The following is a 57,671-nucleotide window of genomic DNA, read 5'->3' as shown; positions in this document are numbered from 1 at the left end:
ATTTGGGCTGACCGACCTGAGTATTCTAGCATCATTGACCGCCTTAATGGCATTTGGAACCGAGTTGATACCCGATAGTTGGTATACAAACGCCGTCACTTCCGCCGAAGATGTTTTCCGACGCGGGTGGGTATTTATGGTAGGAATCGTTTTTATCGTCTTACTTTTAATCATGCTCATTTCATTAGCCAAGAACTTTTTTCAGTTCTACAACTTCAAAGTTTCCCGCAGCAATCAAACCTTAACGATTGAAAGTGGACTCCTGGAACGTAAAGTACAAAAAGTCCCCGTCGATAAAATTCAAGGGATTCGTATCAGGCAACAACTTTTACGTAAACTATTGAAACTTTCAACCGTAGAAATTATGCTCGCAGGGGGACAGGAGCAGCAAGGCGAAAACAACGTTCCCAAGAAACTGTATGTCTTCCCGATTATTTCGGACCAATCATTGTATTCGACATTAGATGCTCTTTTACCGGAGTGGCAAATGCAACAACCAGATTTCGTTTTAGCATCCACAAAAAATAGTTGGTATTTCTGGCGCTGGTATCTCTTAACGCTCCCTCTTATAGGAGGAAGTTTCTACTTCAACTTATATGTAGGCATTCTGTCTGTCAGCGCGACCGCTTTTTTCCTTCTTTGCACGTGGTTGGACTTCCGTTATCAAGGTTATGCCATCCAAACCGAAAGTCGCTTATGTCTACAAACATTTGAAGCCTTGACTAAAGTTCAGACCTTTGTAGAAAGGCCGAAAATTCAAGCAGTAAGCAACCAAACGAGTAAATGGCTGTATCCCAAACAAATTGGTCACACTAGTATGGCAATTAAAACCGGTCTTGGAACGGAAAACTTACGCCTTAAATTCATTAACCAAAAGCATCAAGAAATACTCAAACAATTTTATAAACCTCTGGAAAGCCCTTGTAAATGAAAAAAGAGGGCTTTTTTCATTTTATACCACGAATTACGTGATAGCCTATATTTTCATTATTATCAATAAATTTATTATTAGTAATTTTATTGCTAACGCAACAAGTGAAAACTTACACATAAAATTTAAAAATTGACTCAAATAGCGATATAATCCGCATGAATAATATATATAAAGCATTCCGGGTCAAATTTAATCAAAATGTAAGAACTTGTAGTCATAGCAAATGTAACTGCTTTCCAATAGAATGAAAGGGTATTCAAGATGAGAGTCGCAAAACAAATAAATAAAAAATTGTATGATGATCGAAAAATCACATACGACACCGAGTCAATTGCTGCTCCCGGGAAAAGTATCAATTGGACGCTCATTTTAAGGTACAGGATTTTGAAATTATTCATATTTTATTTACCAAGGAGATGGAATGAATGGCAAAGGAAATCGCAAAAGCTTCTCAAAATGAATTAACTTGGAAACACAAAATTGGTTACGCTGCTGGTGACGCTGGTGGGGTAATGACGCTTGTATTAGTAAGCAGCTACATGACCCGTTATATTACAAACGTTCTAACAATCCCGTATGCAACGTTATCTGTCCTATTACTGATTTGGAACATCTGGGACATGGTGAATGACCCGTTGATGGGAACATTGATGGACAAGACATTTGCGAAAGCGAAAAGTGACCGCGACAAATTCCGTCCGTGGATTCTGTACTCCATCGCACCAATCGTATTAGGAATTATCGCATTCTTCAGCGTACCAAGTCTGTTAAACGGTTTTGCGGCTGTTGCAGCACTGTTTATCTTCAAAATTATTTATGAGCTTGGTTACACTATGATGAACATCGGAATGGGTTCTTTACTTGGAACAATGGCAACGAACGACCCTGAACGTGCGACACTTTCTTCAGCACGTGGAATGGGTTCTACAGTGGGTAGCTTGGTAGGGATGGTTGTCGTTCCGCAAATCCTTTCACGTTTAGGCGAAAATCCACAAGGTTACTTCTGGGCTGCAGTTGTCTGTGGTATTTTAGGTGGATTCTCAGTATTGGTTCACTACCTATGGACAGAAGAACGTAACATTACTGAAAAAAACAGTGATCCTAATGACGAAAAGAACAATGTTAAATTTACAGATATTATCAACGTATTTAAAGAAAACCGTGCTTTCTTGGCACTAAGTTTACACTCAATCATTATTGTGTTTGGTACAACTATCTATAACCAATTTAATGCTTACATGTATGCAGACGTATTAGGAGATATCAGTCTTCTAAGTTACACATCTATCATCTCAATGGTCTTGACAATCGTTATCTTGACATTCGCACCCGGATTGGTAAAACGCTTCGGTGGAACTGTAAGAGTGATTCGTGCAGCCCTATTAATCGGAATTGCATTGATGGGTTCATTATTCGCACTTATGTTGGGAGCGGATGTTCCAGCTGTCTTATTCTTGGTAGCATCTGGTGTTGGTTTCGCAATGATTAACTTGTCTGTTCAAATGCAATGGGGACTTGTTGGTGAGTCCATCGACTACAACGAATACCTAACTGGTAAACGTACAGAAGGTGCAATCTATGGTACGTTCTCACTAACGCGTCGTGTGGGTCAAACAATTTCTCAATCACTTGCTGTATTAATGATCGGTTGGATTGGTTACAACCCAGAACTGACAAATGCTGGCATTGCACAAGCAGACGGAACAATCTTCAGTATTAAATTCATGACGCTCGTTGTTCCTGCAATTGCAGCGCTTGGATCATGGGCATGCTTCAAGTTCATCTGGCATCTAGAAGGCGACTTGCGTGACAAGTTGACACTATGGAAAGACAGTAAAACAGCCGACGTAGAAGGATTCGACGAAGAATAATAACAATAAAAAGTCCATAATGAGTGATAAGCTCCCTTCAAAGTAGACACTGAAAAAAACAAACTACTTTGAAGGGGGTTTTTTTCTATGACTAGAAAACATACCGATCCAGAACTGTTACATTTAATTGATTTACACCTAAGGGGTGTTTCTTATCGAACGCTTGTTGATCAGCACCATCTCAAACTATCTGATACCACTTTTATGAATTATGTCCATCGGTACCAGGACCATGGCATGGAAGGGATCCGCTCCCAGAAGAATTACCGCAGTTACTCGAAAGAATTCAAGCAGAAAATTGTAGCTGAATACCTACAGACGGGTTACGGCTTTTCATACTTAGCCGCTAAATATAACATTCCATCTAAAACAACGGTAAACAAATGGGTAATTCGATATACTGAAGGAAAAGAGAATGAGACATATTCTCCGAAATCTGAGGTGTACAACATGACGGGTGTTAAAAAATCATATGAAGAAAAATTAAAAATCGTAGAAGATTACATAGCCAATCGCCTGACTTATCTGGAAGCAGCGGAGAAAAACCATGTAAGTTACAGTAACATTTATTCCTGGGTGAATAAATACAAAAAGCATGGACCGATAGGTCTGGAAGACAACCGGGGCCGCGGGAAGCCCACGGAAATTCAAACAACGGAAGAACGTTTAAACGCAGAAGTAGAGACACTCAAAGCCCGGAACAAATGGCTAGAAATGGAGAACGATGCGTTAAAAAAGCGCCGAAAAATCGCTGGGAATCACAAATCACAGGGGTTAGACAAGAAGTGGAATATTTAACTATTGAAGAATTAAAGCATAAATATCCCGTTATCCATCTTTGTGACATACTGGGTATCGCCAAATCCAGCTACTATAAGTGGTTAAAACGGGAACCCTCAGAAACAGAATTAAAACGCCTGAAACTGATGTGGGCGATCAAAGGAATCCACGAGGCATTCGGTGGGATTTACGGCTACCGAAGAATGACCATCTTTCTCAACTTTTTTAGAAGAGCGAAAGTGAATCATAAGTGTGTACACCGCCTCATGAGAATCATGGGGATCACAGCCGTCATCCGTCGCAAAAGAAGGAACTACGTGCCACACAAAGCTGCACATGTGGCTGAAAACATCTTAAACCGTGATTTCCACGCTGAAAGACCCATGGAAAAGTTATTGACGGATGTCACGGAATTCCGGTTGACCAATGGGACAAAACGTTACCTGAGCGCTATTTATGACCTCGGGTCAAAGAAAATCGTGGCTTATAAAACCAGTCACCGCAATGACAACCCGTTAGTACTGGATACACTAAAGCAGATTTTGGGTGATGTAAAGCCTGAAACCACACTGATTCATAGCGACCGCGGTTCCCAGTACACCTCCCATGCCTTTAACAAGATGATTAAAGATCACCAGATAATCCATAGTATGTCACGCGTCTCGAAATGTATTGACAACGGCCCTATGGAAGGCTTTTGGGGTACCCTCAAGGTGGAGATGTTTAACCTGGATACGTTTGACAGACCAGCGTACTTAGACCGGAAAATCAAGGCATACATCGCGTTCTTCAACAATGAACGCGTTACTTTGGATATGGGATTAGCAATTCCTACGGAAGAGAAGATTCTACAAATGATTGCATAAACGCTACAAAAAAAAGACCACACATTTTTACATGCATGGTCTAAAATACTTTGTTTTTTTACCTGTCTACTTGACAGGGGGCAGTTCAGAGCGCTGCTTATTATGGACTTTATTTTTTTAGGAGGAGTAAGCACATGAGAACGCGTTTTTTATCGAAATGTACAAACCAGGAAGTTGAAGCATACTTACAAAAGAATGATTTAATTTTCATCCCGGTCGGGGTAACAGAATTACACGGCGGCCTGCCTTTGGACTCGGAGACGGTTATTTCTGAAGCAGTTGCGTTGAATCTGGCTGAAAAAACAGACGGACTGGTCTTGCATAATTTGCCGTATTTCTACGCGGGTGCCACCATATCCGGACGCGGAACGGTACAAGTTTCCGTTCGCGACGGAATCGACTATTTGTTGGCCGTAGCGAAGTCCTTGTATCGCCAAGGATTCAAACGCCAAGTATTTATCAGCCTGCACGGACCGGCATCACTCACAATCGGTCCCGTTATTCGTGATTTCTTTGAAGAGAAAAAAGTACCGTTACTGTACATCGATTCCATGGTCACGATGATGAAACCCGAATTCGCACAGAAGTTTTTTGGCGGCGAAGGGGATCCGTTTACCGATTTAATCCTGGCCGGTTATGACTACTTGGGTCGTTTGGATGAGGTGCCTTTAACAACGCCGGAAAACGATTTTTCCGAGAAAAAAGAGCCATCGCTTGCCTTTGCGAACGACTTATTCCGTTCCGCATTTGGTTCCAGTTCCACAGCCTACTACTTCGGTGAACTTTCTGATCATATGCCGACCCACAAAATCGAATCCGTCGAACACCGCCAACAAATCGCCGACAACGGCAAACCGTTATTCGATGCCTTCGTGGAAAGCTTAGAAATCGAGAAAAAAGTGGCGTTATTAAAAGAGTTAGCCGATTTTCAAGACGAAGTGGTTATTCCGAAGTATAAAGATTGGTTGTATGAATAGAAAAAACCGACGCGAGTCGGTTTTTTATTTTGTAAAGGTGCAAAGGTTAGTCCGAAAAGTCTAACTTTTGCACTCTTTCCCTCAAAAGCGTGCATAGGTCCATTCAAACCAACTGACTTTTGCACTCTTTTCCTCAGAAGCGTGCAAAGGTCCACTCAAACCAGCTAACTTTTGCACGCTTAGACCGGCAAGTCGGCAAATCTAAGCAAAAACGCCCCGACCTTTGCCGACCGGGCAACCTACCTCGGCAAAGGTTGGTAAAAATTCACCTACTCTTGCCGACCCAGCTCCTAAGTACTAAAACAATAGAATGTTTTCGCTTGCAATTTAATTAATTATGTTTTATACTGTTGTCGAAACGTTTCGATAAAACGCTTTCTCTTGTCGGAACTAACAAACAAATTTTTTTAGGAGGAATTTTTAATGGCTATATTCAAGAAAATGTTACTGGGCTCTCTTTCACTCGCAACAATCGGGTTGCTCGCAGCGTGTGGTAATGAAGGAGAAACCGACGGGTCAGGTACTGGATCAGATTCTTCAGAAACGGTTACTTTTTGGTTCATGGGCGATGGTAATGAACAAGTGCAACCTATCTTAGACGCCTTCACGGATGAAACAGGCATTGCAGTTAATGTTCAAAGTATTCCTTGGTCCGCTGCACATGATCGCTTACTAACCTCTGTTGCTTCAGGAGAAGGACCAGATGTCGTTCAAATGGGAACAACTTGGATGGCCGAATTTGTAGACGCGGGTGCTTTGATGGACATTAGTGAGTACACTGAATCATCAGAAGATTTAAAACCAGAAAATTTCTTCGAGGGTAACGTTGCAACAACTCAAATCGACGGCGCTACCTATGCTATTCCTTGGTATACAGAGACACGTGCACTTTACTATCGTACCGATTTACTAGAAGAAGTAGGATATCCAGAAGCGCCACAAACATGGGACGAGTTAAAAGATGCTGCAACAAAATTATCTGAACGTGGAGATAATATGTATGGTTTTAATGTGGACTCAGCGGACCAAACATTCGCAATGATGTTTGCTCGTCAAAATGGTTCCGAACTATTAAACGAAAATAACGAACCACAATTTACAGAACCAGAATTTACCCAAGCAATGGAGTACCTAAACGGCTTTATCCAAGACGGTGCTGCACCTGGGCAAGACTTAGGTCTGGATATCTCTCAAACATTTGGTGGAGAAGGTATCGTACCGATGTTTATCAGTGGACCATGGATGATTTCAATCATTAATGAAAACGCTCCAGACATTGAAGGCAATTGGGCAACGGCAGTGCTTCCCGAAGGACCAGAAAATAACCTATCCAACACAGGTGGCGCGAACTTGGCAATTTGGAACAGCACTGAGAACGTGGACAACGCAGTCCTATTACTCGAATTTATGTCCAAACCAGAAAATCAATTACAGTTTTTAGAAACATCAAGCTCACTGCCAGCTAACATGGAAGCTTGGGAAGATGAAGCATTATCAAACGAATTAATTACGACATTCGGAGAACAACTTGAAAATTCAGAACATATGCCATTGCTACCAGAATGGGAGCAAATTGCACAAAGCTTCTTAACGTACTGGGAGCAAATCACGGTAGGTGGCGCGGACGTTGCGGAACAAATGGAAACATTTAACGAAGAGGCAACGAACGTCTTAAACTAAAACCATAGATTCTGAAGAATAAGCCCAGAGATGAGTACGAGTTAATCGGATTCCAACTTCTGGGCTTTTCATTTTTTGAAATAAGAAAAGGGTGGAAAAAATGAAATCAAGAAACAAGTTAGCACCATGGGTTTTTATTACACCTGCGATGATTTTACTCATCGCGTTTTCGATACTACCCATTTTTATTGCTTTTTTTATCAGCTTCACGGACCTGAGCCTTTCGGGGCTTGCCGATTTTTCCCGTATTGAATTCGTCGGACTGGAAAATTACCAAGACGTTACTTCCGATGGGGTATTCCTGCAATCCATTGGCAACACACTCTTTTATGTTGCATTAGGTGTTCCCTTAGTAGTTACCTTGTCCTTAACGGTTGCAGTTCTTATTCAAATGGGTAATGGGCCATTCTTTGATATGATGCGTTTGTTCTTTTACTCACCATCAATCACCAACATCGTTGCGATTGCCATTGTTTGGTCATTCCTATTCAATCCGAATCAATCCATTGGGCTCATTAACCAAGTCCTCTCCTGGGTCAACATTGGCCCGATTGGCTGGCTTCAAAACCCACAAGTAGCAAAAATATCACTCATCATTCTGGCTGTCTGGCGCGGATTGGGAATCAATATGTTGATTTTCTCAGCCGCATTACAAAATATTTCACCAACACTTTACGAAGCAGCTGAAATTGATGGCGCTACCAGATGGGAGCAAATTTGGAATATCACAATTCCACAATTAAAATTCTCAACTTTCTTCGTTGTTGTCACGACGATTATCGGTTGGTTGCAATTCTTCGAAGAACCATTTGTTATGACCGAAGGGGGTCCACTCAATAGTACGATGAGTATCGCCTTATTCATCTACAAGAACGGGTTCCAGTTCAACCGCTTTGGCTATGCAGCGGCCGGATCGATGATTCTTTTCGTCATTATCATCGTAGCGACGCTCTTGCAAATGAAAGTGCAACGTCGCCGCGACGAGAACACAATTTAAGAAAAGAGGAGAGAAGTTATGCTTTCAGTAAATAAAAGCACCAAAATAATAATCGGTGTGCTAATGGGGATTTGGGGCGCAATTACAATCATCCCATTTATCTGGATGATTCTGTCCGCTTTTAAGACCAATCCAGAAATCGTCTCTATGACACCATCACTGTTACCAAACGAATGGACATTCAATAACTTCCGTGAGCTATTTCAGCGTTTGAACTTTGATGTCTACCTTGTAAATACGCTAATCATTACCTTTTTCAGTTTTGGCGGTTTGCTCATTAACGCCATGGCGGGCTTTGGCTTTGCCAAATACGAGTTCAAAGGCAAAGAATTTCTTTTCGTCCTCGTGTTGGCAACGATGATGATTCCCGGCCAAGTAACGATGATTCCCGTTTACCTAATCTTGAACCAACTCGGCCTCACCAACACCTATGCCGGCATCATCCTACCCGGGTTAGCGGGGGCATTCGGTATCTTCCTGTTCCGACAATTTTTCGCGAACATTTCCGATGAGATGCTGGAAGCAGCACGTCTTGATGGAGCGAGCGAGTATTACATTTTCTTAAAAATAGCCTTGCCACTTTCGAGACCAATTCTCGCTGTTCAAGGAATACTCACTTTTATCGGCGGTTGGAATTCCTTCCTATGGCCATTAATTATTGCCAACGATCAAAAATACTACACTTTGTCAGTCGGCCTCCAGCTCCTTCAAGGCCAACACGGTGCGAATTACGCGTTACAAATGGCCGGAGCAGCGTTTATGGTTATACCTATTTTAATTATCTTCTTAATTTTCCAAAAATACATTCTGCAAGGATTCGACATTTCCGGCGGTAAATAACAGGAGGAAGCAACGTGGATATTACAAAACTACAAGACTTATTCAAGCAAATGACTCGCGAAGAAAAAATCGGTCAAACCGTACAACTGACGGGGAATTTTTACGATGACGACACGGCAGCCATTACCGGACCTATGAAAGAAATGAATGTCTCCGCAAACGACCTCACGCGTGTCGGCTCTATTTTGGGAGGTACCGGAGCAGCTGATATCCGTCGTATTCAAGACGACTATATGAAAAAAAACCGTCTCGGCATTCCTTTGTTATTTATGGCGGACGTTATTCACGGGTATCGTACTATTTTCCCGATACCACTAGCCCTAGCAAGTTCATGGAACCCCGCTCTTTTTGAAGAAACGGCACAGATGGCCGCTCGCGAATCAGCAACAGCTGGCGTACACGTTACCTTTTCGCCGATGGTTGATTTAGTCCGCGATGCACGGTGGGGACGGGTGATGGAGTCAACTGGCGAAGATCCTTTCTTAAATGAAGAATTCGCCAAAGCTATGGTGCGCGGTTACCAGGGTATTGACCTAGAAAAAGACACAACGCGACTCGCAGCATGCGTGAAACATTTTGCTGCTTATGGCGCACCAACAGCCGGTCTCGACTACAACACAGTCGATTTATCAGAGCATGCTTTACGTGAAAATTACTTTAGCGGGTACGAAGCAGCAATCAAAGCAGGAGCTAAAATGGTTATGTCTTCCTTTAATACGATTAAGGGAATTCCCGCGACAGGAAATAAATGGTTGTTACGAACAGTCTTACGCGAAGAAATGGGCTTTGACGGCGTAGTAATTTCTGATTGGGCTGGCATTAATGAATTGATTCCACACGGCATTGCCGAAAATTTAAAAGAAGCGGCCAAGCTGTCACTTGAAGCGGGGATTGACATCGACATGATGAGTGGCGGTTATTTGCACCACTTGGAAGAAATTATCCAAGAAAATCCGGAAATGGAAACATTGTTGGATGAAGCAGTATGGCGCATATTATTGTTGAAAAATGAACTGGGGTTGTTCGAAAATCCCTACCGCGGCGCTGACGAAGCCGCTGAAGCAAGAGAATTATTTAACGAAACGAATCGTAAACTTGCCCAAAAAGCTGCCGAAGAGTCAGTTGTTTTATTGAAAAATAACGGTGTTCTTCCGCTTAAGACCAATGAAAAAATTGCTTTAGTTGGACCTAAGAAGGAAACGCAGGACCTATTAGGCAGCTGGTCACTTAATGGCCTGGAATCGGAAACGCAATCGCTAGCGGAAGTGCTCGAACAAGCAGTTCTTATTGAAGATAATGAAGTTTTTAATGGCTTGAACAGTTACAAACTGTCAGAACTTTATACAGCCGATAAAATCATCGTTGCTTTGGGAGAGGATTCGTTTATGAGTGGGGAAGCGGCAAGCCGTTCGAACATTCAACTGCCCAAAAACCAACTGCTATTGTTGGATGAATTGAAACAACTTGGCAAGCCAATTATCGCTGTCATTATTACCGGTCGACCGCTCGATCTATCAGACGTCGCTCACCAAGCGGATGCCATTGTCAATGCGTGGTTCCCGGGAAGTCTTGGTGCGCAAGCAATCGCAGATATTTTGTACGGCAAAGTAAATCCAAGTGGGCGTTTGACAATGTCATTCCCACGCACCGTCGGACAAGTACCGATTTACTACAATCGGCATACAACTGGACGCCCCTTTACTAATAAACAGCAAGGCGAAAAATACTTGGCGCGCTACTTGGATACGGAAAATACACCGCTTTATCCGTTTGGGTTCGGCCTGAGCTACGCAACTTTTAGCTACAGCGATTTAAACGTATCAAAACCGACATTCACCAAAAATGAAGAAATTACTGTTACAGTTTCGGTCACTAATACGAGCGACAGAAGCGGGACTGAAACGGTGCAGTTGTATGTCCGTGACCATGTAGCACAAGTTGTTCGGCCTATTAAAGAGTTGAAACAATTTAAACGAATCACGCTCGAACCAAACGAAACGCGTGAAGTTGTATTCCAACTAAGGGAAGAACACTTCCACTACTTGCATCCAGATGGCACGTGGTCAAGTGATCCTGGTTCATTCGAACTGATGGTAGGACCAAACGCAGAAATGACACAAGCAGTTACGGTTGAACTGATTAGAGAATAGGAGTTTTAAAATGTATGTAATTGACCAATCGCAAACAACACGAATAAAGCTGAAGGCGGGTACGCTACAAGCTGAATTTTTATCAACAGGAGATTTATATCGCCTCGGGACCGATGAAACAATGATCAATCAAGTTCTAGCTAATCCTATCGACGGTTCTTTGAATAATATTTACCTACGTATTTATAACACGGACGGTACATTTTCACATACGCCGTTACTCGGTATTCAGTCCAAGAGTGACTTTTCAATCGGTGAAAAGCAAGTGAAATGGACGGGTACCTTTAAGGGCATCCAATACGCAGTCACATTTGCATTGAACGCTGAAAACACGTGGCTCTGGCACATCACTTTAGATGGAAACAAAGAACAAGTGGATGTTATTTACGGACAAGATTTGGGGCTGGCTTCGCAAGGAACGGTGCAAACCAATGAAGCTTATACGGCCCAATACGTGGACCACAATGTCTATGACCACGTTGTCTGTTCCCGCCAAAACATGGCACAAGGCCAAGACAATTACCCATATGTGGAACAAGGGGCCTTGGTGGACGTTGCGAGTTACAGCACCGATGGCTTTCAATTTTTCGGGACTAGTTATAAAGAAACGAATGTCCCACATGCGTTAAATCAAGCTACTCTTCCGTCTGAAATTTCACAGTATGAGTTTAGCTATACGGCCTTGCAAAGCCAACCTTTCCACTTAAATGGCGAAAAAACGCTCATGTTCTATGGGCATCTAGAGGAAAACCATCCTGAAGCAGTGACCGGTCCGAAAGTTTCGAAGCAGTCCCTCATTTTTAAAGCAGAAGCGACTTTCGAGGCGCAGCCGAAATTAACCCGTCATCCCCAAATCGGCGAACCGCTAACAACAACGACGCTGACGAGTATGAAAGAACGCTACCCAAACCGGATTCAAGAAGAAAACGACGGTGCCGAATGGCAGTCTTTCTTTACGAATACATACACGCACGTCGTTTCCAAAGCAAAAGAACGAGCGGTTGAACGACCGCACGGGCATATTTTACTGACAGGCGGCCACCGAAAAGTGGATGAGGCGATTATGACGACTACCTCTTGGATGTACGGCGTTTTTAATGCCCAAACCTTAGTGGGTAATACCGATATGAACAAGTGGTTGACGAATACTCGTAATGCTTTGAATATATTAAAGACTTCTGGACAACGCATCTATGTAAAAATAGACCAAAAGTATCACCTGTTAACAATGCCATCTGCTTTTGAAATGGGCTTTAACTTTGCCAAATGGCTCTACCAGACAGAAGAAGAAACGTTCATTGTCACGGTATTTTCAACGGTTGGAACGAGTGAAATTCGCTTGCAGTTAACAGCCGAGAGTGGGCGCGCCTACAACTATTTAGTGACCAACCAAGTTGTTATGAACCAAAAAGAGTTCATGACGCCTGTTCACGTTGAAGCAAATGAACAAGCTTTGACATTTTATTCCAGTGACCAAACGTTAAATCATGAACGCTATCCGGAATTAAGCTACCGTCTCTTGATAGAGGGTACGACTTTTACTTTGCAAGATGAGGGCTTCTTAGTGGAAGGTGCGGAGCCGGGCTCTGCTTCGTTAGCTGTTCTTGAATTAGCAGCAACGGATGCCTTTGAGATGCGCCTATTGGGGAACGACACGGAACCGACCGAAACAAGTTTTGAAGAAGAAGTTGCGCATTTCAGAACATATTTCCAACAATTAATGAATCACTTTGAATTAAAAACAAAAGAAACGTTACCTTCAGAATTGGAAAAAATGAATATCACTGCATGGTGGTATACGCATAACATGCTGGTCCATTACTTAGTGCCGCATGGCTTGGAACAATACGGTGGCGCCGCCTGGGGAACGCGCGATGTCAGTCAAGGACCGGCAGAATATTTCATGGCAATGCAACAATATGACATTGTCAAAGAAATCATCAAAACCCTTTTTACGCACCAGTTCGAAGAAGATGGCAACTGGCCCCAATGGTTTATGTTTGACCGCTACCAAGATATTTACGCCCACGAGAGCCATGGTGATATTATCGTTTGGCCGTTGAAGCTAGTGGCTGATTATTTGAATCACTCGGGTGATCACAGTATTTTGGATGAAGAAATTCCGTATATGCGCCGCGAAACAGGGGCGTTTACAGAAGAAAACTTTACATTGCGTCATCATTTGGCCAAAGAAATTGCCTATATCCGCGCGAATTTTCTCTGGGACACACATTTATCTAGCTATGGCGATGGGGATTGGGACGATACACTTCAACCGCACGATCAAAGTTTGAAAGTTAACATGGCGAGCAGTTGGACCGTCGCTTTGACATACGAAGCGTTAACGCGTTTTAGTGAAGCTTTAATAGAAATAGATTCAGAATACGCTGGGGAACTGGATGAACTGGCGACAAATATTCGTACGGACTACAACAAATATATTTTGTCAGACACAGTTATTCCAGGTTTCGTTTACATGCCTGATCCGAAAAAAGTAGAATTTATGATTCATCCGACCGATACTAAAACCGGGATTCAATACCGACTCTTGCCGATGATTCAAGGAATTACGAGCGAGATTTTTACGAAAGAACAAGCCGATTCACACTACCAGTTGATTAAAGAACATCTGGCCCATCCAGACGGAGTACGTTTGATGAACCGTCCGGCTGCTTACAAAGGTGGCGTCAGCACGAACTTCAAACGGGCCGAACAAGCTGCCAACTTTGGGCGCGAGGTAGGGTTACTGTACGTCCATGCCCATATTCGTTTTATCGAATCGATGGCCAAAATCGGAAAAACGGAAGAAGTGTGGCGAGGCCTAGAAGTCATCAATCCGATTAATATCCAAGACGTTGTGCCGCATGCGGCTAAGCGCCAAAGCAACGCTTACTTCAGTAGTTCAGATGGGGATTTCGCTACCCGATATGAAGCTGCGAAACATTTTGAAAAACTAAAAACGGGTTCAGTCGCAGTTAAAGGAGGGTGGCGGATTTACTCAAGCGGACCGGGAATTTATTTAAATCAATTGATTGCTAATGCGCTAGGAATCACGGCTTTCAACCAAGACTTAGTCCTCGATCCAGTGCTTCCACCAGCTTACGACGGACTGATGATAGACTTTACCTATTTAAATAAACCGGTCACGTTTAAATTTACATTGGCAACCGAAGTAAATTCGACTATGATAGTAAATGGGAGCAAAGTAAGGGGTACCAAAATTGAGAACCCGTATCGCCAGACCGGTATCCGCGTCTCAAAAGCAGACATTGCGCCGTTACTGAACGATAAAGACAACGTAATTGAAGTTTATTATCAAACCTATTAAATAGAATAAAGAAGGTGTGTATGTGGTAGGGATAAAAGATTTAGCAAAAAAGGCCGGAGTCTCCATCTCGACCGCCTCGTACGCACTGAATGGAAGTGCGAGGGTCAGTGAAAAGACGCGCGATCGTATTTTGGCAATCGCCGATGAAATGAACTACATCCCCAATATGGCCGGCCGAAATTTACGTAAGAAAAGCACTGAAATTATCGGCGTGTACTTAACGAGCTACAAAGGGACTTTTTATGCAGATTTATTAGAAGCAATGTTAGAGGCGGTCAAAGAAAAAGGGTACGACTTGATTACTTGTTCGGGCGATCGCTCACGGTTGTTTTTACCGCAAGGAATGATTGATGGCGCCTTAATCTTGGATGCTTTTTTCCCAGACGAAGAAATAATGAACTACGCCAAGCGCGGCAAATCAATCGTCGTGATGGACCGCACCATCGCACACGCCAATATCCACCAAGTATTACTGGACAACCGCGGCGGAGCGAAACAGGCTGTTAACTTATTACTTGAAAATAAACCGAGCCAACTCTTTGTTATTTCCGGACCATGCGGAAACTACGACTCCGATGAACGACTCATCGGCGCTGAAGAAGTATTGGCAACTACAGATATTGCCTATCAAATCTTACCCGGAGATTATACTGCAGCAGCAGGATATAAAGCCGGCCAGCAAATTTTTGAGCGGTACCAAAATAAACCAATCGGCATTTTTGCCCTCAACGACGAAATGGCAATCGGTCTGTACAACTATTTCAAAACAACAGCATTAGAAATCGGGAAAGATATCTTTATTGTCGGCTTCGATAACATTGAGATTGGAGATTACCTTAAACCGACCCTCACTTCAATCGGCTATTCCGAGTCCGAGTGGGGTAAAGTAGCAGTCAATACCTTATTAGCGATGATTGAAGGCATGAAAACCGAAGATAGAAATATCCAAACCAAAATTTATTCAGGCGACTCCGCTTGAAGACACCCTTTGAACCGTGCTTAACTGGTTCGAAGGGTGTTTTATTTGCTAGACGTGCAAAGGTCCACTAAAAATAACTAACCTTTGCACGCTTTAGATCGGTAAGTCGGCAAAGCTCAGCTCAAACTTCCATACCTTTACCGACCTAGCAACTTTCCTCGGCAAAGGTCGGTAAAAATTCACCAACTCTTGCCGACCAATGCGAAACTACTTCCATTAACGGTTGAAGATGTCGAAGTTTTTGAGAAAATAACTTTCATCCGTCTACCTGGTATAATACCGACGCAACTCCGTCCGCAATAGTCCGCCAATCTATCAAAAATAGTCTCAATCAGCAAGAATCCCTTGCTTTACGGCACGTATCCAGTATAGTTGTAAGGGAATAAATGATGAAGGAAGTGCAAACATGCGTATCAATAAATACATCAGCGAGGCTGGAAAAGCGTCCCGTCGCGGTGCAGATAAATTAGTAGAAGAAGGCCGTGTAACCATTAACGGCAAACGCGCGGTAATCGGCAGCCAGGTTGAGCCGGGAGACGAAGTACGTGTTGACGGGAACCATATTTTCGTAGCCCGAAACTATGTCTACATCGCCTTAAACAAACCAGTGGGCATTACCAGTACAACGGAAAAAGGCGTCAAAGGGAATATTGTTGACCTCGTGAATCATTCGTTCCGCGTCTTTCACATCGGCCGCCTCGATAAAGATTCAGAGGGCTTAATCCTCTTAACCAACGACGGCGATATCGTTAACGAAATTTTACGTTCCGAGAACAGCCATGAGAAAGAGTACATCGTGTCCGTGGATCGTCCGATCAACGACGAATTTTTGAAAAACATGTCCGAGGGCGTCCATATCTTGGGGACCAAAACACTCCCGTGTAAAGTAACCCAAATCTCGAAATACGAATTCAATATCGTCTTAACGCAAGGCTTGAACCGTCAAATTCGCCGTATGTGTGAAGCACTTGGCTACAATGTCTACCAGCTAAAACGTATTCGAATTATGAATATCAAGTTGGAAAAATTACCAATCGGACAATGGCGCTATTTATCCAAAAAAGAAAAATCACAACTATTTAAAGAACTCGATTACGAAGCTAAAGAGTGGTAAGTCTCACTTCTAAATAAATGCCTCGTGACGTATGAACTAAATAGAATAGACGAATGAAACATGATAAAACACCTTCGAAATGGGACACGTACAAAATCGGAGGTGTTTTTGCGTTGGTAAAGTGCAAAGGTCAGGCTGAAAACCCTAACTTGTGCACGCTTCACACCCAATCACTAAACGCCATGCTGCGCCAATTGTGACCCTGATTATTATTAATGAGAAATCAAATCCCTCAGGTTCGTTTTTTTCATTTAAAATCGAAAGGCAATCGTCTCTTTGAACAGCTAGGATTCACATATACAAGCAATCGCACAAATATTTTAGAAAGTTATGAATAGGCGTGAAAACATGTTATACTGATGGGACTCGTAAGCGCTTTCATTAGTGGTGTTCAAACATGAAATTGAATCTAAAGGAGAAAATATCATAATGACAGACTTTAACACAGTCACTGTAACACAAACACAGCAGGCACCAAAAGGTTTTGGACCTTCTTCCTAATCAGTCGCTTTTTCACACTACAACAATTTATCCGCACAATTGCCAATCAACCCGGAAAGTGGTAAGTTGGTAGACGGTGGCGTAAGTGAACAAGCACACTAATGTTTTAAGAATATCCAGGCTATTGTCGAGAGCGTCGGACACGTCATGACGGATATTGTTAAAATCACTGTTTATGTAAGGGATATCAAAGATAGCGATGCCGTAGAAGCGGTTTATACAACCTTCTTCCCAGATTCAGCCATTGCAAGAGCAGTCGCATATGTTCCGGCCCGCACAACCATCCAGGCAGAAGCATTACCGATGGGCGCATTGGTACAAATGGATGCGGTCGTATCCCATGGTGACGGGACACCTCCACAAGCAGTGGAAGACAGACATGGTATCGTGATTGAAGCGAATAATACAAAAAATGCACCAATCAGTCCGTTTTCTACTCAGACAGTCGCATTTTCACATTACAATCACTTATCCGCACAATTACCAATCTCTGTGGATACAGGTGAACTAGTAACAAAAGATGTGAAAGAGCAGACAACGCAATGCTTGACCTATATCAAAGCGATTGTGGAAAGTATCGACCATACAGTAGAAGATATCGTCAAGGTAAACATCTACCTAAAAGATATCGCGGATATGGATGCGGTAAACGAAGCATATGCAACCTTCTTCCCAACTGGCACACCACCCACTGTTTCATTTTAAATGAATATAAAATAAGGGACTGCTTCCACCACTTAGATAAATTTCTAAATGATGGAGCAGTCCCATTTTATTTTCCCCTACAAAATCCCCATCTCACTCTTCACCTTTAATATCCGTAAAACTGCTGCATCGATCAGCTCTTCGGAAATCCGACCATCTTCAACCGCATCCAAGACAGCGGGAATCTGCACCATAAAATCCGAGCTAATCAACACGTCATTTCCAGCCAGTACCGCTAATACAGCCGCTTCTTCCGGTGTTGCGAAAGCTTGCAGTCCGTCCATTACCAAATCGTCGGTCATAATAATCCCTTCAAATCCCATGTCCTCGCGCAAAATCGCAATCACACGAGGAGAAAGGGTAGCCGGCCAATCGGGATCGATGGCTTCCATCACATTATGCGCCACCAAAACCGCTTCACTCCCGTTAGCAATCCCAACTTGAAACGGCACCAAATCGCGTTCTTTCAAAGCTTCCAACGACCGATCATCGTAAGCAACCCCTGTGTGCGTGTCCACATTGCTTCCGTAACCTGGGAAATGCTTCAGCACCGTCCCCATATTCGCATCTTTATACGCGGAAACAAAAACCTCCGCAAACTGCGAAACTTCCGCAACATCAGTCGAAAAGGCACGATGGTAAATAAAATCATCCGGACCACTCGCCACATCAACGACCGGTGCCAAGTTCAAATTAAATCCCAACTCTTTCAGCAGCGCAACTTGCTCCAGCGCAAAAGCCTCCACGCCGTCCCAACCACCTTCGTCAAACGCAGCTCTCGGCGTTGAAAAAGGAACCGAGCGGTACTGCGGGAACGAACTAATCCGCACCACGTCGCCGCCTTCTTCGTCCACCGCCATAAATAAATCAATCGGCATTTCCGCTTGAATGGACGCAATTTCATCATTTACTAGCGCCGGATCCTTCGCTTCAAAATCCTTCGCAAACCAAATATACCCACCCAACTCATAATCACGCGCGTAATAAACCGAATCCACATCCGGATAGCGCGCCAAGAACATTTGACCGACTTTCTCTTCCAACGTCATCTCCGCCAACATTTCCTCTTCGCGGCTCACAACCGGCTCTTCGATTTCAACCTCTGAAGAAGACACACGACTCTCTACCACTGAAGATACTGATTCCTCAACAGCTTCGTTACCACAGCCAGCCAGGAGCAGCACAGGTAAAGCGAAACCCAAAAACTTTTTATACGTAAACATTTTATGTAACCACCTTAACTTTTGAACGATATGTTTCATTATATCAAACAAAGGTCAGAACACTCTATCAAAGTCTTGAACAGAATGCGCGTATATGTATATTATTAAAAATATAAAGATAATAATTCATGATAAAATGCTCGCAAAACATTTTATTTTGCTATACTTAAGGTGGTTTAAATAATTCGAAAGGAGAGAGAATAATTGAAACAAAAATGTCCGAATTGTTCTATAGGTACGAACATGGGAGATAAGTTTTGTGAAAATTGCGGCCACCAGCTGGTTCAGCAAACAAAACGCGCAAAGAAACCAATCGTTTTGGGTGCGCTCATTATCACGCTTATTCTGATCACTGTTTTCATTGGAACGAATGTTTTGGGATCCATTAAAGGCGAATGGGTGATTGATGGAAATAAAGGTAATTTAATTACTCTAACCATTCCCAATAAAAAAGAATTAACAGTCAGTTCTTTGGATTCAAAAACAGGTTCAACAATCACTATTTTCTACGAATTCGAAAAACCGCAATCGGCAGATGAGCCATACGAAGTAAGTACACCCAAAAGAGCTGAAATATATATGCCTATCCAATCGTCAGAAGATATGACGTACTTTTCAGACCGCGGCTTTACAGTTGAAAGAGAGAAAGAGAATTACCTCATTTATGCCAATGAACCAGAGGCCATTGCTTATTTAGCTGATATGGAACGTAAGATGTCCTTCTATGTGGTTGAAAACATGCTAGAAATCATTTATGCGACTGGCGATCAGGCAGAATTTGTCCTAGCAGTACCCCCTGGATCCACAGCAATAGACTATATCACTTTATTTGACGCTGTGATTGATGAACTCAAAGCAACAGAAAATAGTGCTGATTCATCCACAACAGAGCTATTATTAGAAATTAAACAGTTACAACCCGATTCGAAATTATTCATCCATTATTCAAAATTAAATGAACAAAACGCTAAATACTTACAAGCAATTAAAAATAAAGACAAAAATAAACTTCAACAAATCACCGAAAACATTTCCGAATTACCATTGGCCCGTATCGGTGGACTCTATCAGAATTACCGCGATAAAAATGAAAGAATTATTGCCCTGATTGATCAGGCGGTGCAACTGGAACAAGCCATCCAAGCAGCCCAAACAGCGCTCGACGAAGGAGATTATATCGGCGCCGATAAACACCTGGATGTGAGAAGCGAACACGTTGGGGCGGTAGAAGCCTACTTTCCAGAAACGCTGAAAAGTTTGAGAACTTTGCAAGAAGCCATCGCAACTGAAAAATACAAGAACATCACACTTGAAGATTTCTATGGCCTATGGACGAACTATTCAGCCGTTTCAAACTCCGAAGACCGGATGGGTAAACCCTTAATTTATCTGAGTAGCGAACTGGTAATTTCGGCCATTAATCATGGCGAGCTGAATGCTGCGCGTTTTATTTCAGCGGAAGTGAACGGCAAAGTGGCGACTATTACAGCCCAACCGCTACATGGGTATGAACCGGCGGATTTCGAACCTTACACGTTTGATATGACCTTGGAAGAGTCACCAGACCAGAAAGTCGTTGTATTCGCAAATGATCCAACGCTTGAATTTTACTATCAAGAAAATGCCGGTGAATTTACCGAGGACTATGAAATGCTCGAAGAAAAAGGGAAATCTGCATCCAACCATTACCAACTGCGCGAGAACGATTTAGCCTTGTTAGAAACCAATCCTGCTCGTTATATGCTTGGTAAGCGGACGACAGATTATGTAGCAGACTCAAAAATTATTTATAGTTTTCTCGAGAAAAATCCCGACACGAACCTTCCAGGGATTGGGGAGCTGTGGTATTACCGCGAAACAGACACGGGTGACGGCAATCCGCAAACAAAAGCCATTCAATGGTTGATTCAAGCCATCACTTACGCAGATGATATCATTACCGTAAAAGCCACTGAATACCTATCCGATACGCCCATCTATTTCTACTATACATACACAGGTAATGGCAGTCTCGGTGTTTACAATGATGACACGCAGCAAATAACTGCCATTGTAACATTTGAATAGAAATTTATAACAAAGAAGGAGCAACAAAAAATGATTATTTGTCCAAACTGTCAAGCTGAAATAAAAGAAGGTAACAAATTCTGTACGGAATGTGGGACACCTTTAACAGAACAAGCCGCTAATCAAAAAGCACAAGCGCCCACAAGTCAGATCACGATTACCGCACCTAATATCGACTTAACAAATGTTAAAGAGCGAATGGGCAACTACTGGCAATACCTTCTGCAATCAGCAGTGAATCCGAGCTCTAGTTTTGCCAACAGCAAAGCGCTGATGGGGTGGATTCAAATCGCCGTTCTATCATTGTTGACGACGCTGACTCTGGCTGTTTTCCTAAATGACACATATATGTACCTCAGTTTTATTGATTTCATAAAAGTATTCGTGGTTCAAACAGTAGCGACCCTGTGTCCCATTTTAATTGGCTACCTCGTGGTCCGTTTTATCAAAAAGAACCCGATCACGTTTGGCCAAGTAACGGCACAGTTAGGCGGACTTTTATCCTTAAATGTGTTCATTTGGGCGTTGGTTTTCGTATTTAGCTTACTATCGCCATTTGGACTAATGGATATTATTCTCCTGTTAATTGGTTTAACCGGAATTATCAACGTTGCAGCGTTCAACGTGTACCTTTACAGCACTGAAAATCATAGCAAAGTCGATTCTTTCATTACGACTATTATGGGAAATATAGGCTATTTAATCCTAGTGATGATTATCGGACGTATTCTCCTAGGTATGTTTATCAAAGATTTTAGTGGGATTAATATCTTTGAAGAACTCATGTACGAATTTTTTTAGTAGATAGGAGAGAGAATCGATATGAAATTTTGTCCAAATTGTGGAACAGAAAATGAAAAAGATACGCGCTTTTGTAGTGAGTGTGGGCACGACTTTAACGGCGTGGTAGAAGAAAAACGCACAAAAAAAACGGTCACATTAAACAAACCAGCTCTTACGAAAACACAAAAAATAATTGCTGGTGCTACCCTGATCGTTTTACTAGTCGCGTTCGGTGGTTTTAAAATGGGTGAAAAAGCCTATAGCAAAGAGAACCAGGTGAATCACTACATCGAAGTATTAGCATCAGGAGACGCAAGTAAGATTGCGAAAATAGTCGTTTCTCACGATCCACATTTCAAAATAACGAAAGAATCCGTTACACCCTACGCAAATTACCTGACTGAAAATAAGAGCTACGTCAGCGCGTTGGGTGGCTCGCTGAGACAAGACAGTCTCTGGGTTTCAGATGAAATCTACTTGGAGCAGAATGGCAAAACGATGCTATTTTTTGACAAATACGACCTCGTTTTGAATCCCGTTTACTTTAACGTGAGTGTGAACATTGCGGACGCAGCGATACATGTCAACGGCGAAGAGGTCTTCGTTTCAAATGTGGATAGTTTCAGGACAGAAGTGGGGCCTTACGCACCAGGAATTTTCGCAGTCGATGCGGCAGCTGAAATCAATGGCTACGAATTCGCAAATAAAACCGATATAACCGTTTTACACAATGAAGGAACGGAAGTCTACTTGCCAATTGAAGGCGTCGAGTTCAGCGTCACGAGTAATCAAGATACACCCGATGTTTACTTGGGCGGAGAAAAAATTGGAACGTTGACGGATAGTTATGGCGAATTCGGCCCCATTTCGTGGTCGGAAGATTTGATCTTGGAACTGGGAATTGATTTCCCATCTGGCGTTATGAAATCGGAAGCCATTACTCTGGATGATTTCGAGAGAGACTATTACCTCTATTTTGCAAACGACTTTGGTGATCAAACTGTTGTGGATCAATTATTCGGCCCATTGACACGAAAAATTGTCTCTATGTCTGAAGGAGACGGCGAAGATTTGGATGAAGAGGACAATGAAGAGCTGGCCAAGTATTTAACAGGTGGCAAAGACAATGAATTGTACACCCGTTTCACTGAATACGCAGAAGTGTTCCGTGGCAATGCCGATGCCCAAGACTTGGATTGGTCTTTGAAAATTACCGACGTGACACAAACAGACGTCCACCTGTACAACGTCAAAATGGACTTCAAACTAACAACACGCTATACATCAGCATCCGGACGCGATAACCTGGATGAAGCGTATGAATACGAGTTTGTTGTTGAGTCGTTTGAAAATAGTGAATCATGGGAAGGAATTGGATTTACGTTGAGTGAGATCGTTAGCAAGGTAGATACGTTAAATGAATAACGCTTTTTAAAGTGAAAAGGACCGCTCGATCTAGAAAAAAACGATCACAATAATATAGTTGAACCAAACTACGGTGAGGTAGCTGAAAATACCGAAGTTTGCGTAGATGCAGTGGAAAGCAGGAATGAACGATAACGTCGCCTGAGGGATTCGAACCCCCTATCGTCAAATATTATACCAGTGTGAGGAATTTCAATAAAAACACTATTTATCCGTTTTTTAATAGTTAGTGCCCGATACTTCCGATTTCGTAAAGCCATCAAAGCTAAAATAAATACGTTTTTCAACATAAGAATCCTTTTAGTTCAATCGATATGCAAGTCCTTTTCATTCCCATCCTCACCATTGTGGATCAGCTGTTCGAATCACTGATACGGAAAACTTGGATTGGTCCCTGCAAATTACAGATATGATACAAACGGATGTAAATTTGTACACAGTCACAATGGACTTTGAACGAACAACGCGCTACACATCAGCATCAGGTCGCGATAACCTGGATGAAGTCTATGAGTATACGTTTGTTATTGAGTCATTTGAGAGTAGCGAAGCTTGGGATGGGCTTGGGTTTACATTGAGTGAGATAACAAGCAAGGTTGATACGTTAAGTGAATAAGTAGAAATGAGCGCCTCTGAACTAGGGGTGCTTTTTTTGTGGGGAAAGATGAGTCATCTCGGAACACCTACTACATGGAAAATTACTCCGCCATATCTTGTCTTTCTCCGCCAAAAAGGGTAAAATGGCGGAGAAAAGAGGTGAGTGGCGGTGAAAGAGTTCGATTACAGAAATTTAGAAAAATTAACGCTTAGCTATGACTTATTGAATATGTTGACAAAAATACATGAATATAAAGGTAAGCAAGAACTGTACATTGCTGCGAAACCGGAAATACTGGGGAAATTGACAGATATGGCTTTAATTCAAAGTACAGAATCTTCAAATAAAATTGAAGGTATATCAACGACGAATGGACGTTTAAGAGAAATAATGGAGGAGAAGAGCACGCCTCGAAACAGAGATGAGGAAGAAATAGCAGGCTACAGAGATGTATTGAAGTTGATTCACGATAGTCATGATTACATTAAAGTTATACCCAATGATATTTTGACATTACATAAAAACCTTTATAATTATTCAGCTAAAAGTTACAAGGGAAAATATAAAAGCGTCGATAACCTAATAACAGAAAAGGATTTTGATGGCAAGGAACGGGTCCGGTTTGTGCCTGCACCTGCATTTCTAACTCCGGAATTAATGAGCCAATTGTGTGAGCAATACAATCAAGCAATCAGTAAATCAGAAATTGATCCTTTATTATTAATACCTTGTTTTATTCTAGATTTTCTTTCAATCCACCCATTCAGTGACGGAAATGGCCGAATGTCCCGATTATTGACTTTATTATTGTTGTATAAATCAGGGTATTTAGTAGGGAAATATATTAGTATTGAAAAACTAATCGAAACATCGAAACAAACATATTATGAATCGTTAAAGGCAAGTTCCTTTGGATGGTCAGAAAATGAACAAGACTACACACCATTTGTTCGTTACTTATTAGGGGTTATACTACGAGCTTATGAGGGATTTACAGAACGGTTTGAGGTTGTGATAAATCAAGAATTAACACCTTCAGAGCGTTTGCTAGAAACCTTACAAAAAAGTTTTGAACCGTTAAGCAGAGCTGAATTGGAAGAGTTGTTACCAGAAATTAGTCGTCGAACAATTGAGCGCGCCTTGTCAGTATTACAATCTGACAATGTCATTGAGAAAATTGGTAAAGGACGGTCGACTAAGTATCAGTTCATTAATTGAATTTAGAGACTATGGAAAAATGGAGAGAAAAGATAGGATTACAAAAGTATTCGAATTAACAACGCGATACTGAACTTGATATAGAAGGGTATTATTTTTAAACCCCATAGAAAAGAGGCGCCCACCCGGACGCCTCTTTCTCTGTCGCACTATTTCATCTTCGCAAACAATGGAATAACATTTGAATCGTTAAAATAATTTTGGTTTGATGTCTCAGTATATTATTCTAAAAAATAATTTTGGAATTCTACATCCATCCCACTCTTTAAATCCCCCAAAATCATTTATACTATTCTATGTGTCCAACACAACCAAAAACAACGTCAAATATCTTGGACCGCTGAAGTACTTCCAATGTAAGCGGTTTACCATATAATGAAAATAGGTGATGGAAATGCTAAAAACGGAAACAATTTTGTTGATTAACTATTTGCATCAAACGAAAGAAAAGGATACTGAAAAAATCATCCTCTCTTTGGATGAAAGTAGGAAAAAGTTATGGTATGAGATTTCCGTTATTAATAATTTTTTGGTGGAAGGGGGCTTACAGACGATTGAGTTACACGCAGGACAGCTCTTTAATCAAGATGAAGAAACTGAAAAATGGACAAAGTTACTCGTCGAGCAAGAACTCGATAGCTACCAATTTCCAGAAGAGAGAATTCCACTTTTAATTATCCACATCGCCTGTGCGCAACAGCCGTTATCAGCAAAAAAACTGCAAAATTATTTTCGGCTCAGTCGGAGTTCTGTTTTAGCGGACGTAAAAAGATTACGTGACTATATAGAAGACTATGAACTGGTCCTTCTCTATGACAAGGCAGAAGGTTACATTTTTAAAGGTGATGAAATGAAGGTCAGAAGGCTCTTAGAAAATGCCATCTCACACTTACAACACATTTCGTACCTAAAGAAATCAGCCCACTACTTTGAAGTCATCTGGGGAAAGTCATTAGAAATAAACGAACACTATGCGTACATCTTAAATTACTCAAAAAATAATCTATTAAGCTTTGTGGAAAGCCGTTTGGAAGAACTTATCTACAACATTTGCTTTAACAAAATCCGCAAAAATACAAAACCAATAAACTTCTCAAAAAACGATACACAACAATTAAAGGATCAGCCAGCCTATACGCTATCTGCCACTTTAGTGAAAGACATCTTCAACCACTCAAATGAAGCAGAAATTCTCTTTTGGGAAACACGCCTACTCAACGTTCTGCAGGGTGAAAAATACACGGTGGATGCGCACTACTTTAATAAACTGACAGCGAAAATCATTCTACATATTCAGCAAATCACGGGAATTAACTTTTCGGAGTCGACCACACTCCACAAAACGTTATATCAACACCTTGTACCTGCGTATTTCCGGATGAAATTCGACTTGTATTATGAAAATCCGCTCGTTGATAAGGTAAAAAAAGAGTACCAAAACCTTTTCTATCTGATCAAAAAAGGATTGGAACCTTTAGAACAAGAGATTGGTAAATGTGTTTCTGAGAGTGAAATAGCTTATTTCACCATTCACTTTGGTGGCTACTTACACTTGAAAGAGAAAACCGAAGAAAATACCCGTTTAAGAGCACTAGCGATTTGTCTCAATGGCATCAGCTCTTCCTTAGTAATGACAGCGGGTCTACGAGAGATATTCCCAGAAATCGACTTTATCGAACAACACAGTATTCAAGAAGCACTTTTAATGAGTGAAAATCAATACGATTTAGTCTTTTCGACCATCTCATTCCCAAGTGAAAAGAAAGTCTATATCACAAAGAGTTGGGTTCGCATCCAATTTTTGCTGGAGGGGCTTGGACATGGAATGGTGTTGCTCCGAATTATGGCAGGGCGTTTGTTAATTCAGAGGCAGCCTTAAAAGCCTGTAAATCTGAAGGAATAGAAGAAGTGTTCCTCACGTTGTGGGCAGATAATGGTGCAGAAACACCACTGACAACAGCTTTACCTGTCATGCAACTGTATGCGGAGTACACATACAAACAAGAAATAAATCAAGAAGAGCTGGCAGAGCGTTTGTTAGGCTGTACAGGTATGAAATTAGAATACTTCATGTTACTGAATGAGTTCGACGAAGTTCCTAGTGTGGGAAAAAATAATTTGATGTCTTCTAGCCCATCTAAATTTATCTTGTGGCAAGATATTTTGACGGGCTTATTTGACGCGAATATTAAGACGTTAGAACTGGGTAAGCATTATCGTCGCTTGTATGAAAAGTTGGCGCAGCTTCAAAATTGCGAATCAGATTATATTTCTCTATTTGATTTTTATAAACAACTAGCTAAAGTATTAGCAACCAAGGCAGAAATTGGAATAAATTTGAAGAGAGCATATGATCAGAAAGATAAGCAGAGAATGGCTATACATGTGGAACAGTTAAAGTCGCTAAAAGAGGATATGAAGTACCTCCATGAAAAGCACAATCGTTTGTGGTTTGAATTATACAAGCCATTTGGTTGGGAAGTATTGGACATCCGATACGGTGGAGCGAGTGCACGGATTGATACGGCAATTAGTCGTATTGAATCCTGGTTGAAGGATGAGGTAGTTATAATAGAAGAATTGGAAGCAGAGCGACTCGTCTATGATGCCAAATACGATATTGTTGAAGGGTTTTTAGGAACAGAAAAGTACCATCACATTGTGACTACAGGGCATTTGTCGCATTAAGTGTGAAATTTAAATAGTCTTTATCAAGCATCAGAGTGCGCCGCTGCATACTCTGATGCTTCTTTTTACTCTAGTCAAGTTACCAGATTCACAAAAACTTGATATTTAAATCCTATAAGTCGGAAATTTACCATAAACGACCGTAAAACACCTATTATTAAAGCGCTTTCTTAATTATACTAAAATCATTCAATTAAACCGGTTACATTTTTGAAGAAAACATTTTAGGAGGAAGTTTTATGGCTGCAGAAACGAAAATAGGGCAAACAGTTTTAGAAGTCTCTTCGAATCAAGAGTATGTTGCGGGTGTAAAGAGTGCCCCAACATTCGGAATCAAAGACAAGTTAGGCTATATGTTCGGAGATTTAGGGTTTAACTCGCTTCAAGTTCTAGTGAATACGTATTTAATGATTTTCTTTGTGAACATAGTTGGAATTACCCCCGTGCATTTCTCGCTAATCATAGCTATTTGTAAGGCATCGGATGCGATTAACGATCCTTTTATCGGAAGAGCTGTAGATAACAGAGCAGGTTCAAAGTTTGGTAAATATAAGCCATTCTTAATCAAATATTTATTACCATACATCGCGACAACGATTCTTCTGTTTGTTAATTTGTCGGGCATGCCGTATGCATTTAGAATTGCTTATGCTCTTATTACCTACTTTATCTGGGGAATTGTTGGTACCTTCATTAACGTTCCTTATGGAGCAATGTTAAACTCGATTACCTCTGATATGAAAGGCAGAACGGATTTATCAAACTTCAGAAGTATTGGTTCAGTTATGGCCAACGTTATTGTTACTTCCATTGCACCATTAATCTTATTCGATCAAATGGATAATCCTGTTGCTAATCGTTTTGTATTATTAGGAATTATTCTTTCAATCTTTACTGCAGTCTGCCTGCTCTTGACCCATGTTTTAGTTAGTGAACGGGTAATTATTCCGGACAAGACTGATGAGCAAAAGAGTATCAATTATTTCAAAGTTATGAAAACTTTTGTTAAAAACCGTCCGATGGTTGCAGTTATTTCAGCCTACATCATCACTAAATTCTTTATCCAAACAACAGGAATCATGAACCAATATGTATTCATGAGCCATTATCGCGCCACAGAGCAACTTGCTGCCTTAGGGTTAGCTACACTCATTCCGACATTGGTTGCGATGGTCTTTGTTAAACCGATGATAAACCGTTTTGGTAAAAAGAACTTAGTAACTTGGCCAGCTCTTCTAGCAGCAGCGTCATTTTCAGTTAATGCATTTTTCCCAGTTTCATCTACGCAATATATTTTCTTCCAATTACTGGGACAATTTTTCGTTGGTTTCTTTAGCTTACTCATTTGGTCTTTAATTGCTGATGCGGTCGATTACCAGGCCTATTTAACAAAAGAACGGAATGATGGAACCATTTATGCAACAATCACATTTTTAGTGTTCTTGGTTTCGAGTTTCTCAACATCGATGATTGCGTTGTTATTGGATGCAGTTGGGTATGATGTGGCTCTTGGAGCGGCACAAACAACTGGAGTCGCAACCGCAATCAAATTTATGGGTGGTATTTTACCTGTCATCGGAGCAGTATTAATTTTCTTCTGTTTCCACTTTATATACAATATGACCGATGCAGAAATGCAAAATATATCTAAAGAGGTAAACAGTTTGTAATAGGGAAAGGATGAGTGAAATTGGCAGTAGATACTAAACCGAAAATCGCAAAGAAAATAACACAAATTAATGAGAATACTTGGCATATTAGCGACTATTTTCTAGACAATTACTATGTGGCCGTCGGAGATGAATATGCTGCTCTCATAGATACGGGAGCTGGTATTGGCACTATCATCGATGATGTAAGGAAAATCACTCATAAACCTATCAAAGTATTATTGACACACGGACATCTGGACCACTTAGGCGGCATGTACGCTTTCGAGGAAGCATATATGCACCCAGATGATGACCATCTCTACCGCGAACATTATCCAAGTGTGGCTATGAGGAAATGGTACATTGAAACACGAACGCCTATCCGTTTTCCAGGTGAAGGACATGTGGAAGCTTTATTGGAACAATTACCGGAAGAAAAAGACCTATCTTTATTCCCATACAAACCGATTAAAGAAGGAGACACTATTGATTTAGGGAATCGTGTTCTGGAAGTTTTTGAAACGCCGGGGCATTCACCTGGACACGTCTCTTATCTCGATCGCACGAATCGTTTGCTCTTTAGCGGAGACACGATTAATGATAGTATTATCATTTTTAACAAAGAAGGCGGTAATCGTAAGGACTTAGAAATTTATCAAAAATCCATTCAAAAGTTGTGGGACTTGAGTGATGCCTATGACACACTTTTAGTGGGCCACGAAACCCCAACGATGGATAAGGCAGTAGTTAAAGACTACCTAGAACTATCAACAGGTATTTTGGATGGAACATTGAAAGGAAATTATGAAGAAATCGGCTTCCGCAAAGGTGAAGTCATTCGTCAAAACGGAATAGAACTATGGTATAAATGTGATGCCTAAGGAAATAGAAGATCCGACTATAATATGTCAGGTCTTCTATTTTTGAGTACGAAACTGGCCTGGCGTTGTGCCTGTAAACCTTTTAAATACTTTAACGAAATAACTAGCATCCGAGAAGCCCGCTTCATATGAAATATCTGTAATAGAGTATTTCGAACTTCGTAAATATACCTTACTTAATTCAACGCGTCGTTCGTTGATAACTTCGGTAATATTCTTACCAGTTTCAGCCTTGAATTTCTTCTGCAATGTATCAAGATGTAAATGGAGATGCTCGGCTATAATACGGGTGGTTAATTCATTTTTTATGTTCATATCTATTAACGCAAGCACTTTAGCTGAAAATTCGCTGGTTTTAATGTTGTCTAGTGAATTTACATAGTCACAATATGTATCAATCATTCTACAAGTGATAATAAAAGCATCTTCTGGTCTTTTCATGGCATTAATCGTCTCAATGTGAACTAAAGAGAGTGAATAGGCAAACACAGAGGGAGCCAAACAATCTAATAATAATGCATAAACGAGTCCATGGAAAAATTGTGTACGACCAATTGCCGCAACTAATAAGTCTTCTGGTGGAACATAATTTTGGTGATCTAAATCAATATATTGGTAAAATTCCTTCAATGCTTCTTTTGCTTTCTCAGCATTGTGACTGGCAATACTTTCTTTTAAAATCATCAAATAGTCTATTCGTTCGTAGACTGTCTCCAGATGTCTTTGGTCATGGATTGTTCCTTCTAAGAAATTCTGAAAAGTTTTAGCCATGTGTCACCTCCTAATTGTTATTTTATAGATTAATAAGAGTTTTGTGAAGGTTTCGTCTGCTTTAAGCTACTAGCACATTAATAAAAAATCCTCAGTTTTGTATCTTACTTTTAGTAATAAATCGCTTTAAATGTATAGACAAGTCCATGAATCAGTTGTAAAACTCCTTACCTCAAAAGAGAAAACGCAATCATACGATTAAAACGTAAAAAATTACAATATATGATGCAAAAATAAGTTATTTAATGGTATTATTAGGGACATGTAGGAAATAATAATATATTGATTTGAGTTATATTAATTCAAAATCAAAACAAATAGTTTTTTTTAATCAGATTTATCTAAAAGTATTATGATAAGTAGCAGTCTTTATCCACATTAAGTTTATCAGCATGGAGGAGTTCAGAATGTATTTAGTTATCAAAAGAATTATAGATTTTATTTTATCATTACTAGGCTTAATAATCCTTTCACCGATATTTTTAGTTTTATTCCTTGCGATAAAATTAGATACACCGGGACCAATCTTCTTTAAGCAGAAGAGAGTCGGAATTAATAAGTCTCATTTTTATATATTGAAGTTCCGTACAATGCGAATCGATACGCCAAAAGATACACCAACGCACTTATTATCAAATCCAGATCACTTCATTACTAAAGTGGGTAAGTTCTTACGTAAAACAAGTTTGGATGAGCTGCCACAAATCATTAATATTCTGAAAGGTGAAATGTCTATTATTGGACCTAGACCTGCTTTATGGAATCAATATGACTTGATAGAAGAACGTGATAAATATGGTGCAAATGATGTGATGCCAGGTTTAACCGGTTGGGCACAGATCAATGGTCGTGATGAATTACCGATCACAGTTAAAGCAGTATTAGACGGAGAGTATGTCGACAAAATAAGTCTCGCATTTGATGTGAGATGCTTTGTTGGTACTTTTCTTAGCGTCTTACAAAGTGACGGCGTAGTAGAAGGTGGTACGGGAGTGATTGAGAAAAGACTCTCAGAAACCATAGCTGAAAAAACTGAAACAAAGGAGACTTTGTTAAAATGAAAAAAATACTAATTACTGGGAAAAATAGTTATATAGGTACATCTTTTGAGAAGTGGGTTGCAGATAATCCAGAAGAGTATCAAGTTGATTCAGTCGGTACAAAAAATGGAGAATGGAAAGAGAAAGACTTCTCGCAGTATGATGTCGTGTTTCATGTGGCTGGAATTGCGCATGTTTCCTCTGACCCCAAAATGGAAGATTTATACTATAAAGTCAATCGAGATTTAACAATTGAAGTTGCTGAAAAAGCAAAGTCACAAGGTGTTAAGCAATTTATTTTTATGAGCAGTATTATTGTATACGGAGATAGCACAAGCAACAAGCGAGTAATAACAAGAGAAACAATCCCAGTTCCAAGTAACTTCTATGGTAATAGTAAATTGCAGGCAGAAGAAGGTATTCGTCCACTTGATTCATACGAGTTTAAAGTGGTTATTATTCGTCCGCCAATGATTTATGGTAAAGGTTCAAAAGGGAATTATCAATTATTGTCAAAGTTAGCACGCTTTACACCAATTTTTCCTGATTATGATAATCAACGAAGTATGTTACATATTGATAATCTAACTGAATTTATTCGTTTAGTAATAGACAATAATGATACAGGAATTTTTTATCCTCAAAACAAAGAGTACGTTAAAACAAGTGAGATGGTTAGAGAAATTTCGAAAATACACGGCAAACGACTGTTTATCACTAAAGTGTTTAATCCTATAATTCATTTATGCATGCGAATAAAGTTAGTGAATAAAATGTTTGGTAATCTTTCTTACGACTTGAATATAAGCGAGTATAAAACTCATTATCAAATAAGAGAGTTCTATGATACTATTCGCTACACAGAATAGTACTTATCTAATGAAAAACTACTATTTATATGAAAGAATTTAGATTTTAGAAAGGTACGAAGAAAATGAAAAAAGCGTTAATGGTTACTTCCGTAGCATCAATGATTAAACAATTTAATATTCCAAATATTAAAAACTTAAAAAAACTAGGTTATGAAGTTACTGTAGCCACAAATTTTAATATTCCCGGAACAATTCCTTTAAAGGAATCAAAGGAATTATTTAATGATTTATATAAAAGTGACGTTATTCCTATCAATATCGAATTTGATCGCAATCCGATAAGCAAAAAAAATTTTAAAGCGTTTAAAGAACTTAAAACAATAATAAAAAATGGAGATTTTGATTTAATTCATTGTCAATCCCCCGTAGGTGGTGTCTTAACTCGTTTGGCATCAAGAAGCGCCATGAAAGAGACAACTAAAATCATTTATACTGCCCATGGTTTTCATTTTTATGAGAGTGCACCTAAAAAAAATTGGATATTTTATCCAATTGAAAAAAAATTATCAAGGTATACGGATCTATTAATAACAATAAATGAACAGGATTATAATAAAGCACTAGCTTTTAATACATGTCAAGTAGAATATGTGCCTGGAATAGGAGTAGATACAGAAAAATTTAATATGACTTCTTTTAATAAAAAAAAGCGTGAAGAATTAGGTATTCCAAATTCAGTTTTTTTAATTGTATCTGTTGGTGAGTTAAATGAAAATAAGAATCATAAAGTAATCATTGAAGCAATGCACAAATTGGGGAAACCTGACATTCATTATGCAATTATTGGTATTGGTCAATTAAAAGATGAATTAGCTAATCTTACAGATAGCTATGGCTTAAGTAAGCAAGTTCATTTTTTAGGTTATAGAAATGATATAAATGAAATATATAAAACAACAAATATCTTTGCCTTCCCATCAAAACGAGAAGGTTTAGGATTAGCTGCTGTTGAAGCAATGGCAGCCGGACTCCCTTTGTTGACTTCTAATAAACATGGCATAAATGATTACTCTATTTTTGGCGAGACTGGATTTAAATATGAGCCAGATGATATTATTGGCTTTAGTGAAGGCATTTTAAAACTATATACACTAGATAAATCCGAAGTGTTTAAAATCGGACAAAATAATGTTATAAAATCAAAAAAATTCGATCAAGAAATAGTTAACCAAAAAATGTATGATATATATCGAGAAATGTAGGTGAAAATTATTGAAAAAAATAAAAGTGCTTCATTTTATTAATAGTTTAAATTATGGAGGAGCCGAGAGATTCTTACTAAATCTATTAAAAGATATTGACAAAGATGAATTTCAAATGGATATAATGGTCCGTAATTGTCCCAATGATATGGCTGAAGACTTTGCAAACTTAGATATCAAAATAATTAAAGCTCCGGCTTTTCCGGAAAAGTATTTTCGACACTACAAATTCATGAAAAAATTTGTCATTAGTAGAGGACATGAATATGATATTATTCATATTCATGCCAACTCGTTAATATATACTATCCCTTTAAGCATGTTTAAAAAGTACGCGAGGAAAACAAAAATAATATTACATAGTCACAGTTCAAAGTCTACGAGTAAATTAGTTACATTAACTCATGAATTCAACAAAAAAAGATATCTAAAAAAAATTGATGAGAAACTTACCGTTTCAAAAAATGCTGGAAAATGGATGTTTAATGATCAAAAGCAACGAATAATTTATAATGGTATAGATATAGAGCTGTTTAAATATAATCAACGAGATCGTATGAAAATTCGAAATGAACTAAATATAAATGATAATGAAATATTATTAGGCTCTGTCGGAAGGTTAGTTCCGGTGAAAAACTTCGAACTATTACTTTACATATTAGAGTATTTAAATAAAAAAACATCTAAAAAATATAAGCTAGTGATAGTAGGACAAGGAGAATTAGAAAAAAATTTAAAGGATTTAGCAAAAAAATTAAATATAGACAACCAAATAATTTTTACTGGACAGAGAGAAGATGTTGCTTCGATTTTATCAGCCATGGATGTTTATTTGCAACCATCACACTTTGAAGGTCTGCCATTTTCAGTTGTAGAATCACAAGTTGCAAGTTTACCAACTATTATTTCAGATAAAATAACAGATGAAGTAAAAATATCTGAAAATTTATATTTTGCTAGTAATGATAATATTGATAATTGGATAGATTTAATTATTAAGGCATCCAAACCAAAAGAACATAGAATTGATAAAGAAAAAATTAACACGGATAAAGTAGATATGAAAAAGATTGCATTAAAGTTTGAAGATATCTACAAACAATTAAAATAATAGCGCATTGTTGCGATTTTGGAGTAGGTGATCATTATTTTGAAAATTAAGATTGTTTTTGTAATGTCCACTTTAGGGACGGGTGGAGCAGAGAGAGTTATTTCAAATATATTAAAGTACATTGATAGAAATATTTTTGACGTCAGTTTAATTATCCTGCTGGATGATAGTAATGATTATATTAAACACATATCTCAAGATATTACTTTAATTAATTTAGGTCACAAAAGAACTAGAACATCTATTGTTGACCTTATCAAAACTCTTAGAAAACTAGAGCCCGAAATTGTTTTTTCCTCACTAAGAGGGGTTTCTTTAATACTGAGTTTGATTAAACCTTTGTTAAAAGCAAAAACAAAATTTATATTTAGAGAAGAGAATACACCTAGTATCTCAATTAAAGATACCTCAACACCAAATTTATATAATCTTTATTATAAAACATTATATAGAAAAGCGGATTTAGTTATTTGTCAGTCTGAGTTTATGAAAAATGATTTAGTAAAAGAATATTCATTTCCATTAGATAAAACCCTTAGAATATATAATCCTGTTGATTTTTCGTGGATTGAAGAAATGAATAAAATTACTATTAATCCCTTTAAAAATCCTGAAAAGAAGAACGTGATTGTAGTGGGGAGGATGGCAAACCAAAAAGGCATTGATATATTGCTGAAATCTATTTTAAAAAACGAAAAAAAAATATTAAAACATGATGTAATGCTTCACTTTCTTGGAGATGGAGAATTATTAAATGAATACAAAAATATGGCTAAAAAGTTAAAGATATCGGATTACGTTGAATTTGTAGGAAGACAAGAAAATCCATTTCAATGGATGAAATATTCTGATTTATTTATACTCTCATCTAGATATGAAGGTTTACCAAATTCACTATTAGAAGCTGCGGCTTCTAATTGTGAAATAATCACAAGTAACCATCCCGGTGGTACAAGAGAGATTATGAAATTAATTGATAGGGAAGAGTTCATAGTAGACGAACTGGATTGGAATGAAAAGTGGTTTAGTGAAAGACAAAAACCAATTAATAAATTGAATCTAATAGATAATTTTGAAGCGAAAAGAATAGTTAAAGAATACGAACGAGCATTTAAATTAGTATATAATAGTAAGAAATAATATTGATAGTTACTTAACTGCCAGTGGCAACAGTTAGAGATTACATTAAAAAACGGAAGATCTTAAATTAGAATATGGATGGAGATTTTAAATATGGTAGCAAGTTTACCGATAGTTATTGTTATTTTTTATTACTTTTTTTTGGTGTTTGTTATACTAGCTAATATAGAACTTACAAAAGTATATTCTCGTATATTGAATACTGTTTTTTTATGTTCTGTTTTAGTAGTCGCATATAATTTTATTCCTACTCAACAAATGGATTTATATAGATATTATTTAATGTTAGATGAAGTTGAACACATGGATATAAATTGGAATCAAATTATTAATTATGGGCCATATAGGCAAACTATATTAACTAGCATATATTTTAATATAATGTCTAAAATAGAAAATAGATCTTGGTTTGTAATTTTTCCTACAGGAATGGTTTTCTCTTTAATTTTTTTCGTCTCAAATAAATTTAGAAAAGATTACAATATCACTTATAGCAGTTTTGCTTTTTTTATGGTGAGTATTATTTCAGTATCTAGTGTGTTTTTAATAATAACTGGTGTTAGACAAAATTTGGCATGGTCTCTCTTAATGGTAGCAGTATACTACGATTTTTTCAGCAAAGAAAAAAAAAGGGTTATGAATGTAGTATTATACGTATTGCCCTTACTCGTGCACCTAAGTGCAGCTCCAATTGTAGTGTTAAGACTAGTTCTTATATTAGTAAAAAAGTTCCCTTTTTTGAAATATTTATTGATATTATGGCCATTGTCTTTAATTATTTTCACTAATATTCATAACTATTTACCTCCAATACTACAAAGTTCTTTAGTCGTACTTGGAAGATATGTTGAAAATGTTGAAAATTATATACCAACAGCTCAATTTGCTGTAGCTATCGTAAGTTATGTATTAATTTTATTTTTAATAACTAGTATGAAAAAAAGAAATACTTTGGCTAATTTTATATCAAAGGACTATTATAATTTTTATTACTTAGTTTTGTTATTTGGGATATCAAGCATATTCATCCCAACTCTTTTTTCTAGGACTTTTGAATTAGTGATATATATATCACTACCAATGTTTTCGAGTGTACTTACAACAAAATTCAATTTTAGACTACCAATATTATTAATAATTATAGCGATGTTTGTTGTATTGTTTTATTGGCAAGATCTCATGTTGGGGTACTTTTTTTAAAAAGTATTAATTAACAAGTTTGATGAAATAGTTACATAAAATTAGGAGATTAAAAATAAAGGTGACGAGTTGTTAAATAAGATGATTATTGCGAGCCTTCAGGTCCATCTATTCCTTCTATTGAGTCTTGCGATATACAATTGGAGTCCACTTGTACGCGGATTGAGTCTGGTAAAATAGCCATGCCAACATCAGCATGACTATCTTTTAAGATTAATTAATTAATTGCTTAGTGTTCGCGCATGTTTAGTTGACTAGTGTCATACCAAACAGTATTATGTACGATTCTGTCTGTAGTCGCGTCTGCGTGGAGGTCGCCTCCCAATTTTTGATGCCAGTCTGCTTTTCTAAATTGTGTACAATAGACAATGGAACCGGAATCGTAGCGACGCTCAATGATCTCAAAGAGAAATTTTAAGTCTTCTTCCAACAAGTCATCCAATAACCATTCGTCTATAATGAGTGAACCGTAATTTGGAAAACTTCTTGATGAGATTCGGTACACCTTTAGGTTTCAGGGTCGCTTCATCATTTTCTATTAATAAATCAGGAAGGCGAACATAATGCGTTTGAATTTCTTGTTTACATGCTTCTTTGCCTAATACACAAACTAAGTATGTTTTCCTGAACCTGTAAACCTTTTGGAAATAGCTTTCTGTAAGTGATTGATCTAATTGCAGGTCGCCAATTCTTGAAGGGTTGTCGGTCTATCTCGCGCTTTTCATAGTGGATTGAAGCTAGATCCGCGTCTTGTATTCGAAATTTAGAGCGTTTAATCAATCCACTAACCAGGTTATTATATTTTTCTTGATAAAGGCACTCGATGGATAGTTGTAGGCGTTCGTCAAAAGGCAATTGTCTCGTATATCTATCCATTCTATCCATAAACTCACTTAGGCCTAGTTGTCTTAATTTATATACTGCTTCGCTATCAATACTTGATGTCGCCTCCATAATATTCTGAGCCTCTTACAAATCCCAAGGATTTTTTTTGAGTACTTTCTGCTTCTTATAAAATGTCCTTATTATTGGGGTTATTTAAAATGGTATTTAGCTAACAGTACCTTGGCGAGTGAAGTCGTTCTAAGAGTAATTTGACAAGCTTTCTCCAAGGCTTCATTGGAGTGCTTTTTTGATAGATTTAAAACTGACAAGCAGGATTGATAAGCTTGTTCTTTAAGTTGTAATCTCTCAAAAAATACGTTGAATCACTTTATAGGTAGATAATCGTTTGTGAGTGGCGACTCGTTCATTTTGATAGTAGATTTCAAAAAAAATTGGTTACTTTTAAATTCACTTTTTTACATACTGGTAGGAATACGAGTAGTTATTTTTTTGAAAGGTAATATGGCAATCGAGTTTAACGGTTCTTCCGTAAACCATTCAGCAATGTCATAAGGGATTGAAGGCAGTGGATGGAGTTTTTCTTGTTCTGTCTCTGTGAAAATGAACCGTCGACTTCCTTCACGTTTTTGAAAAGGTTTGGCGTTATAGATTTCTAATTTTTCGCGGATAGCTACTTTTAATTCACTCACGGTCGTGAAGATTTCATTTCTCAACGGGGAGATTACCGTCATGGCTTTACCAACTGCACCTTCTATGGCTGCTTTCTGTTTTGGTTTACGTACTTGAGCAGGCATATCAGCCATTGCATAATGATTGACTAAAGACTCATACTGTGTTCATTTAAGACAATTTCTCCTTCTTTTGGAGGCTGATCACACACTTCTTCAAGTTGCCGTATATAAGACGGATGGACGTTCCACCAAAGTAATCAAACATATTCATGTGATAACGAATCCACACTTTTCATGTTAAGTGTGGATTCTACATAGGTATATTGACTGTAAGGCAGGGTTCCTAAAAAAAGGTAGATGGTAATTAGATCATCCGTGTCTGTGTCCAGAAAATCCATGGTTGAACCCAATCTAATCAATTTGGATTGATACACCAGGTTTATATTTTAAATGGTTCGTCAAGCGGTATTAGTCAATATGTTTTTGATAAACTTCGTAAAATTTAGTGTACCCAACTGTAATACCATTGCCATCATTACAGTAATTAACATATTCCTGCCATAGAAGCTAGGGGGGCACCCAAACTTCTTGGAGCTCTTTATGAATCTTTTCGTAATCAGGGAGTATATACAACAACTCTGATTGATGTCGTTCAGGGAAGAACTTCCAATAAACTTCATTATCCGATAGCTCTTCAATATGTTCATATATCAGCTTTAAATCATCTGCCCATTTGAAGACCTTTCTCACTGAACTTTGACATACATTCTGTGTCTTAGCAATCATGTTTCGAGAGAACCCCTGATCTCGATATTGCAATTAAACAATATAGTAAAATCATGTAAAGCTTCAGTGTTGAGTCTTGATATTAATGTAACTTTTTTGTCTTGCATTTTTAATTTCATCAATCGATATGATTAGCTAGACCTTTCAAACAGTAACTGTAGAATCTGTTTCTTTTTGTTTATGCGTGTAGTTACTTTTAAGTCGAATAATTAGTAATTAATATACCAAATAAATGAAATATTTCTTTGATATATTACCATAGTCTTTTTACTCAGTAATCATTAAAAAAGTTGGAAATTAGGTAGGAGAGAAGAAAATGAATAATGAAAGACTTGTAAGAAAATCAGGTATTTATTTTATAGGAAATCTATCTTCAAAAATTATGTCAGCGATACTAATTCCTATTTATGCTTTTTATATAAATACAGAAGAATTAGGGTTTTATGATTTCTCTCAAACCATTATGGGAATATTATCACCAATAATATTAATAGCGATATGGGAAGCTATACTAAAGTTTTTATTAACCGAGGAAGATGATAAAGTAAAACAAAGAATCATGTCCACTTCTGCAATATTTACTGTAGTAATGTCAATATTATTTGTATTAATATCACTATTATTTAAAGGGATTTCTGGTAGTACAATTAGATATTTTAATTTAGTAGTTGCAATGATATTTTTAAATAATATAGTTTACGTATGGCAATACTTTGCAAGGGCTACTTCTAACAATAGATTGTATGTAGTAGCGGGGATTACATCAACTATTATTAATTTTATAAGTGTATTAGTTTTTGTAGTATATTTTCAAATGGGATTATTGGGATTACTTTTGTCGTATAACCTAGGTCAATTTGCTACAATTTTAGTCATCGAAGTAAAAATTAGAGTGCTCAGCAAATTAAGAATTAAAGATTTTGATAAAGGAATCTTAAAACGGATGCTTGTTTTTTCTTCACCGCTTGTTTTGAATCTAATTTCTGCATGGTTTATTTCAGGATTTGGCAGAATGATTATTACTATTAAATTAGGTACAGAAGCTAATGGATTATATTCCTTTGCGAATAAATTTTCTCTAGTAATAACAATGTTTGGTAGTGTTATTACTATGGCAATTATTGAGGAAGTAATTTTATCTATAAAAACTAATGGTATAAGTCGAGAATTTAATAAAACTTTGCAAAATCTTTTTATGATTTTTTCAACTATAGCAATATTGGGAGTTCCGGCAATAGTAGTTTTTTATGAGTTTATTGCGGATACAGAGTATGTTGGTTCATTAGTGTTTGCTCCATGGCTTTTAATTTATGCTGTAGCTAACACCATGGCGTCAAATATTGGTTCGATATTTCAAGCAATAGATAAAACGAAGTATCAATTTACTACTACTCTTTTAGGTGGAATAGTGACATTTATAATTTCATGGTTATTTATTGATGATATTGGAATTGCATCTGTAATAATCGGTCAAATTTTCGGGGCAGTTGCTATGCTAGTATCAAGATACATACTTATAAATAAATATATCCAATTGAAATTAAATTGGAAACCAATTTTATTAATGCTATCTCTTTTTTTATTTATTACTATAGTGACTACTAACTTGCATTATTATGTTAGTATTATTATTGAATTAATATTGTTAATCGTTATTTTGTACAAGAATAAAAAAATTCTCTTTCAAGTTATTAATAAAATAGTAAATGGGGGTAACAAATAATGGGATTTAAAAATAAAATTACAAATTTGAGGATTAAATTTGCTAGCTCACCTTCGCAACGTGCAAATCTAATCAAAAAACATTTAAATTTATCAATGGGCACTGGTTGTGAGGTTTACGACAAAGTTAATTTTGGCTCAGAACCTTATTTAATTGATATTGGAGACAATGTGAGAATTACTAAAGGTGTTAGCTTTATAACTCACGATGGGGGTATATGGGTACTACGCAATACAGGTACTGCGAAAGATGCCGATCTTTTTGGTAAAATAAAAGTTGGAAATAATGTTCATATTGGTATAAATTCAGTAATTATGCCAGGTGTATCGATAGGAGATAATGTAATTGTTGGGGTAGGAGCAGTTGTAACTAAAGATGTAGCATCTAATACAATTGTAGGTGGTGTACCAGCTAGATTGATTAGAACAATTGATGAATATTTTGAAAAAAATAAAAGTAGGATTGATTATACCAAACATATGAATAATCAAGAAAAGAAAGCTTATTTAGTAAATAAATATAAGTTATGAATATAGTGAAAAGAAAGATCCTGTGGACTTTAACTCCACTCAATGCGCAGAATAGCTCCAAGAGGACTTGAGTGAATAATGCATCAATGAGCCACCCGTGCGGAGTTTTGAGCCAGTGAATGTAAGTGTATAAGCCACTGAGTTCGCAAGAAAGGCTCTAGAATATTAAGTGTTGATGGGCATACGGCCTTTTGTGGAAAATAAAGGTATCGAGTTTTTTTAGGGAGGGAATTTATTTATCTCATAAACATTTTATAGGAAAACTGCTGGGAATAAAAGATAAAAATATTATTTGAATTTACCCTTTTTACGTAAAGACAGCTTGTAACTCGGGCATCTATGAGAAAACAGCGAAATACTTTGACATATTTCTTTGAAGCACCATAAGCAGAAACACAAATAGAACGCCTTTGTCAGCGTGTTTAAAAAGATTCAAGTTAGCCGCTTAGCATAAAGATAGTTGACTGGATCGCTGTTCAATCCGATGGAAGTGCTTAATACCTAAGGTATCAAAAGAAAGAATCTTGCTAACCCTTCGTATGAACCGATAAAGATAAAATTTTATTTTTGCCAACGCACTTGAAGAGCGGGCACGTGCCAAGACGACTTGTGTATGGCAAGTGTTTTTCTCCAGTTTGAATTCTTCTTTTTGAACACGGAAAAGTTCCTCAATTCGCCAACGAGTGATATAGCCTTTTAGGATGCGAGGCACATCTTCTTTGCCTTTGATGGCATGGTTGGTTAACAGCTTCATTGGTTTTGCACCATAGCCAACGACCATATTGAGGGGCGTGTCTTTTGGTATGGGCAGTTCGACCTTGATATGGCTAACCTTCAAGTTATATATCTTGCCCTGGATTTCGGTTTCAAAATTGATTTTTCCTTTCCGGCGTTTCGCTAGGTCGGGCACTTTTATCCGCTGGTTTCTGTGGATCAGGTAACGCGTATCAATCAAGCGGGTCACGAAGAAATGGCCGATGTCTTGAACATACTGGAACATCGCGTTATTGTCATACCCGCGGACCATGACGAAAGTGGCATTCTTTTCCCCCAGAAATGAATGGAAGGCGTCAAAACCTTTGACTATTTCAAAATTCTGATTTTGGAAATGTTCTTCCCGAGAAGAATAGATATGATTGTATAGCGGAATCGGGTGCTTCGTTTTAGGGCTAGCCATCGAGAAATTTATCGTGGTATACCCTTTTTCAATGACGTTTTTGGAGCCATCCCGCACGAGGCTCAAGTGTTCCTTTTTCTCGGCATACGGCTTAATAATATCGGATTCGTCCACAATAATTAAAGGGGCATCTGGAATTGCTGTTTTAGCGGTATTTAAATGGTTCTGATGGACACGATTTAAATTCGTTTGTTTGGTAGATTTCTGTAGAATTCATGTTAAAATAACCTCAGTTCCTGTTCTGTTTTTTTGTTTTGTCGTAAATCAATTAGAACATGCAACAGGATTCATTTTGTCCATATATTTTTTCTGTGGACAATCGAAAAGCTCGAGGACTCAATGTTTTCCACATGTGAATTCTTCGAGCTTTTGGTATATACAGTGTTGTCATAAAATTTTAGGCAAATTCAAAAATAAGGTATATAGATTTATGCAGGCTACTATAGTACAATAGTAAAGGAAAATAAAATGAAATTTAGCAAAAATTTCAAAAGTATTTACAAAAAATCAGGAGGCAACGATGGGAGAAGAAATATCATTAGGCGAATTATTCGCTATACTTAAGAGACACATAGGTAAGATAATTACTTGGAGTTTAGCGGGTCTTGTTCTTGCTGCTGCTTATACATTCTTTTTTGTAACACCGCAATACGAATCAACGTCAAAAATTGTGGTAAATCAAACTCAGAATACAAGTCAGTCGATTACGAATACAGATATCCAAACAAATTTAAATTTGATTAACACTTATCAAAGTATTATAAAAGAACCAATTATATTAGAAGATGTTATAAATTCAACAGGATCAGAGTTAAGTCTAGAAGAGTTACGTAATAAAATTAGTGTCCAAACAGAAACTAGCTCTCTTGTTTTTGGAATTAGTATAAATGATGCTAGTCCTTATACAGCCAGTGAACTAGCGAATGCTACTGCACAATCATTTCAAACGAAAATTGGGGACATTTTAGAAGTTGAATCGGTCACCATTCTATCAGAAGCGACACCTAATATGAAACCAGTATCTCCAAATACTATACTGAATTTGATTGTTGGACTTATTCTAGGGCTAATGATTGGAGTTGGGCTAGCGTTTCTACTTGAGTTTATGGATAAGCGTGTCAAAGACACCAAAATCATTGAAGATTTAGGGTGGACAAACCTAGGGTCTATTCTAGAAATGACCATGGATGAAGTGAAATCAACTAGAATTGATAAAAGAGTGAGAACGCCTAAAACATCTCCTTCGTTATCAAGAAGAAGAGTGTAGGAGGAGTAACATGTTTAAAAAGAGTAAGAAAAAGAAAATCAAACAGATGGATAAACTACAAAAACAGGGAACGACTCTAATTACAGTAACGAAACCCAATTCTGTGGTAGCCGAACAGTTTCGTACGATTCGAACGAATATTCAATTCTCGATGATAGATAAAGACTTAAAAACGATTATATTTACTTCTTCTGGACCTTACGAAGGAAAGTCTACAACTGCAGCTAATATAGCAGCTGTGTTTGCAGATCAAGGAAAAAAAGTAGTCTTAATTGACGCTGATATGCGTAAACCAACAGTTTCGAAGACCTTCAATACTCAAAATAGCGTTGGTTTGAGCACCTTAATTACATCAAGAGATATTAGAGTTGAAGATGTTGCTCAGTACGTTGAAGATGCTGATTTAGATATTATATCAAGTGGCCCTGTGCCGCCTAATCCATCTGAACTGTTGAATTCCAATCGAATGAATGAAGTAATTAAAGAACTAGAAGAAAAATATGACTTGGTATTGTTCGATATGCCACCTGTTGTGTCTGTAACAGATGCACAAATTATGGCAACAAAGACTGATGGTGTCGTTTTTGTTGTTCGTCGCAATATCGCACATACAGAAGATGTCAGACATGCTAAAGAATTACTAGATATGGTACAAGCGAATGTCTTGGGTGTTGTATTTAATGGAGCTGAGAAGAAGTCAGATCGCTCTTATTCTTATTACGGCTATGGTTATACGGACGAGGAGTGAGTAAAATGATTGATATCCATTCTCACATTTTATTTGGAATTGATGACGGTGCGCGCTCTTTAGAGGATTCTTTGGCAATGGCAGAACTTGCTGTTGCTGAAGGAATCACTCATATCCTAGCAACACCGCATCATAAGAATGGAAAGTTTGAAAATTATAAAAAAGATATATTTCAACACGTCGAGCAGCTTCAAATGGAACTAGATAACAGAAATATTAACTTAACTGTATTTCCAGGACAAGAAGTTCGTCTACATGGTGAAGTATTGGAAGGGATTCAAAAAGATGAGATCGTCTTTGTTGATGAACAGAAACACTATCTTTTGATTGAATTTCCAACAATGTCGATTCCGCATTATGCCGAATCGCTTTTTTTTCAATTGATGCAAGAGGGAATTATTCCAGTAATTGTCCACCCAGAGAGAAATCAAGCTATTATTGAGGACCCAACTCTTCTTTTGGACTTTGTTGAAAAGGGTGCATTAGCCCAAGTGACTGCCAGCAGTTATATGGGTGTTTTTGGGAAAGATATTGCGAAGTTAAGCAGCCAATTAATTGAAGCAAACTTGGTCCATGTCCTTGCTTCTGATGCACATAATACACGAGGGCGTGCTTTTCACATGAAAGAAGCGTTCGAGAAGATGACAAAAGAATTCGGTAAGGATAAAGCAGCATTGTTTCAGAAAAATGCCAAAGATATTATCAATGGAGATCAGTTGATAGTAGATCCACCAACTGAAATACGTAATAAGAAAAGATTTTTTGGTTTATTTTAGGTAAGGAGTAGAGGTGGAATGGACTTAACAAGAGGGCAAAAATCATTTATTTTAATGTTTGTAGATTCAATTTCAATTCTATTTTCAGCTTTTTTGGCGCATTATTTAGTAGAGGCGTATATACGTCCAGTGAATAGTTTTTATTACGTGATGATTGGTATATCCATTTTATCGTATCTCGTAATGGGACTGAAGCACCATTTATTTTCGCGAATTGTTCGTTATACAAGTATTTATGAGATCTTTAACGCAACGCGTATAATGACAATTTCATTTGGTATATCTGGTTTAGTTGTATTATTATTTATACGTTCAATCAGCTACCGCTATATATTCTTAATGTATGTATTTAGTTTACTTTTAATACCGGGGTCACGCGTGATTTGGCGTTTTTATCATGAATATAAAAATGGTCGTTTTTTTCGTGGGATTGAAAAAGAAGACAAAATACGGACATTAATTGTAGGGGCTGGAGACGGGGGTAACCTTTTCGTTAGTAGCTTAATTAACAATCCAGATGGAATTGAAATTGTTGGGATTGTGGATCGTGACTTAGGGAAACTGGGGTCTCGATTGAATGATATACCCGTATTAGGCGGAGAAGAAGATATTCCTGAGTTAGTTAAAGAATTGCAGATCGATCAAGTAACGGTGGCGATTCCTTCAGCTTCTCCTGAAGACTTAGAACGTATTCTGGAATATTGCGCTGAGGTTGATGTGAAAGTAAACCAAATGCCGAGTATTGAAGATGTGCTAAAAGGGAAATTAAGTGTAAATCGTTTCCGGGATATCGATGTCGTTGATTTATTAGGCCGCGAAGAGGTTAAACTGGATAGAAGTCTTATTACAGAACACTTACATGGAAAAGTTGTTTTAGTCAGTGGAGCTGGAGGTTCAATTGGCTCTGAAGTCTGTCGTCAAGTAGCAAAGTTTGAACCTGCTAAACTAATTTTATTAGGACACGGAGAAAACTCGGTTTATCTAATTGATAAAGAGTTAAAGAACCTATATGGACGCGCAATTGAAATTATTCCTGTCATTGCGGATGTCCAAGACAGAGCGCGTATGTTCAAGGTGATGGAGAAGTTCAAGCCGGATCAAGTCTACCATGCCGCAGCTCACAAGCATGTCCCTTTGATGGAATTTAATCCGACTGAATCGATTAAGAACAATATTTATGGCTCGATGAATATTGCAGAAGCAGCGAAGTCAGTGGGCGTCAAGAGTTTCGTCATGATTTCTACGGATAAAGCAGTGCGTCCTACTAACGTGATGGGTTCAACAAAACGGATTGCTGAGATGATTGTTACCTCTTTGAATGAAACGGGAGATACAAAATTCGCAGCCGTACGTTTTGGGAATGTTTTGGGAAGTCGTGGAAGTGTTATTCCTGTCTTCCGTGAACAAATCGCGAATGGCGGACCAATTACCGTGACCGACTTCCGCATGATTCGTTATTTCATGACGATTCCTGAAGCCAGTCGTTTAGTTATTCAAGCCGGAGCACTTGCCAAAGGTGGTGAGATTTTCATTCTTGATATGGGAGAACCGGTTAAAATTGTAGACTTAGCTAAGAAGATGATTAAGTTATCTGGTTATTCAGAATCCGAAATAGCAGTGGTCGAAACAGGAATTCGTCCAGGAGAGAAGCTCTATGAAGAGTTATTAGCTGAGGGGCAATTAGCTGAAAATCAAGTATATGAAAAAATATTCGTTGGGAATAGTACGAAGTATGACATGAATGAGACGTTATCTTTTGTAGAGTCGCTCTTACAACAGCCAGATAATATCATTCGCAAAGAAATTGTGGAATTTGCGAATACGCACCAATAGAAAAAAAGCTAGGTTCATTTGAATCTAGCTTTTTCTATAGATGAAATATGAATGGAACTAAGGAGAATATTATATGGATAAAAAAACAATTTTAGTAACGGGTGCAGCTGGTTTTGTAGGCTACTACCTCTCAAAAAAACTAACAAGCCAAGGTCACAAAGTAATCGGTATTGATAATCTAAATGACTATTATGATGTTCGCTTAAAAGAAGAACGCTTAAGTAAAATGAAGGATAATGCGTTATTTACGTTTGTTAAACTAGACTTAACTGACAAAGAAGGTTTAGAGAATCTGTTTAAGGAGTATAAGCCCGAAATCGTTGTGAACCTAGCTGCGCAAGCAGGTGTACGTTATTCAATCGAAAATCCAGATGCCTATATCCAAAGTAATATTATCGGCTTCCACAACATATTAGAAGCTTGTCGCCACTATCCAGTGGAACATTTACTATATGCTTCATCGAGTTCTGTATATGGCTCTAATAAAAAGGTACCTTTCGAAGAAACAGATTTCGTAGATAATCCAGTATCACTGTATGCAGCAACGAAGAAATCAAATGAATTAATGGCTCATACCTACAGCCATTTGTACAAAATTCCAGCTACTGGACTTCGTTTCTTTACTGTTTACGGACCAATGGGAAGACCAGATATGGCTTACTTTGGATTCACAGATAAATTCTTTAACAACGAGCCGATCCATATCTTTAACAATGGTGATTTTGATAACGACTTGTATCGTGACTTCACTTACATTGATGACATCGTCACAGGTATTGGTAAATTAATTGAGAAACCACATCAAGGCCATACTGTCTTTAATATCGGAAACAATAATCCTGAAAAATTGATGGTATTTATCACAAGCCTTGAAAAAGCATTGAGTAACTCATTAGGTAGAGAAGTTGAGTTTGAAAAGATTTACGAACCAATCAAACCAGGAGATGTGTCTGCTACGTATGCTTCTACTGATAAACTGCAAGCAGCAATTGGCTTCAAACCCGAAACGTCTATTCAAGACGGCTTACAAAAATTTACAGATTGGTATGTTGACTACTACAATAAGAAATAGGAAGGGGCAAATCTGTTGCAAGAGTTAATGATGAAATTCCAAGAAATCTATAACGGCGAAGACGTACGTGCAGTGCGCTCACCACTCCGTATTTGTCCAATTGGTGCTCACTCGGATCACCAAGGCGGACGCGTATCTGGTATGGCCTTAGATGCGAGTGTAGATATGATCTATTCACCAACAGAAGATGGGTATGTCCGTATTCAAAGTATGGATTTTCCTGATAAAGAACTATTTCATATCACGCACGATGCAGAGTATATTCCCGGTTTCTGGGGAACGTATATCCGTGGTGCAGTAATGGCCTTGCGTCAAGATTATGTTTTGAAAAAAGGAATCAATGCGATTGTGAGCGGGAAGTTGCCTATTGGTGGGTTGAGTTCTTCTGCCGCAGTAACAACAGCTTATTTGATGGCGTTGTGTGATGCGAATGACATTGAGGTTTCTAAGATGGATATTATTCAATATAGTCACTGGGTAGAAACGCAATTTATCGGATTGAAAAACGGAATTTTAGATCAGTCTGCAAATGTCTTGAGCATGGATAATCAGTTGATGGTGATGGATTGTTTGAGTAACGAGCACGAGATGATTCAAAAGGGCGCAGATATGCCTGAATTTGAAGTTGTAGTGGTTTACTCAGGAATCTCTAAGCAGTTAATCAGTACGGACTTTAACAACCGTACGGACGAGTTACGTGTTGGAGGCTGGTTGCTTCAAGATTTAAGTGGGATGCCGATTACACCCGCTTTAGAGAATGTAAAACTGCGTAACATTCCAACTGAAGTGTATGAAGATTATAAGGATCAATTACCTGAACGCTTACGCAAACGTGCAGCACATTTCTATACAGAACAAAAACGTGTGGTAGATGGCGCCAAAGCGTGGGCTGAAGGGGATATTGAGAAGTTTGGGCAGTTGATGTTCGAATCAGGCGAAAGCTCCTTCTACCAGTATGAATCAGGGATACCAGAAATGCAGAGTATCTTCTATTTATTGAAGGAATGTAAAGGTGTTTATGGTGCCCGTCCAAGTGGGGCGGGTTACCGTGGTGCAGTGATCGGTTTGATTGATCCAGCTTACAAAGAAGAAATTAAAGCGAAGATTGATGCAAATTATCCGGTTCGTCACCCTGAAATTAAAGACTTATATGAAGTTAACTTTTGTAAAACAGCAGATGGCGCTCATTTAGTTAAAGATTTGGAGGGGATGAAGGAGTGAAAGCAATTATTTTAGCCGCAGGTTATGCAACACGCTTGTATCCTCTAACGGAGAACATGCCAAAACCGTTACTTGAAGTTGCGGGGAAGACGATTCTTGATTTCATCGTTGAAAAAATTGACCGTGTTTCAGAAGTTGATGAGATTATCATTGTCACAAATGACAAGTTCTCCGGGCATTTTTCAGAATGGAACGAAACGAGTAATTATTCGAAAAAAATAACGGTCGTGAATGATGGAACGCTAACGAATGAAACACGTTTAGGCGCTATCGGCGATATTCAGTATGTGATTGAGACTTTAGACGTTGATGATGACTTAATGATTCTGGCAGGAGATAATCTCTTTGACTTCGAACTGACAGATTTCGTGCGTTACTTTAATGAAGTAGGTACAGACTGTATTACATCTTATATTGAAGAAAATGAAGCACAAGTAAAACGTGCCGGTGTAGTCGAACTTGATGGAAAACAGAGGGTGTTGTCCTTTGAAGAAAAACCGCCTGAACCACGCTCGAGCTACTGTGTGCCTGCATTCTATTTGTATAAGAAAGAAACATTGCCGTTATTCCAAGAGTATTTAGCAGAAGGAAATAATCCGGATGCGCCAGGTCATTTTGTTCCTTATTTGATTAATAAACAAACCGTTCATGCCTTTTTGTTTGAAGGGAAACGCTATGATATTGGAACCGTCGAAAGTTACGAATCAGTAAAAGAAATATTTGAGAATCGAAAATAACAATAAATATGAGCCAGATACCATTAGTAAAAAATGGTATCTGGCTTTTCTATACAAAATGGCCTTAGCAGTATAAGAATTTCTAAATATATCTCAAAAAGTTTGATATTAACATTAAAGAAGACTGATAATGTATTTATATGCTAGAATACGTGATGAAGGAAACAAGGTATTTAGAAAAAATAGATAAAATGGAGGATCTTAAAATGAAAGGAATTATATTAGCAGGAGGAAGTGGGACAAGACTTTACCCTCTTACAAAAGCAATTTCAAAACAACTGATGCCTATTTATGATAAGCCAATGATTTACTACCCACTATCTACATTGATGTTGGCAGGAATAAAAGAAATTTTGATTATCTCAACGCCTACGGATACACCGCGTTTTGAGCAATTATTAGGAGATGGAAGTGAACTAGGTATTCAGATTGAATATAAAGTTCAAGAAAGCCCAGATGGACTGGCACAGGCGTTTATTCTTGGGGAAGACTTTATCGGAGATGATTCTGTCTGCTTGATTCTTGGCGATAATATTTATTACGGTAGCGGATTATCAAAGATGTTGCAGCGTGCAGCATCTAAAGAACAAGGCGCAACTGTTTTTGGTTATCATGTTAATGATCCAGAACGCTTTGGCGTTGTGGAGTTTGATAAAGATATGACAGCTGTTTCAATTGAAGAAAAACCTGAAGTTCCAAAGAGTAATTATGCGGTTACTGGGCTATATTTCTATGATAATAGTGTTGTTAAAATCGCCAAAAGCATTGAGCCGTCACCACGTGGTGAACTAGAAATTACCGATGTCAATAAAGCATACCTAGAAAAAGGCGAATTAGCGGTTGAAATTATGGGACGTGGCTTTGCTTGGCTGGATACAGGAACACACGAATCGCTATTAGAAGCATCTACATTTATTGAGACAATTGAAAAACGTCAAAATCTAAAAGTTGCCTGTTTAGAAGAGATTGCTTACCGCATGGGCTATATTACGCGCGAAGAATTAATCGCTTTAGCTGAGCCTTTGAAGAAAAATGGCTATGGCCAGTATATGTTGCGTCTAGCAGAGTCTGAATAATGAAGGAGATGGATTTGTGAGAGTCATTGAAACGCGTTTAAAAGATGTAAAAATTATTGAAACCAATGTATTTGGGGATCACCGAGGATTTTTTACTGAGAGCTACTCAAAAGAAACATTTAATAAAGCGGGCATTATGCACGAATTCATTCAAGATAATCATTCTTTATCTGTTGAACCCGGCGTATTAAGAGGCATGCACTTCCAAACGCCTGATAAAGGCCAGACGAAACTAATTCGTGCAACAACCGGAATTATTTACGATGTGTTAGTCGATATCCGTAAGGGTTCTCCTACATATGGTATGTGGGAAGGATATATTTTAAGTGAATATAATCACCGTCAGCTTTTAGTTCCGAAAGGTTTTGCGCATGGTTTTGTGACGCTTACGCCAAACTGCAACGTGCAATATAAAGTCGATGAATACTACTCGCCCGAACATGATGGCGGGATTGCCTTTGATGATCCAGCAATTGGAATCGAATGGCCCATGCCTATTGAAAGGATGATTCTATCCGATAAGGATACGAAGCATCCGACTCTATCCGAGTTAGATAATCCATTTGTTTATGGCGAAATATAAGAAATAGGAGAACGATTTTAATGAAGAATATTGTTGTAACAGGTGGAGCAGGTTTTATTGGTTCGAACTTTGTTCATTATGTTGTAAGTAATCATCCTGAAATCCATGTAACCGTACTAGATAAACTAACTTATGCAGGAAATGAAGCAAACCTCGCTGGTTTGCCAGAAGACCGTGTGAAATTGGTCGTTGGCGATATTGCGGATGCAGAACTAGTGGATCAGCTCGTAAAAGATACCGATGCTGTTGTTCATTACGCTGCTGAATCGCATAATGATAACTCGTTAGAGGATCCGTATCCCTTTTTACAAACAAACATTATTGGGACGTATGTATTAATTGAAGCATGTCGTAAATATAATGTGCGTTACCATCATGTTTCGACTGATGAAGTGTATGGCGATTTACCATTACGTGAAGACCTGCCCGGTCACGGCGTAGGACCAGGAGAAAGATTTACGGCTGATACACCTTACAATCCTTCTAGCCCTTACTCATCGACGAAAGCAGGCTCAGACTTATTGGTTAAAGCATGGGTACGCTCTTTTGGATTAAAAGCAACGATTTCAAACTGTTCGAACAACTATGGTCCTTATCAACACATTGAGAAGTTTATTCCACGGCAAATTACCAACATTCTATCTGGAATTAAACCCAAGTTATATGGTGAAGGAAAGAACGTGCGTGACTGGATTCATACAAATGATCATTCTTCAGCTGTATGGACGATTCTTACTAAAGGACGCATGGGTGAAACATACCTAATCGGTTCTGACGGAGAAGAAAATAACAAGCATGTATTAGAGCTCGTACTAGAATTGATGGGACAACCCAAAGATGCTTATGAACACGTTGTGGATCGTCCCGGCCATGATTTACGTTATGCGATTGATCCAACGAAGTTGAATGAAGAACTAGGCTGGAAGCCTGAATTTACAAATTTCGAATCGGGACTTGCAGAAACAATTAAATGGTATACAGACAATAAAGAATGGTGGTTAGCGGAAAAAGAAGCGGTAGAAGCGAAGTACGCTAAGAATAATCAGTAAATTTAACAGAGGCAGGAGATTTTCCCTGCCTCTCTTTCATGTTTAGGAGGAATTCTATGATTTTAATTACCGGTTCGAATGGGCAACTCGGCACAGAGTTACGTAAGCTCTTAGATGAAAAAGAAATACAATATGTGGCAACCGATTCTTCTAATATGGATATTACGAATGCAGAAGCAGTTGAAGCTGTTTTTTCAGAAGTAAAACCAAGTCTTGTTTACCACTGTGCCGCGTATACGGCAGTTGATAAGGCTGAAGATGAAGGTAAAGAATTGAACGAAAAGATTAATATCGAGGGAACTAAGTATGTAGCGGAAGCAGCTGAGCGTCAAGGTGCGACAATGATTTATATCAGTACAGACTACGTATTTGATGGAACGAATCCAGAAGAATATAGTGTTGACGCTGAAACGAACCCTAAAAATGAATATGGTCGTACAAAGTATGAGGGAGAACAAATTGTTCAAGAAATTTGTTCCAAATACTATATTATTCGTACATCTTGGGTGTTTGGTGAGTTTGGCCAAAACTTTGTCTATACCATGCGCCGTCTTGCCGAAACACATCCAAAATTAACGGTAGTCAGCGATCAAGTTGGCCGTCCCACTTGGACACGGACATTAGCTGAATTCATGCTTCACGTAATTGCGAATCAATCAGAATATGGCATCTATCATTTGTCGAATGACGACTCTTGTTCGTGGTACGAATTTGCCTGTGAAATATTAAAAGACTGTGATATTGAAATCAGTCCGGTTACTTCTGAAGAGTATCCACAAAAAGCGTACAGACCAAGACAATCCATTATGGATTTGAGTAAAGCTAAAGACACAGGTTTTGTTATTCCAAGCTGGAAAGCTGCGCTTCATGATTTTATCTCTGTAATCTAAATCATTTATCTATTTATACTATTAAGCCTCTTTTGACTACTCTGTTGTATTATCTGACAGGGTAGTCCTATTTTATAATATTTATATTTTGTTAAACAATTAAATGCATCTTTTTTATTTATTGTATTTCGGCTATACTGTAGGGTAGTGAAGTAGCTTAAAGATTAGTGTTTCTTTAAAGCGACGAAAAGAGGAACTAAAATTATATGGAAGATAATAGAACAGCCAAATTTAGTAAAAAGAGAAGAAATAGAAAGGTTTTGTACCTTTTTATAGGGATATTCTTAATAGGGTATACATTTTTTTGGAAAGCACTTAACGATGTCAATCGTACATCCAACAACATTTTTAACAGTCTAAATACAAATAACAAAAGAGAATCACAGGTAGTTATTGAAGCGACTCAACCCATTTCGTTTGCATTCTTGGGAGTCGATAATGGTTCATTTGATCGTGTGGATGTACCGGGAAGAACGGATGCGATACTAATAGGAACGGTTAACCCTAACACCCGTACTACGACATTAACAAGTATCCCCCGTGATACATACGCATTGATGGTTGATTATGAACCTTACGAGGGAATGCCGTACTATGATAAAATGACGCATGCTTATGCGTTTGGTGATGCTGAAATGGCTATTAACTCCGTTCAGGAACATTTGAATATTCCAGTTGATTATTATGTTGAAGTGAATATGCAAGGTTTAATGGATATTGTGGATGCCTTAGGCGGAATCGAAGTGACTAGTCCACTAACGTTTGATTATCAAGGGAATTACTTCACTGAAGGAGAAACTCGCATTATCACTGGAAAAGAGGCTCTCGCATTTTCACGGATGCGTAAAACGGATCCAGAAGGCGATTTTGGTCGCCAAAAAAGAGAAAAACTTGTTATTAAAGCAATTCTTGATAAAGCACTAAGTTTGGGTACCATTACGAACTATGAATCAATTCTCGAAACTTTGGAAGATAATGTGAAAACGAATCTCACGATCAACGATATGACAGATATGTACTTCTCTTACGGAAAGTCACTAAAGAATTTCGAGACTAAAAATCTTGTCGGTGAAGAACTTTGGTTAGACGATATCTATTATCTTTACACATATCCAGAGGATCGGTTAGCTTTGTCGAACGAACTTAGAGCGGAACTAGAACTTCCAGAAATCACAATTGATGATTTAGAGCTGAGTGATGTTGATTACTATAATTACGAGCCAGATTATAATGAAGAATACTATGATGACGATAGTGAATACTAAAGTGGGGTGTAAGAGTGGAAGAGAGAAGATCGCGTTACCGTAAAAAGAAAAAAAGAACAGGGTTAAAAATATTCATGGGGCTTGCATTAGTCTTCATTACAGTTGTAGGCATTTATGTTTTTGATGTTTATCGCAATATCGATAGTACGACAAATGAAATATATGAACCGGTGGATGAAGAAGTTGAGCAAGTCAGAAGTAGTTCAGCGGATTTGAATTCCAAAGAACCTATTTCAATATTATTATTAGGTGTGGATACAGGTGACTTAGGTAGAACAGAACGTGGTCGTTCAGATACGATGATGGTAGTAACGGTAAATCCGAACACCAAAAAATCAACAATCACAAGTATTCCCCGTGATACCTATACTGAAATTGTCGGTTACGGCACAAGCGATAAAATTAACCACGCCTACGCTTTTGGTGGCAATTCTATGGCAATTAACTCTGTTCAAAACTTATTAGATATTCCGATTGACTACTACGTTACCGTCAATATGGCCGGTATTCAAGAAATCGTAAATGCTGTAGGCGGCGTTGATGTTGTAAGTCCATTGACTTTCTCACAAGATGGTTATACCTTCTATCAAGGCGAAGTGAATCATTTAGATGGTAATGCTGCATTAGCTTTTGCGCGTATGCGTTATGAGGATCCAGAGGGTGATACAGGGCGACAAGCAAGACAACGTATTATCATTGAAGGGGTAGTAAATAAAGTTACTAGCGCTTCAACATTGGTTAATTATCAAAATATATTAGGTTCACTTTCTAATAACGTTCAAACGAATTTCCAAATGAAAGATTACTTAGCATTGCAAGGGAATGATTACTTAGCAGCTGCACGCAATATTACCTCAGAACAAATGGGTGGTAGCGGTGGAATTGGCGATGATGGTATTTACTATAATTGGTTATCTGAAGACGAGCTATACCGTGTTCAATCATTATTACAATCAGAACTAGAACTCGATTAAAAGGGAGATTGGTAAGATGGCAGTATTAGTAACAGGTGGCGCGGGGTATATCGGCAGCCATACAGTTGTAGAATTATTAAATGCAAATTACGAAGTTATCATTGTGGATAACTATTCCAATAGTAAACCAGAAGTTTTGAATCGAATTAAAACAATAACTGGCAAAGACTTTACATTTTATGAAGCAGACTTACTGGACAAAGAAGCATTAGAAGAGATATTTGAAAAAGAAACGATTGATTCTGTTATTCATTTTGCGGGATATAAAGCTGTAGGTGAGTCAGTCGCTAAGCCGGTTGAGTACTATCATAACAATATTACGGGTACGTTGATTCTACTGGAAGTCATGAAGAAGTATGGCGTCAAAAATATTGTGTTCAGTTCTTCTGCGACCGTATATGGTATGAACAATCCTTCACCGTTAACAGAAGATTTACCTACGAGCGCAACAAATCCTTACGGCTATACAAAAGTCATGATTGAGCAAATTTTACGTGATGTAAATGTGTCAGATGAAGCGTGGAATATTGCCTTGTTACGTTACTTCAATCCAATTGGAGCACATGAATCGGGCTTAATCGGTGAGGATCCTTCTGGGGTTCCAAATAACTTGATGCCGTATATTACGCAAGTGGCAGTCGGTAAGCTTCCAGAATTGAGCATCTTTGGAGATGACTATGATACGCATGATGGTACAGGCGTACGCGATTACATCCATGTAGTTGATTTAGCACTTGGGCACTTGAAAGCTTTGGAGAGTTTTTCTGAATATAAAGGCGTCGGTACTTATAACCTGGGTACAGGAATCGGCTACAGTGTTCTCGATTTAGTTAAAAACTTCCAAAGAGCGAACG

Annotated in this window: 48 protein-coding genes and 1 pseudogene (2 of these 49 cut by a window edge); 44 read left to right on the top strand and 5 right to left on the bottom strand. The window is 38.3% G+C overall.

The window, feature by feature from the left end; genetic code table 11:
* The 13 genes and pseudogenes from G7058_RS03815 to G7058_RS03755 form a co-directional block, all read left to right on the top strand.
* Positions 1 to 931, top strand: the 3' portion of a protein-coding gene (locus G7058_RS03815; RefSeq protein ID WP_166062313.1) for a PH domain-containing protein. It extends 500 nt beyond the left edge of the window; 931 of the gene's 1,431 nt are visible here — the last part of the coding sequence; the start codon falls outside the window, past its left edge; the stop codon is at positions 929 to 931.
* Positions 932 to 1,359: 428 nt separating this feature from the next.
* Entirely contained in the window at positions 1,360 to 2,805 is a 1,446-nt protein-coding gene (locus G7058_RS03810) for an MFS transporter (protein WP_166062312.1), read from the top strand.
* A gap of 87 nt (positions 2,806 to 2,892) precedes the next feature.
* A complete protein-coding gene (locus G7058_RS03805) occupies positions 2,893 to 3,603 on the top strand; it encodes a helix-turn-helix domain-containing protein (protein WP_166062311.1) in 711 nt (236 codons plus the stop codon).
* Positions 3,510 to 4,451 (top strand): IS3 family transposase, encoded by a 942-nt coding sequence (locus tag G7058_RS03800; RefSeq protein ID WP_227004412.1) that lies wholly within the window; start codon positions 3,510 to 3,512, stop codon positions 4,449 to 4,451. Before G7058_RS03805 ends, G7058_RS03800 begins: the two co-directional genes overlap by 94 nt.
* 134 nt (positions 4,452 to 4,585) lie before the next feature.
* Positions 4,586 to 5,428, top strand: a complete 843-nt coding sequence (locus G7058_RS03795; RefSeq protein WP_166062309.1) for a creatininase family protein — start codon at positions 4,586 to 4,588, stop codon at positions 5,426 to 5,428.
* 423 nt (positions 5,429 to 5,851) lie between these two features.
* Positions 5,852 to 7,108 carry a sugar ABC transporter substrate-binding protein gene (locus G7058_RS03790; RefSeq protein WP_166062308.1) on the top strand — a complete coding sequence of 419 codons (1,257 nt, stop codon included), beginning with the start codon at positions 5,852 to 5,854 and terminating at the stop codon, positions 7,106 to 7,108.
* A gap of 100 nt (positions 7,109 to 7,208) precedes the next feature.
* Positions 7,209 to 8,105 carry a carbohydrate ABC transporter permease gene (locus G7058_RS03785; RefSeq protein WP_166062306.1) on the top strand — a complete coding sequence of 299 codons (897 nt, stop codon included), beginning with the start codon at positions 7,209 to 7,211 and terminating at the stop codon, positions 8,103 to 8,105.
* A gap of 18 nt (positions 8,106 to 8,123) precedes the next feature.
* Positions 8,124 to 8,945 (top strand): carbohydrate ABC transporter permease, encoded by an 822-nt coding sequence (locus G7058_RS03780; protein ID WP_166062305.1) that lies wholly within the window; start codon positions 8,124 to 8,126, stop codon positions 8,943 to 8,945.
* Between the two features lie 14 nt (positions 8,946 to 8,959).
* Positions 8,960 to 11,095 carry a beta-glucosidase BglX gene (gene bglX / locus G7058_RS03775; RefSeq protein WP_166062304.1) on the top strand — a complete coding sequence of 712 codons (2,136 nt, stop codon included), beginning with the start codon at positions 8,960 to 8,962 and terminating at the stop codon, positions 11,093 to 11,095.
* Between the two features lie 10 nt (positions 11,096 to 11,105).
* On the top strand, positions 11,106 to 14,423 hold the full coding sequence (locus G7058_RS03770; RefSeq protein ID WP_166062303.1) for a GH36-type glycosyl hydrolase domain-containing protein: 3,318 nt from the start codon (positions 11,106 to 11,108) through the stop codon (positions 14,421 to 14,423).
* Positions 14,424 to 14,445: 22 nt separating this feature from the next.
* A complete protein-coding gene (locus tag G7058_RS03765; protein ID WP_166062302.1) occupies positions 14,446 to 15,402 on the top strand; it encodes a LacI family DNA-binding transcriptional regulator in 957 nt (318 codons plus the stop codon).
* A gap of 406 nt (positions 15,403 to 15,808) precedes the next feature.
* Complete coding sequence (rluF, locus tag G7058_RS03760; RefSeq protein ID WP_166062301.1) at positions 15,809 to 16,516, top strand: 23S rRNA pseudouridine(2604) synthase RluF; 708 nt, start codon at positions 15,809 to 15,811, stop codon at positions 16,514 to 16,516.
* Between the two features lie 501 nt (positions 16,517 to 17,017).
* A pseudogene (locus tag G7058_RS03755) lies at positions 17,018 to 17,704 on the top strand (RidA family protein); the annotation flags it as partial.
* A gap of 95 nt (positions 17,705 to 17,799) precedes the next feature.
* On the opposite strand, the gene G7058_RS03750 reads toward G7058_RS03755, so the two are convergent.
* Positions 17,800 to 18,945, bottom strand: coding sequence for a glycoside hydrolase family 3 protein (locus tag G7058_RS03750; protein WP_166062300.1), 1,146 nt, complete (start codon positions 18,943 to 18,945; stop codon positions 17,800 to 17,802).
* Between the two features lie 204 nt (positions 18,946 to 19,149).
* Between G7058_RS03750 and G7058_RS03745 the strand changes: the two genes are divergently transcribed.
* The 9 genes from G7058_RS03745 to G7058_RS03705 all read left to right on the top strand — a co-directional run bounded on the left by G7058_RS03745 (position 19,150) and on the right by G7058_RS03705 (position 30,257).
* Positions 19,150 to 21,012, top strand: coding sequence for a zinc ribbon domain-containing protein (locus tag G7058_RS03745; protein WP_166062299.1), 1,863 nt, complete (start codon positions 19,150 to 19,152; stop codon positions 21,010 to 21,012).
* Positions 21,013 to 21,042: 30 nt separating this feature from the next.
* Entirely contained in the window at positions 21,043 to 21,813 is a 771-nt protein-coding gene (locus G7058_RS03740; RefSeq protein WP_166062298.1) for a zinc ribbon domain-containing protein, read from the top strand.
* A 21-nt stretch (positions 21,814 to 21,834) separates the two neighbouring features.
* Positions 21,835 to 23,220, top strand: a complete 1,386-nt coding sequence (locus G7058_RS03735) for a zinc ribbon domain-containing protein (protein WP_166062297.1) — start codon at positions 21,835 to 21,837, stop codon at positions 23,218 to 23,220.
* Positions 23,221 to 23,650: 430 nt separating this feature from the next.
* Entirely contained in the window at positions 23,651 to 23,836 is a 186-nt protein-coding gene (locus tag G7058_RS03730) for a hypothetical protein (RefSeq protein WP_166062296.1), read from the top strand.
* A gap of 150 nt (positions 23,837 to 23,986) precedes the next feature.
* Positions 23,987 to 25,036, top strand: coding sequence for a Fic family protein (locus tag G7058_RS03725; protein ID WP_166062295.1), 1,050 nt, complete (start codon positions 23,987 to 23,989; stop codon positions 25,034 to 25,036).
* 394 nt (positions 25,037 to 25,430) lie between these two features.
* On the top strand, positions 25,431 to 26,915 hold the full coding sequence (locus G7058_RS03720; protein WP_166062294.1) for a BglG family transcription antiterminator: 1,485 nt from the start codon (positions 25,431 to 25,433) through the stop codon (positions 26,913 to 26,915).
* 41 nt (positions 26,916 to 26,956) lie between these two features.
* Positions 26,957 to 27,724, top strand: a complete 768-nt coding sequence (locus tag G7058_RS03715; protein WP_166062293.1) for a hypothetical protein — start codon at positions 26,957 to 26,959, stop codon at positions 27,722 to 27,724.
* 239 nt (positions 27,725 to 27,963) lie between these two features.
* Complete coding sequence (locus G7058_RS03710; RefSeq protein WP_166062292.1) at positions 27,964 to 29,394, top strand: MFS transporter; 1,431 nt, start codon at positions 27,964 to 27,966, stop codon at positions 29,392 to 29,394.
* A 20-nt stretch (positions 29,395 to 29,414) separates the two neighbouring features.
* Entirely contained in the window at positions 29,415 to 30,257 is an 843-nt protein-coding gene (locus G7058_RS03705) for an MBL fold metallo-hydrolase (protein WP_166062291.1), read from the top strand.
* Positions 30,258 to 30,293: 36 nt separating this feature from the next.
* Here G7058_RS03705 and G7058_RS03700 read toward each other — a convergent pair whose 3' ends face one another.
* Positions 30,294 to 31,028 (bottom strand): helix-turn-helix transcriptional regulator, encoded by a 735-nt coding sequence (locus G7058_RS03700; RefSeq protein ID WP_166062290.1) that lies wholly within the window; start codon positions 31,026 to 31,028, stop codon positions 30,294 to 30,296.
* 407 nt (positions 31,029 to 31,435) lie between these two features.
* On the opposite strand from G7058_RS03700, the gene G7058_RS03695 reads away from it, so the two are divergent.
* From G7058_RS03695 to G7058_RS03670, 6 genes are all read left to right on the top strand, one after another.
* Positions 31,436 to 32,089: a sugar transferase gene (locus G7058_RS03695; RefSeq protein WP_166062289.1), complete on the top strand. Its 654-nt coding sequence runs from the start codon at positions 31,436 to 31,438 to the stop codon at positions 32,087 to 32,089.
* Positions 32,086 to 32,937, top strand: coding sequence for an NAD-dependent epimerase/dehydratase family protein (locus G7058_RS03690; RefSeq protein ID WP_166062288.1), 852 nt, complete (start codon positions 32,086 to 32,088; stop codon positions 32,935 to 32,937). The genes G7058_RS03695 and G7058_RS03690 overlap by 4 nt, the downstream gene beginning before the upstream one ends.
* A gap of 65 nt (positions 32,938 to 33,002) precedes the next feature.
* Positions 33,003 to 34,142 (top strand): glycosyltransferase family 4 protein, encoded by a 1,140-nt coding sequence (locus G7058_RS03685; protein ID WP_166062287.1) that lies wholly within the window; start codon positions 33,003 to 33,005, stop codon positions 34,140 to 34,142.
* Between the two features lie 10 nt (positions 34,143 to 34,152).
* Positions 34,153 to 35,253 (top strand): glycosyltransferase, encoded by a 1,101-nt coding sequence (locus G7058_RS03680; protein ID WP_166062286.1) that lies wholly within the window; start codon positions 34,153 to 34,155, stop codon positions 35,251 to 35,253.
* A 39-nt stretch (positions 35,254 to 35,292) separates the two neighbouring features.
* Positions 35,293 to 36,393 carry a glycosyltransferase gene (locus tag G7058_RS03675; protein ID WP_166062284.1) on the top strand — a complete coding sequence of 367 codons (1,101 nt, stop codon included), beginning with the start codon at positions 35,293 to 35,295 and terminating at the stop codon, positions 36,391 to 36,393.
* A gap of 93 nt (positions 36,394 to 36,486) precedes the next feature.
* The gene (locus G7058_RS03670; protein ID WP_166062283.1) at positions 36,487 to 37,593 is read left to right on the top strand and encodes an EpsG family protein; all 1,107 of its coding nucleotides are present in this window, start codon (positions 36,487 to 36,489) and stop codon (positions 37,591 to 37,593) included.
* A 229-nt stretch (positions 37,594 to 37,822) separates the two neighbouring features.
* On the opposite strand, the gene G7058_RS03665 is transcribed toward G7058_RS03670, so the two are convergent.
* Together G7058_RS03665 and G7058_RS03660 are read right to left on the bottom strand one after the other, a co-directional pair.
* Positions 37,823 to 38,098 carry an ATP-binding protein gene (locus tag G7058_RS03665; RefSeq protein WP_227004489.1) on the bottom strand — a complete coding sequence of 92 codons (276 nt, stop codon included), beginning with the start codon at positions 38,096 to 38,098 and terminating at the stop codon, positions 37,823 to 37,825.
* A 796-nt stretch (positions 38,099 to 38,894) separates the two neighbouring features.
* Entirely contained in the window at positions 38,895 to 39,242 is a 348-nt protein-coding gene (locus G7058_RS03660; RefSeq protein WP_166062282.1) for a hypothetical protein, read from the bottom strand.
* A gap of 970 nt (positions 39,243 to 40,212) precedes the next feature.
* Here G7058_RS03660 and G7058_RS03655 point away from each other — a divergent pair.
* A complete protein-coding gene (locus G7058_RS03655; protein WP_166062281.1) occupies positions 40,213 to 41,619 on the top strand; it encodes a lipopolysaccharide biosynthesis protein in 1,407 nt (468 codons plus the stop codon).
* Positions 41,619 to 42,149: an acyltransferase gene (locus tag G7058_RS03650; RefSeq protein WP_166062280.1), complete on the top strand. Its 531-nt coding sequence runs from the start codon at positions 41,619 to 41,621 to the stop codon at positions 42,147 to 42,149. Before G7058_RS03655 ends, G7058_RS03650 begins: the two co-directional genes overlap by 1 nt.
* Positions 42,150 to 42,594: 445 nt before the next feature.
* On the opposite strand, the gene G7058_RS03645 is transcribed toward G7058_RS03650, so the two are convergent.
* Positions 42,595 to 43,440 (bottom strand): hypothetical protein, encoded by an 846-nt coding sequence (locus G7058_RS03645; RefSeq protein ID WP_166062279.1) that lies wholly within the window; start codon positions 43,438 to 43,440, stop codon positions 42,595 to 42,597.
* Between the two features lie 406 nt (positions 43,441 to 43,846).
* Between G7058_RS03645 and G7058_RS03640 the strand changes: the two genes are divergently transcribed.
* The 14 genes from G7058_RS03640 to galE form a co-directional block, all read left to right on the top strand.
* Complete coding sequence (locus G7058_RS03640; protein WP_166062278.1) at positions 43,847 to 44,593, top strand: YveK family protein; 747 nt, start codon at positions 43,847 to 43,849, stop codon at positions 44,591 to 44,593.
* Between the two features lie 10 nt (positions 44,594 to 44,603).
* The gene (locus tag G7058_RS03635; RefSeq protein WP_166062277.1) at positions 44,604 to 45,341 is read left to right on the top strand and encodes a CpsD/CapB family tyrosine-protein kinase; all 738 of its coding nucleotides are present in this window, start codon (positions 44,604 to 44,606) and stop codon (positions 45,339 to 45,341) included.
* Between the two features lie 5 nt (positions 45,342 to 45,346).
* Positions 45,347 to 46,117 (top strand): tyrosine-protein phosphatase, encoded by a 771-nt coding sequence (locus tag G7058_RS03630; protein ID WP_166062276.1) that lies wholly within the window; start codon positions 45,347 to 45,349, stop codon positions 46,115 to 46,117.
* 18 nt (positions 46,118 to 46,135) lie between these two features.
* Complete coding sequence (locus G7058_RS03625; RefSeq protein WP_166062275.1) at positions 46,136 to 47,950, top strand: polysaccharide biosynthesis protein; 1,815 nt, start codon at positions 46,136 to 46,138, stop codon at positions 47,948 to 47,950.
* 73 nt (positions 47,951 to 48,023) lie between these two features.
* Complete coding sequence (locus G7058_RS03620) at positions 48,024 to 49,022, top strand: NAD-dependent epimerase/dehydratase family protein (RefSeq protein ID WP_166062274.1); 999 nt, start codon at positions 48,024 to 48,026, stop codon at positions 49,020 to 49,022.
* A gap of 15 nt (positions 49,023 to 49,037) precedes the next feature.
* Positions 49,038 to 50,243 carry a GHMP family kinase ATP-binding protein gene (locus G7058_RS03615; protein ID WP_166062273.1) on the top strand — a complete coding sequence of 402 codons (1,206 nt, stop codon included), beginning with the start codon at positions 49,038 to 49,040 and terminating at the stop codon, positions 50,241 to 50,243.
* Positions 50,240 to 50,980 (top strand): nucleotidyltransferase family protein, encoded by a 741-nt coding sequence (locus G7058_RS03610; RefSeq protein WP_166062272.1) that lies wholly within the window; start codon positions 50,240 to 50,242, stop codon positions 50,978 to 50,980. The genes G7058_RS03615 and G7058_RS03610 overlap by 4 nt, the downstream gene beginning before the upstream one ends.
* Before the next feature lie 206 nt (positions 50,981 to 51,186).
* Positions 51,187 to 52,056 carry a glucose-1-phosphate thymidylyltransferase RfbA gene (rfbA, locus tag G7058_RS03605; RefSeq protein ID WP_166062271.1) on the top strand — a complete coding sequence of 290 codons (870 nt, stop codon included), beginning with the start codon at positions 51,187 to 51,189 and terminating at the stop codon, positions 52,054 to 52,056.
* A gap of 16 nt (positions 52,057 to 52,072) precedes the next feature.
* Positions 52,073 to 52,639, top strand: a complete 567-nt coding sequence (rfbC, locus tag G7058_RS03600) for a dTDP-4-dehydrorhamnose 3,5-epimerase (protein ID WP_166062270.1) — start codon at positions 52,073 to 52,075, stop codon at positions 52,637 to 52,639.
* 20 nt (positions 52,640 to 52,659) lie between these two features.
* Positions 52,660 to 53,688 (top strand): dTDP-glucose 4,6-dehydratase, encoded by a 1,029-nt coding sequence (rfbB, locus tag G7058_RS03595; RefSeq protein ID WP_166062269.1) that lies wholly within the window; start codon positions 52,660 to 52,662, stop codon positions 53,686 to 53,688.
* A gap of 56 nt (positions 53,689 to 53,744) precedes the next feature.
* A complete protein-coding gene (gene rfbD, locus G7058_RS03590) occupies positions 53,745 to 54,578 on the top strand; it encodes a dTDP-4-dehydrorhamnose reductase (RefSeq protein WP_166062268.1) in 834 nt (277 codons plus the stop codon).
* A 206-nt stretch (positions 54,579 to 54,784) separates the two neighbouring features.
* The gene (locus G7058_RS03585; RefSeq protein ID WP_166062267.1) at positions 54,785 to 55,843 is read left to right on the top strand and encodes an LCP family glycopolymer transferase; all 1,059 of its coding nucleotides are present in this window, start codon (positions 54,785 to 54,787) and stop codon (positions 55,841 to 55,843) included.
* Between the two features lie 14 nt (positions 55,844 to 55,857).
* Positions 55,858 to 56,817, top strand: a complete 960-nt coding sequence (locus tag G7058_RS03580; protein ID WP_227004488.1) for an LCP family glycopolymer transferase — start codon at positions 55,858 to 55,860, stop codon at positions 56,815 to 56,817.
* 16 nt (positions 56,818 to 56,833) lie between these two features.
* A protein-coding gene (gene galE, locus G7058_RS03575) for a UDP-glucose 4-epimerase GalE (protein ID WP_166062266.1) crosses the window boundary here: on the top strand, positions 56,834 to 57,671 show its 5' portion. 176 nt of this gene lie beyond the right edge of the window; only the first 838 of its 1,014 coding nucleotides appear in the window; its start codon is at positions 56,834 to 56,836; its stop codon lies beyond the right edge, outside the window.

The sequence above is a fragment of the Jeotgalibaca porci genome (assembly GCF_011299095.1).
GTDB lineage: Bacteria > Bacillota > Bacilli > Lactobacillales > Aerococcaceae > Jeotgalibaca > Jeotgalibaca porci.
Note: the sequence above shows the minus strand (reverse complement) of the source record. Positions and strands in the feature narration are given on the sequence as shown.

Excerpts from the sequence above, each read along its gene's own strand:
- G7058_RS03685 (WP_166062287.1), top strand. The coding sequence starts at position 33,003 with ATGAAAAAAGCGTTAATGGTTACTTCCGTAGCATCAATGATTAAACAA.
- G7058_RS03700 (WP_166062290.1), bottom strand. The coding sequence starts at position 31,028 with ATGGCTAAAACTTTTCAGAATTTCTTAGAAGGAACAATCCATGACCAA.
- G7058_RS03720 (WP_166062294.1), top strand. The coding sequence starts at position 25,431 with ATGCTAAAAACGGAAACAATTTTGTTGATTAACTATTTGCATCAAACG.
- rfbB (WP_166062269.1), top strand. The coding sequence starts at position 52,660 with ATGAAGAATATTGTTGTAACAGGTGGAGCAGGTTTTATTGGTTCGAAC.
- G7058_RS03670 (WP_166062283.1), top strand. The coding sequence starts at position 36,487 with ATGGTAGCAAGTTTACCGATAGTTATTGTTATTTTTTATTACTTTTTT.
- G7058_RS03780 (WP_166062305.1), top strand. The coding sequence starts at position 8,124 with ATGCTTTCAGTAAATAAAAGCACCAAAATAATAATCGGTGTGCTAATG.
- G7058_RS03585 (WP_166062267.1), top strand. The coding sequence starts at position 54,785 with ATGGAAGATAATAGAACAGCCAAATTTAGTAAAAAGAGAAGAAATAGA.
- G7058_RS03650 (WP_166062280.1), top strand. The coding sequence starts at position 41,619 with ATGGGATTTAAAAATAAAATTACAAATTTGAGGATTAAATTTGCTAGC.
- G7058_RS03710 (WP_166062292.1), top strand. The coding sequence starts at position 27,964 with ATGGCTGCAGAAACGAAAATAGGGCAAACAGTTTTAGAAGTCTCTTCG.
- G7058_RS03740 (WP_166062298.1), top strand. The coding sequence starts at position 21,043 with ATGATTATTTGTCCAAACTGTCAAGCTGAAATAAAAGAAGGTAACAAA.
- G7058_RS03800 (WP_227004412.1), top strand. The coding sequence starts at position 3,510 with ATGGCTAGAAATGGAGAACGATGCGTTAAAAAAGCGCCGAAAAATCGC.
- G7058_RS03810 (WP_166062312.1), top strand. The coding sequence starts at position 1,360 with ATGGCAAAGGAAATCGCAAAAGCTTCTCAAAATGAATTAACTTGGAAA.
- G7058_RS03790 (WP_166062308.1), top strand. The coding sequence starts at position 5,852 with ATGGCTATATTCAAGAAAATGTTACTGGGCTCTCTTTCACTCGCAACA.
- G7058_RS03735 (WP_166062297.1), top strand. The coding sequence starts at position 21,835 with ATGAAATTTTGTCCAAATTGTGGAACAGAAAATGAAAAAGATACGCGC.
- rfbA (WP_166062271.1), top strand. The coding sequence starts at position 51,187 with ATGAAAGGAATTATATTAGCAGGAGGAAGTGGGACAAGACTTTACCCT.
- G7058_RS03690 (WP_166062288.1), top strand. The coding sequence starts at position 32,086 with ATGAAAAAAATACTAATTACTGGGAAAAATAGTTATATAGGTACATCT.
- G7058_RS03630 (WP_166062276.1), top strand. The coding sequence starts at position 45,347 with ATGATTGATATCCATTCTCACATTTTATTTGGAATTGATGACGGTGCG.
- rluF (WP_166062301.1), top strand. The coding sequence starts at position 15,809 with ATGCGTATCAATAAATACATCAGCGAGGCTGGAAAAGCGTCCCGTCGC.
- G7058_RS03805 (WP_166062311.1), top strand. The coding sequence starts at position 2,893 with ATGACTAGAAAACATACCGATCCAGAACTGTTACATTTAATTGATTTA.
- G7058_RS03770 (WP_166062303.1), top strand. The coding sequence starts at position 11,106 with ATGTATGTAATTGACCAATCGCAAACAACACGAATAAAGCTGAAGGCG.
- G7058_RS03655 (WP_166062281.1), top strand. The coding sequence starts at position 40,213 with ATGAATAATGAAAGACTTGTAAGAAAATCAGGTATTTATTTTATAGGA.
- G7058_RS03660 (WP_166062282.1), bottom strand. The coding sequence starts at position 39,242 with ATGGCTGATATGCCTGCTCAAGTACGTAAACCAAAACAGAAAGCAGCC.
- G7058_RS03795 (WP_166062309.1), top strand. The coding sequence starts at position 4,586 with ATGAGAACGCGTTTTTTATCGAAATGTACAAACCAGGAAGTTGAAGCA.
- G7058_RS03620 (WP_166062274.1), top strand. The coding sequence starts at position 48,024 with ATGGATAAAAAAACAATTTTAGTAACGGGTGCAGCTGGTTTTGTAGGC.
- G7058_RS03695 (WP_166062289.1), top strand. The coding sequence starts at position 31,436 with ATGTATTTAGTTATCAAAAGAATTATAGATTTTATTTTATCATTACTA.
- G7058_RS03635 (WP_166062277.1), top strand. The coding sequence starts at position 44,604 with ATGTTTAAAAAGAGTAAGAAAAAGAAAATCAAACAGATGGATAAACTA.
- G7058_RS03625 (WP_166062275.1), top strand. The coding sequence starts at position 46,136 with ATGGACTTAACAAGAGGGCAAAAATCATTTATTTTAATGTTTGTAGAT.
- rfbD (WP_166062268.1), top strand. The coding sequence starts at position 53,745 with ATGATTTTAATTACCGGTTCGAATGGGCAACTCGGCACAGAGTTACGT.
- G7058_RS03750 (WP_166062300.1), bottom strand. The coding sequence starts at position 18,945 with ATGTTTACGTATAAAAAGTTTTTGGGTTTCGCTTTACCTGTGCTGCTC.
- G7058_RS03640 (WP_166062278.1), top strand. The coding sequence starts at position 43,847 with ATGGGAGAAGAAATATCATTAGGCGAATTATTCGCTATACTTAAGAGA.
- G7058_RS03785 (WP_166062306.1), top strand. The coding sequence starts at position 7,209 with ATGAAATCAAGAAACAAGTTAGCACCATGGGTTTTTATTACACCTGCG.